At 38.3% G+C, this 56,412-nt stretch carries 51 protein-coding genes, 2 pseudogenes and 1 riboswitch (1 of these 54 cut by a window edge); of the genes and pseudogenes, 10 read left to right on the top strand and 43 right to left on the bottom strand.

What is annotated here, in order from left to right; all coding sequences use genetic code 11:
• The 3 genes from LI951_RS12425 to LI951_RS12415 all read right to left on the bottom strand — a co-directional run.
• A partial coding sequence (locus LI951_RS12425) for a tyrosine-type recombinase/integrase (protein WP_229442385.1) occupies positions 1 to 662 on the bottom strand: 662 nt, incomplete at its 3' end.
• Positions 663 to 2,131: 1,469 nt separating this feature from the next.
• Positions 2,132 to 2,434 carry a hypothetical protein gene (locus LI951_RS12420; RefSeq protein WP_229442384.1) on the bottom strand — a complete coding sequence of 101 codons (303 nt, stop codon included), beginning with the start codon at positions 2,432 to 2,434 and terminating at the stop codon, positions 2,132 to 2,134.
• Positions 2,435 to 2,848: 414 nt separating this feature from the next.
• Positions 2,849 to 3,310: a phage tail protein gene (locus tag LI951_RS12415; protein WP_229442383.1), complete on the bottom strand. Its 462-nt coding sequence runs from the start codon at positions 3,308 to 3,310 to the stop codon at positions 2,849 to 2,851.
• Between the two features lie 221 nt (positions 3,311 to 3,531).
• On the opposite strand from LI951_RS12415, the gene LI951_RS12410 reads away from it, so the two are divergent.
• A complete protein-coding gene (locus LI951_RS12410) occupies positions 3,532 to 3,963 on the top strand; it encodes a hypothetical protein (protein WP_229442382.1) in 432 nt (143 codons plus the stop codon).
• A 114-nt stretch (positions 3,964 to 4,077) separates the two neighbouring features.
• Here the strand turns inward: LI951_RS12410 and LI951_RS12405 are convergent, their stop codons facing one another.
• The 7 genes from LI951_RS12405 to glgB form a co-directional block, all read right to left on the bottom strand.
• On the bottom strand, positions 4,078 to 4,341 hold the full coding sequence (locus tag LI951_RS12405; RefSeq protein WP_229442381.1) for a hypothetical protein: 264 nt from the start codon (positions 4,339 to 4,341) through the stop codon (positions 4,078 to 4,080).
• A gap of 430 nt (positions 4,342 to 4,771) precedes the next feature.
• Positions 4,772 to 6,604, bottom strand: coding sequence for a glycoside hydrolase family 13 protein (locus LI951_RS12400; protein ID WP_229442380.1), 1,833 nt, complete (start codon positions 6,602 to 6,604; stop codon positions 4,772 to 4,774).
• An 11-nt stretch (positions 6,605 to 6,615) separates the two neighbouring features.
• Positions 6,616 to 9,030: a glycogen/starch/alpha-glucan phosphorylase gene (locus tag LI951_RS12395; RefSeq protein ID WP_420705937.1), complete on the bottom strand. Its 2,415-nt coding sequence runs from the start codon at positions 9,028 to 9,030 to the stop codon at positions 6,616 to 6,618.
• A 164-nt stretch (positions 9,031 to 9,194) separates the two neighbouring features.
• On the bottom strand, positions 9,195 to 10,628 hold the full coding sequence (glgA, locus tag LI951_RS12390; RefSeq protein ID WP_229442378.1) for a glycogen synthase GlgA: 1,434 nt from the start codon (positions 10,626 to 10,628) through the stop codon (positions 9,195 to 9,197).
• Positions 10,629 to 11,786 carry a glucose-1-phosphate adenylyltransferase subunit GlgD gene (gene glgD / locus LI951_RS12385; RefSeq protein WP_202067660.1) on the bottom strand — a complete coding sequence of 386 codons (1,158 nt, stop codon included), beginning with the start codon at positions 11,784 to 11,786 and terminating at the stop codon, positions 10,629 to 10,631.
• Complete coding sequence (locus tag LI951_RS12380) at positions 11,776 to 12,918, bottom strand: glucose-1-phosphate adenylyltransferase (RefSeq protein WP_202067659.1); 1,143 nt, start codon at positions 12,916 to 12,918, stop codon at positions 11,776 to 11,778. The genes glgD and LI951_RS12380 overlap by 11 nt, the downstream gene beginning before the upstream one ends.
• 231 nt (positions 12,919 to 13,149) lie before the next feature.
• Positions 13,150 to 15,069, bottom strand: coding sequence for a 1,4-alpha-glucan branching protein GlgB (gene glgB / locus LI951_RS12375; RefSeq protein WP_229442377.1), 1,920 nt, complete (start codon positions 15,067 to 15,069; stop codon positions 13,150 to 13,152).
• Positions 15,070 to 15,736: 667 nt separating this feature from the next.
• On the opposite strand from glgB, the gene LI951_RS12370 reads away from it, so the two are divergent.
• Entirely contained in the window at positions 15,737 to 16,759 is a 1,023-nt protein-coding gene (locus LI951_RS12370; RefSeq protein WP_229442376.1) for a LacI family DNA-binding transcriptional regulator, read from the top strand.
• A 69-nt stretch (positions 16,760 to 16,828) separates the two neighbouring features.
• Here the strand turns inward: LI951_RS12370 and LI951_RS15440 are convergent.
• The 6 genes and pseudogenes from LI951_RS15440 to LI951_RS12345 all read right to left on the bottom strand — a co-directional run.
• Positions 16,829 to 17,173: pseudogene (locus tag LI951_RS15440) on the bottom strand (lactose/cellobiose PTS transporter subunit IIB); the annotation flags it as partial.
• A gap of 26 nt (positions 17,174 to 17,199) precedes the next feature.
• A pseudogene (locus LI951_RS12365) lies at positions 17,200 to 18,370 on the bottom strand (PTS transporter subunit EIIC); the annotation flags it as partial.
• Positions 18,371 to 18,735: 365 nt separating this feature from the next.
• Positions 18,736 to 19,707, bottom strand: a complete 972-nt coding sequence (locus LI951_RS12360) for a sensor histidine kinase (RefSeq protein ID WP_229442375.1) — start codon at positions 19,705 to 19,707, stop codon at positions 18,736 to 18,738.
• Between the two features lie 367 nt (positions 19,708 to 20,074).
• Entirely contained in the window at positions 20,075 to 20,245 is a 171-nt protein-coding gene (locus LI951_RS12355; protein WP_229442374.1) for a hypothetical protein, read from the bottom strand.
• Positions 20,242 to 20,388: a hypothetical protein gene (locus LI951_RS12350; protein ID WP_229442373.1), complete on the bottom strand. Its 147-nt coding sequence runs from the start codon at positions 20,386 to 20,388 to the stop codon at positions 20,242 to 20,244. Before LI951_RS12350 ends, LI951_RS12355 begins: the two co-directional genes overlap by 4 nt.
• A 468-nt stretch (positions 20,389 to 20,856) precedes the next feature.
• Positions 20,857 to 21,006 (bottom strand): hypothetical protein, encoded by a 150-nt coding sequence (locus LI951_RS12345; protein ID WP_229442372.1) that lies wholly within the window; start codon positions 21,004 to 21,006, stop codon positions 20,857 to 20,859.
• 206 nt (positions 21,007 to 21,212) lie between these two features.
• Here LI951_RS12345 and LI951_RS12340 point away from each other — a divergent pair, with 206 nt between their 5' ends.
• Positions 21,213 to 21,974, top strand: coding sequence for an ABC transporter ATP-binding protein (locus LI951_RS12340; protein ID WP_229442371.1), 762 nt, complete (start codon positions 21,213 to 21,215; stop codon positions 21,972 to 21,974).
• Positions 21,967 to 23,550, top strand: a complete 1,584-nt coding sequence (locus LI951_RS12335; protein ID WP_229442370.1) for an ABC transporter — start codon at positions 21,967 to 21,969, stop codon at positions 23,548 to 23,550. The genes LI951_RS12340 and LI951_RS12335 overlap by 8 nt, the downstream gene beginning before the upstream one ends.
• Positions 23,551 to 23,757: 207 nt before the next feature.
• On the opposite strand, the gene LI951_RS12330 is transcribed toward LI951_RS12335, so the two are convergent.
• The 3 genes from LI951_RS12330 to LI951_RS12320 all read right to left on the bottom strand — a co-directional run bounded on the left by LI951_RS12330 (position 23,758) and on the right by LI951_RS12320 (position 27,579).
• Positions 23,758 to 24,117 (bottom strand): hypothetical protein, encoded by a 360-nt coding sequence (locus tag LI951_RS12330; RefSeq protein WP_202067651.1) that lies wholly within the window; start codon positions 24,115 to 24,117, stop codon positions 23,758 to 23,760.
• 768 nt (positions 24,118 to 24,885) lie between these two features.
• The gene (locus tag LI951_RS12325) at positions 24,886 to 25,743 is read right to left on the bottom strand and encodes an AraC family transcriptional regulator (protein ID WP_229442369.1); all 858 of its coding nucleotides are present in this window, start codon (positions 25,741 to 25,743) and stop codon (positions 24,886 to 24,888) included.
• A 318-nt stretch (positions 25,744 to 26,061) separates the two neighbouring features.
• Positions 26,062 to 27,579: a flavocytochrome c gene (locus tag LI951_RS12320; protein ID WP_229442388.1), complete on the bottom strand. Its 1,518-nt coding sequence runs from the start codon at positions 27,577 to 27,579 to the stop codon at positions 26,062 to 26,064.
• 398 nt (positions 27,580 to 27,977) lie between these two features.
• On the opposite strand from LI951_RS12320, the gene LI951_RS12315 reads away from it, so the two are divergent.
• Entirely contained in the window at positions 27,978 to 28,514 is a 537-nt protein-coding gene (locus LI951_RS12315) for a hypothetical protein (RefSeq protein ID WP_202067649.1), read from the top strand.
• On the opposite strand, the gene LI951_RS12310 is transcribed toward LI951_RS12315, so the two are convergent.
• The 19 genes from LI951_RS12310 to LI951_RS15260 all read right to left on the bottom strand — a co-directional run bounded on the left by LI951_RS12310 (position 28,454) and on the right by LI951_RS15260 (position 48,028).
• Complete coding sequence (locus LI951_RS12310; RefSeq protein WP_202067648.1) at positions 28,454 to 29,104, bottom strand: hypothetical protein; 651 nt, start codon at positions 29,102 to 29,104, stop codon at positions 28,454 to 28,456. The genes LI951_RS12315 and LI951_RS12310 overlap by 61 nt on opposite strands.
• A 67-nt stretch (positions 29,105 to 29,171) precedes the next feature.
• Positions 29,172 to 29,615, bottom strand: coding sequence for a hypothetical protein (locus LI951_RS12305; protein WP_229442368.1), 444 nt, complete (start codon positions 29,613 to 29,615; stop codon positions 29,172 to 29,174).
• A gap of 95 nt (positions 29,616 to 29,710) precedes the next feature.
• On the bottom strand, positions 29,711 to 32,392 hold the full coding sequence (locus tag LI951_RS12300) for a hypothetical protein (protein WP_229442367.1): 2,682 nt from the start codon (positions 32,390 to 32,392) through the stop codon (positions 29,711 to 29,713).
• A 523-nt stretch (positions 32,393 to 32,915) separates the two neighbouring features.
• On the bottom strand, positions 32,916 to 34,658 hold the full coding sequence (locus tag LI951_RS12295) for a class I mannose-6-phosphate isomerase (protein WP_229442366.1): 1,743 nt from the start codon (positions 34,656 to 34,658) through the stop codon (positions 32,916 to 32,918).
• Positions 34,618 to 35,172, bottom strand: a complete 555-nt coding sequence (locus LI951_RS12290) for a glucose-6-phosphate isomerase family protein (protein WP_202067645.1) — start codon at positions 35,170 to 35,172, stop codon at positions 34,618 to 34,620. Before LI951_RS12290 ends, LI951_RS12295 begins: the two co-directional genes overlap by 41 nt.
• A 14-nt stretch (positions 35,173 to 35,186) precedes the next feature.
• Complete coding sequence (locus LI951_RS12285) at positions 35,187 to 35,963, bottom strand: glucose-6-phosphate isomerase family protein (protein WP_229442365.1); 777 nt, start codon at positions 35,961 to 35,963, stop codon at positions 35,187 to 35,189.
• Positions 35,953 to 36,360 (bottom strand): hypothetical protein, encoded by a 408-nt coding sequence (locus tag LI951_RS12280; protein WP_324254790.1) that lies wholly within the window; start codon positions 36,358 to 36,360, stop codon positions 35,953 to 35,955. The genes LI951_RS12285 and LI951_RS12280 overlap by 11 nt, the downstream gene beginning before the upstream one ends.
• Positions 36,361 to 36,389: 29 nt before the next feature.
• On the bottom strand, positions 36,390 to 37,208 hold the full coding sequence (locus LI951_RS12275; RefSeq protein ID WP_229442363.1) for a PTS system mannose/fructose/sorbose family transporter subunit IID: 819 nt from the start codon (positions 37,206 to 37,208) through the stop codon (positions 36,390 to 36,392).
• 2 nt (positions 37,209 to 37,210) lie between these two features.
• Positions 37,211 to 38,026: a PTS mannose/fructose/sorbose/N-acetylgalactosamine transporter subunit IIC gene (locus tag LI951_RS12270; RefSeq protein ID WP_229442362.1), complete on the bottom strand. Its 816-nt coding sequence runs from the start codon at positions 38,024 to 38,026 to the stop codon at positions 37,211 to 37,213.
• 1 nt (position 38,027) lies between these two features.
• Positions 38,028 to 38,528 (bottom strand): PTS system mannose/fructose/N-acetylgalactosamine-transporter subunit IIB, encoded by a 501-nt coding sequence (locus LI951_RS12265; protein ID WP_229442361.1) that lies wholly within the window; start codon positions 38,526 to 38,528, stop codon positions 38,028 to 38,030.
• Positions 38,529 to 38,618: 90 nt separating this feature from the next.
• Positions 38,619 to 39,332, bottom strand: coding sequence for a GntR family transcriptional regulator (locus LI951_RS12260; protein ID WP_202067639.1), 714 nt, complete (start codon positions 39,330 to 39,332; stop codon positions 38,619 to 38,621).
• 311 nt (positions 39,333 to 39,643) lie between these two features.
• Positions 39,644 to 39,812, bottom strand: a riboswitch (M-box (ykoK) riboswitch).
• 135 nt (positions 39,813 to 39,947) lie between these two features.
• Positions 39,948 to 40,295 carry a DUF1667 domain-containing protein gene (locus tag LI951_RS12255; RefSeq protein ID WP_229442360.1) on the bottom strand — a complete coding sequence of 116 codons (348 nt, stop codon included), beginning with the start codon at positions 40,293 to 40,295 and terminating at the stop codon, positions 39,948 to 39,950.
• On the bottom strand, positions 40,292 to 41,560 hold the full coding sequence (locus LI951_RS12250) for an NAD(P)/FAD-dependent oxidoreductase (protein WP_229442359.1): 1,269 nt from the start codon (positions 41,558 to 41,560) through the stop codon (positions 40,292 to 40,294). Before LI951_RS12250 ends, LI951_RS12255 begins: the two co-directional genes overlap by 4 nt.
• Positions 41,553 to 43,010, bottom strand: coding sequence for an NAD(P)/FAD-dependent oxidoreductase (locus tag LI951_RS12245; RefSeq protein WP_229442358.1), 1,458 nt, complete (start codon positions 43,008 to 43,010; stop codon positions 41,553 to 41,555). Before LI951_RS12245 ends, LI951_RS12250 begins: the two co-directional genes overlap by 8 nt.
• Positions 43,011 to 43,160: 150 nt before the next feature.
• A complete protein-coding gene (locus tag LI951_RS12240; protein ID WP_229442357.1) occupies positions 43,161 to 43,730 on the bottom strand; it encodes a glycerol-3-phosphate responsive antiterminator in 570 nt (189 codons plus the stop codon).
• A gap of 360 nt (positions 43,731 to 44,090) precedes the next feature.
• Complete coding sequence (locus LI951_RS12235) at positions 44,091 to 44,366, bottom strand: hypothetical protein (protein ID WP_229442356.1); 276 nt, start codon at positions 44,364 to 44,366, stop codon at positions 44,091 to 44,093.
• Between the two features lie 240 nt (positions 44,367 to 44,606).
• The gene (locus tag LI951_RS12230) at positions 44,607 to 45,269 is read right to left on the bottom strand and encodes a DUF998 domain-containing protein (RefSeq protein WP_229442355.1); all 663 of its coding nucleotides are present in this window, start codon (positions 45,267 to 45,269) and stop codon (positions 44,607 to 44,609) included.
• A 30-nt stretch (positions 45,270 to 45,299) separates the two neighbouring features.
• A complete protein-coding gene (locus LI951_RS12225; RefSeq protein ID WP_229442354.1) occupies positions 45,300 to 45,935 on the bottom strand; it encodes a putative ABC transporter permease in 636 nt (211 codons plus the stop codon).
• 173 nt (positions 45,936 to 46,108) lie between these two features.
• The gene (locus LI951_RS15260; protein ID WP_229442353.1) at positions 46,109 to 48,028 is read right to left on the bottom strand and encodes a BglG family transcription antiterminator; all 1,920 of its coding nucleotides are present in this window, start codon (positions 48,026 to 48,028) and stop codon (positions 46,109 to 46,111) included.
• 125 nt (positions 48,029 to 48,153) lie between these two features.
• On the opposite strand from LI951_RS15260, the gene LI951_RS12215 reads away from it, so the two are divergent.
• From LI951_RS12215 to LI951_RS12195, 5 genes are read left to right on the top strand one after another with little or no spacing between them, the layout of a single operon-like run.
• The gene (locus tag LI951_RS12215) at positions 48,154 to 48,465 is read left to right on the top strand and encodes a PTS sugar transporter subunit IIB (RefSeq protein WP_202067631.1); all 312 of its coding nucleotides are present in this window, start codon (positions 48,154 to 48,156) and stop codon (positions 48,463 to 48,465) included.
• 22 nt (positions 48,466 to 48,487) lie between these two features.
• On the top strand, positions 48,488 to 49,720 hold the full coding sequence (locus LI951_RS12210; protein WP_202067630.1) for a PTS sugar transporter subunit IIC: 1,233 nt from the start codon (positions 48,488 to 48,490) through the stop codon (positions 49,718 to 49,720).
• A gap of 26 nt (positions 49,721 to 49,746) precedes the next feature.
• On the top strand, positions 49,747 to 50,112 hold the full coding sequence (locus tag LI951_RS12205) for a PTS lactose/cellobiose transporter subunit IIA (protein WP_236671881.1): 366 nt from the start codon (positions 49,747 to 49,749) through the stop codon (positions 50,110 to 50,112).
• Positions 50,105 to 51,541: a glycoside hydrolase family 1 protein gene (locus LI951_RS12200; RefSeq protein ID WP_202067629.1), complete on the top strand. Its 1,437-nt coding sequence runs from the start codon at positions 50,105 to 50,107 to the stop codon at positions 51,539 to 51,541. The genes LI951_RS12205 and LI951_RS12200 overlap by 8 nt, the downstream gene beginning before the upstream one ends.
• Positions 51,542 to 51,558: 17 nt before the next feature.
• Positions 51,559 to 52,374, top strand: coding sequence for a histidine phosphatase family protein (locus tag LI951_RS12195; RefSeq protein WP_202067628.1), 816 nt, complete (start codon positions 51,559 to 51,561; stop codon positions 52,372 to 52,374).
• A gap of 119 nt (positions 52,375 to 52,493) precedes the next feature.
• Here LI951_RS12195 and truA read toward each other — a convergent pair whose 3' ends face one another.
• From truA to LI951_RS12170, 5 genes are all read right to left on the bottom strand, one after another.
• On the bottom strand, positions 52,494 to 53,234 hold the full coding sequence (gene truA, locus LI951_RS12190) for a tRNA pseudouridine(38-40) synthase TruA (protein ID WP_229442352.1): 741 nt from the start codon (positions 53,232 to 53,234) through the stop codon (positions 52,494 to 52,496).
• Between the two features lie 81 nt (positions 53,235 to 53,315).
• Positions 53,316 to 54,170: a MurR/RpiR family transcriptional regulator gene (locus LI951_RS12185; RefSeq protein ID WP_229442351.1), complete on the bottom strand. Its 855-nt coding sequence runs from the start codon at positions 54,168 to 54,170 to the stop codon at positions 53,316 to 53,318.
• Between the two features lie 95 nt (positions 54,171 to 54,265).
• Positions 54,266 to 54,463: an anhydro-N-acetylmuramic acid kinase gene (locus LI951_RS12180; protein ID WP_324254789.1), complete on the bottom strand. Its 198-nt coding sequence runs from the start codon at positions 54,461 to 54,463 to the stop codon at positions 54,266 to 54,268.
• A 107-nt stretch (positions 54,464 to 54,570) separates the two neighbouring features.
• Positions 54,571 to 55,944, bottom strand: coding sequence for a cysteine peptidase family C39 domain-containing protein (locus LI951_RS12175; protein ID WP_229442349.1), 1,374 nt, complete (start codon positions 55,942 to 55,944; stop codon positions 54,571 to 54,573).
• A 4-nt stretch (positions 55,945 to 55,948) separates the two neighbouring features.
• A protein-coding gene (locus tag LI951_RS12170) for a glycosyltransferase (RefSeq protein WP_229442348.1) crosses the window boundary here: on the bottom strand, positions 55,949 to 56,412 show its final stretch. 859 nt of this gene lie beyond the right edge of the window; only the last 464 of its 1,323 coding nucleotides appear in the window; the start codon falls outside the window, past its right edge; it ends in the stop codon at positions 55,949 to 55,951.

The raw sequence follows: 56,412 nt of genomic DNA, 5'->3' as shown, positions 1-56,412 counted from the left end.
ATTTCTCTTGTAAAATCAATATCCTCCCACCTTAACCCGCTTATCTCTCCAATCCTCATCCCGGTTGCCAGACTGATGATTACAGCTGAATAATAGGTATTTCTAAAGGCGGCTTCTTCAAGTATCTTTTGTTCTTCTACAGACAAGGACCGAATACCCTTTCTTTTAATAGAAGGAAGTACAATATTTTTATAAGGATATTTATTTAGATGTCCGTTAACAGCTGCATAGTTCAAACTGTTCTTTAAGATAGTCAAAATAGTTTTAACCATATTAATGGAGTAGCCCTGGGACAGTAAAAATTCAATAAGTGCCATAACATCGGTTCTTTCCAGTTGGTTCAATTTTTTTCTGCCCAGAAAAGGAATAATATGATTTCTAATTTTTGATTCATAACTCGACCAGGTTGAAGGCTTTACTCTATTTTTAACCACTTTATGAAGCCAGTAAGTGAACCATTCAGAAGTAGTTCCTGAATAAATAGTTTTATTACTGTCAATAAATTCCGATTGATATTTAATTAATTTTTCTTTTACTTCACTGTATCGTTTACCATAGATATACCCATATATGAGACGATTTTCTTTATTTCTTGATTTTTTATACCTGCCTTCCCATCGTCCATCTTTTCTTTTATAAATATTTTCGCCTTTTCTTGACAAGCTCCTTCACTCCTAATATTGACTGATTTTTTGACGGCTCAAAAAGTATTGGAAAAGTACAACCACAATAAAAATATATTATGAAAACAAAAAAGATTCTCATTTTTTTCATGTTTTATCAAAAAAAATGAAAAAAATTGATTGATTTTAAGATTTACTATGACTAAAATTTAGAGTATAGTTAAATTTATAAAAATCACATTTATTTTTCAAAAGATATATATTTTTATTCTATTTTTTATTTCTTGGAAGAACTAGATACAAGAATATTTATCAATTAACTTTTTAATTAATTGACTGATAGTGCTATTTATTTTTTTAAATTAAAACTGGTATAAGTTCTCTAAAAAACTGAACTTACATCGGTTTTTTAGTTGTGTCTTCCTGAAAATAAGATAAGTATTTCACCAGAATACAGTTGAAAAATACTGGTTATATCATCTTATCATTCCTATTTTTTTACTGTTCGTAATTGTCTCCTTTCCTATTTAATCAGATTAAATATTCTTCACTTTTTTGCCGAATTTTCATTTTTAATTAAAAAAAACCTCCTTGATTTCTGATTTTTCCCCTACTAAAGTGTAAGCGTAACTCAAATTTTTTTCTAGTTTTTATCCATCAATTCTATTAAAAATTTCTTTTTTAGTAAATTTAGGTTTATTGTCAAATGATGTTGATGAAAAGAATTCCATAAAATAATATCGAATCTATAAGGAAAAATCCTTCCCTAGATTTTTTTTTCGGTTGAAATAACAGTATACCAAAACAAAGGTTGGTTCTTAGATTGAAATCATGCTCGCTTCTATTGTATACTAACTAAAATCTATTTTTTCAAGTATTGTATCTTATTCATCCTGCTCTTTAAAATTTTCTGTCGTATAACTTTTTACAGTTTCTTTCTCAATACTTTTTTCTATCACCTGAGAGATAGTCCCAAGCACACCAGTGTACTGGCCTCCATAATTATTTTGGTTTTCATATTAAATTTCTCCTCTTTTTTAGTATTTTTTTGATTGAAATCAGCCTGCTTTATGAACGAAGTTTTCTTTTTTGTCTCCTCTGACACTAAATCAAAAAATTGGCTTCTTCCCGAAAATTTCTGTATCAACCTCTATTGAACAGAAGCAACTTCAGCAGTTTCAGCCATATACTTACTTAACATTCTAATAATGTTCTTTTCTCTATATTTTTTGTATACATTTAGGATTTATCCATATTTTTTCATCTACTAATATTCTTTCTGTAATTATTCAAATTATTTTTGTATTATTCATAATAATCTCCTCTTTTTTTAGCAGGCCGACCGTCAGCCGTTTTAATTTTTAAACTCAACGAATACCCCAGCTGAATTTAAAAATTAACGTAAGTCTTTCGATAGCTTCTGCTTTGCTTGTTTTTACTTCATTAACTCCCTTGATACAAAAAATGATGTTAATGAACAATAGTAAGCATCTCCTTACGTCATTCCTTCATACAATAAATACTGCGTGCCTCAAAAAAACTGAATGGCTTTCAATGGATACGGATATGTTAAATTCCTTGTTTTCATTGCCTTCTTCAATGACTTCAGCAAAAATAGTTGCCTCCAACATCCACTGTTTCAGCAATACATTTTCTACTTTGAGAGACTGCTCCAGCATCTCAATTTTCTGCTCATCACTTCCTGACGACTGTGTGATCAGAAACTGAACGATTTTATTCAATACACTTAACTCGCTGCTTTCCTGTACAGTCATTTTTACAATATCCATATCTTTCTCAATGATTCTCATGATTACTGCATCCATTATTTCTTCTTTTGATTTAAAATACCCCTTTGACAATTCCGATGACTTTTAAAATATTATTGATGGTTATTTCATTATAACCTTTTTATACAAAAAGCACTTACTAAGTGCTAAAAATTTCATTTTTTCGCACGTTATGATCTTACTAAACTAACATTAACTGCCGCCCTTCCCTTCATCATCTGACGACCGACGGCCTGTCTGTTTATATTTATCTAGTACCTTCAACCTGCTTCTTCATCAACACTTCTTCTCAATTATTTTTCAAAGTAAGTTTTCAGAACTATTAAACTGCTGAAAAAACACCGATAATCTTCAATTTGGAACTAAAAAAAATAGAGACCTATTTTCTCAAGTCTCCATTATTATAAATAACTGATTTTGTTCTACAGCTCTTCCTTAATATTTTCCTTTAATAACAAAGTAAGAACCACGAATCTCACCTGCAAGTTTTGATTTCTGTCGAGCAAATTTGAACTTTCCTTCCAATTCTGCTGGAACTGTAATTCCTTCTGATAATTTAAAACCAACTGCCCGTTTTCCTGTATCATCTGTTGCATACATTACATTCACTTCCAACCCATTTTCATAGAAGACATAGGCAAATTTTGTTCCTTCCGCTTCAAAATGTGCCACTTCCAAAGGTTTATAGGGAAAATGAATCTCCCGTTCTTCCAAAATTTTTTCAATCCATTTTAATGTTTCCGGGTCTTCTTCTGCAGGAACAGTGGTAAATTCAATCTTGTATTTATTCCATAGATAGCGTGCTTCATTTGCTCGCAAGCCGGCCAATGCTTCTGCAGCCGGCGAACTTTCAAGCCCAGTGGCGGCAACTTCTTTGAACTCTACTTTATAAGCCATCTCAATTCCTCTTTTCTATTTATTTCTACTGCTATTATAAAACTGTCCAGGCTTCTCACCAAACATTCTGCTCAAGATATTTTTATTAAGAAAAAAAAGAAATTTTTCATACAAATACTTATTCCTCACTACATTCACATTACTTTTCCTGAGTAACATGGTGTAATTGAGCCTTTTATGCTATGCTTTTTTAGTAAAAAATTTTTTTAAAGGAGAAAATGATGAAAACAAAAAAAATCAAAGCTGGTGCATTAGTTGGTGTTCTTATTGCTGCTGTTGTAAGTATTATCAGTGTCTTTTTGCCGTTGTATTCCTATGGTTCCATGAGTTATTCTTCCTATATTACTGATAGTGGTGGAGAGATTGGCAGAATAGTCATTGCAGGCGTAGGAATTGCAGGGGGATTGGCTCTAATAACAATCCTTACCAAGAAAAACTGGTTGTCCAAGATCACTGGAGTTATCAGCATTCTTGTAGCACTTGGAGCTGCAGGAATGAATGCAGTGATTATGTTTGGTATCAATAAGCTGAGCTATGCAGCCTCAACAGGTATTTATGTCCTCTTTGCAGGAGCTGCACTTCTGTTTATTACAGGAATTATGTCGCTTTCTTCAAAAAAATTAACGAATAAAATAAGCCGGAATAGAATGTGATTTCTATCCGGTCTTTCTTTATCCCCTGTTTACTTCAGTATCTTTCTTAAAACCATAGTCATTAAGTTAATTACTTTAAAGATAGCTTCCTCTATTCTATCAGGGTCTGTGACATTAAGTATGTCTGAGGAATGTCAACAATTTTTTGACAGTTTCTATAAATAATTGAGGCACATCCGTTTGTTCTGTTACGGTTGCCATTGACAATGAGCCTTCTAAGGTATGTGTTTTCGTCTTGTCGCCTGAGCCTAGAAACGGCACAGACGATTCCCTCCGAATAACATCCCCCAACTCATTGTCAATGGTTCGCTTCGCCAACGAACCACCGTAGATCGTGTTTTTTAACGCTCTATTTTCCACAGAAAAATTGTCAAACAAAGTGTAGCCTATTCACTGAGTCCCCTAAAACCGAATAAACGGCGTTACAAAGCCCCTCCATACTTCGAGGATCGAAACGAAGTCCTTCAATTCTTAGTGGCTTTGCCATTTAGAAATTGATGAGATCGAAACGAAGTCCTTCAATTCTTAATGGCTCTGCCGTTTAGAAATTGATGAGATCGAAACGAAGTGTAGTGTAGTGTAGTGTAGTGTAGTGTAGTGAGACTCGCAGATACAAGACTTTTCCGTAGTAGAAAGTCAGTTAGCAGAATTGCCGGTCTCACTGTTGCAGGAACATCTAATAGGATGGTATGCGAACCGACAATCTTATGAATTAGTACTAATTCATTCCTGTATTAAAAGCTTGCTTCTGCGCTTCTTCGAATACTCGTCACATGGAGAAGCTTTATCACAACTTCTTGCTTTTAATTTAACTCAACTCTTTCACTACAAAATAATCGCCCCATTCAGAGATCACTGCATCTGCCAGCATCTCCTCCAGAATAGCCGTTGAAATCGGTGGCTTCCGGGTAAAGATCAGCTCTTCGGCAGAAGCAGTCTGATTCTGCGCATTGACAAGATAAAGAGCAAATTGAGACTGTTCACTGTAACGCAAAACCCCCAAGAGACCATTTGAATAAAACGGATAAAACTCTCCATAAACCAGCGCTTCCGTTGCTTTACGTTTCTGTGTCCATTCCTGATAACAGGTATAAGCATCTGGATCAATAGCATCCCAAGGGAAAAATTTACGGTTCTCTGGATCTTTTCCGCCAGTCACTCCAGCTTCATCCCCATAGTAGATCGTGGGAACTCCTGGTAAAACAAACATTAATCCGACTGCCAAAGTCAGTTTGGAAAAATGATTGTCCAGCAAGGTCGCAATCCTTTCACTGTCGTGTGTGCCAATGTTATTCAAGTTATTGGCAAAAATATCTGCAGGATAATTTTCCTGAAGGACAGTCAGCTTTTCTGCTGCCTCTTGTGCTGAATGCTTTCCTAAAAGAAGGCTCAGAATAATATCACGAAACGGGTAGTTCATCACACCATGAAGGCTGTTTCCGAAGATATACTGACGCCGATGTCCATAAGATATCTTATTGGATGCATCCTCCCAAACTTCACCAAGCAATACCTTTTCCGGATACCGATTCACCGCCTGTCTAATCCCTTCTATAAAGAAATCCGGCAATTCATCTGCTACATCCAAACGCCAGCCATCCACTCCCATAGCTGTCCACTTTTCAAGTACACTCTCTTTTTCTCCATAAATAAACTGTTGAAAATTGGAATTCTCCTTATCCGCTTCCGGCAAATCCCTCACATCCCACCATGATTTATAATCTTCCGGATAGTCAGAAAATTTGAACCATTGCCGATATCTGCTTTTTGGATTACGATAAGCTCCCACTCCTTCACCATAGCGGCCATCATAATTAAAGTAGCGGCTGTTTCTTCCTACATGACTGAAAACCCCATCCAAAATAAGCTGCATATCGTTCTCATGAAGACAGTCAAGTAAATGCAGAAAGGTTTTCTCATCTCCCAGCATTCCATCAATCGCCAGATAATCACCGGTATCATATCGATGATTGCTTGCGGATTCAAATATAGGATTCAAATAGAGTGCAGTGACACCCAGCTCTTTCAAATAAGGAATTTTTTCTATGATTCCCTGCAAATTGCCGCCATAAAAATCCCAGCGTATGATCTCTCCTTCTGCATCTTTGATATACATCGGTTCATCTTTCCAAGTGCCGTAAATGAATGTATTCTTTTTAGGCTGAGAGATTTCTTTGTGAGGATTACCATTATAAAACCTGTCAGGAAAAATTTGATATACGATTCCCTTTCGATACCAGTCTGGTGCCGGGTCTGCCTTCTCATAGCAAGTCAGCTGATAAGGATGCAGATTTCCTGAATCATAAGTCAGGACGCCTTCTCCGCCTTTTCCCTGATCTGATCCGCAGTATATAGTTTTCACGTCTTGATCTGATTCCTTTTTTATGATTTCAAAATAGTAGAAGTAAAGTCCTGCTCCCTGCTCTAAAGTATAGGTGCAAATATAATGATGATGCTCTTCTGGAGACATGTTGATTTTTTCAAATCCTCGTTCTCCACCCTCTTTGCGCACCACCAGCAAAACCTGTTCAACGATTGATTCCTGAACAGCAATTGAAAAAGTTACTGCTGCTCCTTTTTCAATTGCTCCGAAAGGCTGCTTATATTCTTCCAGCCAGGAATTAAAATAAATTGCCGTCATTACTGTCTCCCTTATTGTCCAGATTCATTTCCCGCTTTTCTTATCGGTTCAATCTGCCAAATATCCTCTGCATAGCGCTGCACGGTATAGTCCGAAGAAAAATGCCCGGCATGTGCTGTATTAATCAAACTGACTTTCTGCCAGCGAGGTTTGTCCCGATAAAGAGTTTCAATCGATTTCTGTGCATCCACATAAGACTGAAAATCACGTAAAACGAAGTATTCATCATTGTATCGAATCAGAGAATCGAAGATTTCCTGTCCTTCCACTTTTATATTTGGAATCGTTCCATCTATAAATGCATTTAATATGCGTTGAATAACCGGGTCGTTTTCATAAATTTTCAATGCTGAATAGTCCTGTGTCTCATAGTAACGGTACACTTCCTCTTCAGTTAAGCCAAAAATTGCTATATTATCATCCCCAACGATGTCTCGAATCTCAATATTGGCACCGTCAAGTGTTGCAATCGTTACTGCCCCGTCCAGCATCAGTTTCATATTGCTGGTCCCGGATGCTTCTTTGGAAGCCAGCGATATCTGTTCACTCACATCAGCTGCCGGAATAATCAGTTCTGCCAGAGAAACATTGTAATTTTCCAAAAAGACCACTTTTAATTTTCCCTGTATTATTTCATCGTTGTTAATCAGGCAGGCTGCTTCATTGATACACTTAATAATGTGTTTCGCATACGTATAGCTGGGTGCTGCTTTTGCACCAAAAATAAAGACTCGTGGGTAAATATCCGCTTCTGGATTGTCCTTCAGTTCAAAATACAACTTTAGAATATGCAGCAAATTTAATAACTGACGCTTATATGCATGGAGACGCTTAATCTGAACATCAAAAATTGCATCTGCCGAAACCTCAATTCCCGTTGTTTGCATAATATAATTCGCCAGTCGTACTTTATTCGTATGCTTAGTATCTGCCAACTTCTGCAAGACTTTCGGATCATCTTTATAATTCATCAGTAAATGCAGATCGTTGGCTTCTTTACGCCATGAAGTTCCGATCGTCTGATCCAGCACATTTGCCAAGGGTTCATTCGCCAGCTGCAGCCAGCGTCTTTGAGCAATGCCATTTGTTTTATTGTTAAATCGTTCCGGATATAGCAAATAGAAGTCATGCAGTACGACCCCTTTCAGCAAGTCCGAATGAAGCTTCGCCACTCCATTTGTACTGTGACTGCCGATAATTGCCAAATGTGCCATATGTACATGGCCGTCTTTAATGATCCTTGTCCGTTCAACCAGCTCAGAATCAACTAACAGTGTCATTTCCTCCACAAATCGACGATCAATTTCTTCAATAATCTGATACAGTCTCGGTACAACTTCCTTCAACATCGATATCGGCCATTTTTCCAAAGCTTCCGCCATAATTGTATGATTTGTATAGCTCATCGTTTTGACTGTGACATTCCAGGCCTTTTCCCAGCTTAATTCTTCTTCATCAACCAGAATACGCATCATTTCCGCTACACACAGTGCCGGATGGGTGTCATTGATATGGATAGACACATAATTTGGCAGATCAAGCATGGCAACTCCAGTTTTTTTCTGCGAAAGAATGATACTTTGAATCCCTGCTGAAACAAAAAAGTATTCCTGAACTAAACGCATCAGACGTCCTTCATAATTGGAATCATCTGGATAAAGGACAGAGGTCAAATCCCGAAAATCCCGGCGTTCTTCAATACTCTGATATCTGTTCTCTTCAGATTCAGGAATTTCCGCTGACCAAAGTCTCAAGGTATTAACTATATTGTTATGATAACCCAACATTCCAGTATCGTATGGAACGGCTCTCAGAACCTGCTGGTTTTCATAGACCGGTTTCAGTTTCCCATCCTCATCCTCTTTTAAATAAACATGCCCGCCATAATTTACATTAACAGCCTTGCTGGCTTTACGGACTTCCCAGGCATTACCTTCACGAAGCCATTCATCCGGCAGCTCTACTTGATTACCATCAACAAATTTTTGTTTAAACAAGCCATAATCGTAACGGATACCATTCCCATTTCCCGGTAATCCGCAAGAAGCAATGGAGTCCATAAAACAGGAAGCCAAACGTCCCAGTCCGCCATTTCCCAACGCCATATCCTTCTCCACTTTGCAAAGCTCTTCCAGATCAATACTCATTTCCTTTAAGCTGTCACGAACAGTATCCAGCAGCCCCATGTTCAGTAAATTGCTTTTCAGCATTTTACCTGGTAGAAACTCTATCGAAAAATAGTAGGCCTGCTTACATTGCGAAGCACGTACTTCCTTTCGTGTATCCTTCCAGGCATTTGAATAGTATGCTTGAATCACTGATCCCAACGAGGCGAACAATTCATCGTTGGAGGACTCCTCAACCTCATTGGCAAATTTTTCCCGTACGCGTCGCTTAAAATCTTTTTTAAACTGTTCTTTTGTAATGTTCATTAGTCACTTACTCCCTTGATTATTTGTAAAACAAGAGGTCGGGACAACCGAATTGCTGTCTCAACCTCTGTTATCATTTAACGCCAAAGTTGATTGTAACAATACTTCTTTTAAGTATACCCCGTTTTCTAGAACAAGTACGAACAACTATTTAATTCTTAACGTTCTGTTAACAGTTGATAGAGCCCTATATATTCTTTAGCAGGAGAATCCCAACTGAAATCTTTTGCCATAGCTGTTTGAATCAGCTGCTGCCAGACTTCCGGTTCCTCTCTGTAAACAGCTGCTGCCATTCGAATCGTTTCCATCAGATAAACAGAACGAAACTCAGAAAAACCGAAGCCGGTTCCTTCTTTTGTTATTGGGTTGTAAGGAATCACGCTATCCTTCAACCCGCCAATTTCATGAACTACAGGTAGTGTTCCATATCTCATGGAGATCATTTGCGAAAGTCCGCAAGGTTCAAACGCAGAAGGCATCAAAAATAAATCTGCTCCAGCATAGAACAGCTGAGCCAGCTTGACATCAAAAGAAATACTGACAGCACATTTTTCTGGAAAACGATGAACGAACGCTTTAAAGCCTTGTTCAAATTCGGCTTCTCCTGTTCCTAAAACAACCAGCTGCACATCATCCTGCATCATATATTCCATCTCATCCATCAGCAGCTGAAAGCCTTTTTGGTGTGTCAGACGACTGACAATCGCCATCAACGGAACATCCCGAATCGGCAATCCCATTTTCTGTTGGAGAGCTGCTTTATTTGTTGCTTTTCCTGTTAAATCTTCTTTTGAAAAATTGGCAGGGATTAACGGGTCTGTCTCTGGATCATTGATCTCATAGTTAATTCCATTTAGAATGCCGCTTAATTTATCTTTTGCCATCCGCAGTACACCATCAAGTCCTGAGCCAAATTCCGGTGTCTGAATTTCTTCGGCATAAGAAGGACTAACCGTATTAACCCGTCCAGCATACAAGATTCCTGTTTTGAGAAAATTGATATTATCGTCAAAACGAACAGTTCCGTCATAGTAACGCTCTTTTCCCATTCCAAAGAGGTCCGACAAAATATTTTCACCAAAAACACCCTGAAATTCAATATTATGAATCGTCAGGACTGTTTCAATCGCTTGGTAGGCCTGAATCCAATAATACTTTTCTCTGATGAGAAACGGAATCATCGCTGTGTGGTAATCATTTACATGAATGATATCTGGAATAAAATCAATTTTCTCCATCATCTCAATCACAGCAAGCTGGAAATAGGCAAACCGTTCTCCATCATCATAATAACCGTACAATCTGTCACGATCAAAATAATACTGATTGTCAATAAAATAATAGGTGAGTCCATCAAGTACCATTTTTTTTATACCGCAATACTGGCGGCGCCAGCCGACATTCACATAAAAGTAAAAAACATCTTCACAGAGCTCCTGATATTTCGTCGGCATTTGCTTATAATAAGGCAAAACAATACGTATATCCGCCCCTTTATCCTTCAATTGTTTCGGCAGCGCTCCAGCAACATCACCCAGTCCGCCGGTTTTGAAAAATGGTGCACATTCAGCTGCAGTAAATAAAACTTTCATTCAGATCTCTCCTTCAGACACATTCACATTTGCGGTGACATGTTCTCCTTTTCGGATCACTACCGGCTTCTCCGGCGTTCCTATAATCTGCACACCGGGATCAACAATAACATTTTTATCAAGTATAGCATATTCAATTTGGGCATTAGAGGCGATTTTGGCGCTCCCGTTGATAATGGAATGCTTCACTGAGGCACCTTTGTCAATTCTGCTTCGGCGGGAAACCAGCGAATGCTCCACCGTTCCCTGAATCACACAGCCAGTCGCAAACTGACTGCTGTTCACCTTAGAATTTTCAGAGTAATAGGTTGGCACTTCATTTTTCAGTTTGGTATAGATTTTTTGATTCGTATACATTAAAGCGTTAAACTTAGCCGGCTCAAGCATATCCATGTTGGCTTTATAATAAGACTGCAGACTGTGAATATTTTTTAGATAGCCGGTATATTTATAGACTGAATTTTTTACAGCACCAAGCTGACTTTTCAGAAAATCTACCAGATTTGGCGATACACCATGTTTCTGAGCTTCTTCCAGTGACTGGATCAGCCAAGCCGTTTGAACAATAAACGCATCCATACTAAGATTTCCAGTCTCAGTTTCAGAGCTGCAATCCTTCAATGTATGACAGCTGCTGACTTGTCCGTTTTCATCAATATCCAGTAACGTGTCTTTCGAGCAGACACTTTCCTTATTCACTCGTTTATAGACAAGTGTCATTGTATTTTGCTGAGCCTGATGGATTTTCAATATCGCTCTAAGATCCAGATTGCAGAGCATTCGGCTGCTCATAATCACTGTGTACTCAGATTCAGATTTATTCAGATAATCAATTACTGAGCTGAAGTAAGGCTTTCCTTCGTTCTTTCTTTTAATAAAGTCCTGATAAAAGTAAGTGAAAAAGCGATTCTTCAACGAAGCCAAATTCCATTCTTTTCCACCACCAATGTGGTCAAATACAGACTGGGTTTCTCCATCATTAAAAATCATAAATAGGCTGTCGATATTAGCATTTACCACACTAGACAGCTGGAAATCAATCAGTCGGTACTTACAGTCAAACGGAAGCATGGCCAGTGGCCGTTTTTCAATCAACGGCATTAAATTGTCAAATCGTTCCACATTTCCAATAATTGCGCACATTCTATTAGTCTTCATCGCTTTTCACCCCAATTACTTCAGAATACCCTACTACAACAATTTCTTCTTCATCATAAACTACAGCATTATCACCAATTACAGCGTCTTCACCGATAATCGCATTTTTGATGGTCACATTCTCACCTATTTTTGCACCAGGCATAACAATACTTTTTTCTATTGTCGTTCCTTCCTTCACCTGAACATCCGTCGAAAGAATACTGTCCTTGATTTCTCCGGCAACATAACAGCCGTCTACAATCAGAGAATTTTTCACAGAAGCTGTCTCCGTTAAAAAGTGCGGCGGCGAACTGGTATTTTTAGAGAATATTTTCCAGGTCCGATCTCGAATATTCAGCTCATTTTCAGGATCAATAAATTCCATATTTGCTTCCCATAGTGAATCAATTGTCCCCACATCTTTCCAATAACCGCTGAAACGATGGGCATAAACATTGTCCCCGGCATCCAGATAAGCAGGAATAACATTTTTTCCGAAGTCCAGCATTTGGCTGTCTTTTGAATAGCTGTTGGTCAACAATTCTTTTAAACGGGCCCAGTTAAAAATGTAAATACCCATTGAAGCCAGATTGCTTTTAGGCTCCTCCGGTTTTTCTTCAAATTCTATAATTCGATCATTCTCATCAGTATTCATGATCCCAAAGCGGGAAGCTTCTTTAATCGGTACCTCAATCACCGCAACAGTCAGAGAAGCATTATGTTTCTTGTGTTCTTCCAGCATTGCTTCATAATTCATTTTATAAATATGGTCTCCGGAGAGCACCAGTACATATTGAGGACTCATTTGGCTGATATAGGCAACATTTTGATAAATCGCATGAGCTGTTCCCTGAAACCATTTTTCTCCATCTGAGCTTGAGTATGGCTGTAAAATTGTCAATCCGGAGTTGATGCCATCCAATCCCCAGCTGGCTCCGTTACCTATGTGACTATTTAAAGCCAGAGGTTGATATTGAGTTACCACAGCAACATCAGTAATCCCCGAGTTGACACAATTACTTAAGGTAAAGTCAATAATGCGATATCTGCCTCCAAATGGTACAGCAGGCTTTGCGATATTTTTGGTTAATTTCCCTAATCTTGTTCCTTGTCCTCCGGCTAAGATCATTGCTAGCATTTCATTATTCATCTTTTTTACAGGTCACTGGGCGAATCTGAAACCTACAGCTGAAATCTGAATTTTTCAAATACGTCCTAGATCCCCTTTGCCTCCTTTCATCCTCAAAAATTCTATGCATCATAAGATATTCCAGTGCTGATAAAAGTTTTGTCTTCACCTGAACTAAGCAGGATTTTGCTGAACAGACCAATAACGAGCACTTTTAAATCCTTTTTATAATTTTCAGACTACCCCTAGCTATTACCTTTTTTTCCGTGTATTGATATCCTTTGGCTTTAAAATGATGGCGCCGAGTGCAGGAACAATCGTTCTGATCTGATACCCTAGCTGCTTAAAGGACTCTGCATAGGTTTCAGCAGGCGCATTAGATTGGGTCCAGGTCCCGCCGAATTCCTTCATTTCAGTATTCAGAACCTCCTCATAGATTCCTTCATAAGGAACACCAATCGGAAAATCCTGCCGTTCAACCGGTGTCATATTCAACACAATAATTAAAAAATCCTTTTTAGCCTTTCCTTTACGGATATAGCTCAAAATTGTTTCCTGGCTGTTATCTGCATCAATAATCTCGATGGTGTCATAGCTGTGATCCAGCTCCCACAGTGCCCGATTTTCCTTATAAAATTGATTCAAATATTTGGTAAACTGCTGCATTTTGGCATTCATTTCATCAGTAAGATCGCGCCACTCAAGTCCTTCATCATACTTCCATTCCAGAAACTGCCCCCACTCACTGCCCATGAACAATAATTTCTTCCCAGGATGCGTCATCAGATACACATAAAGATTTCTAAGCTGCGAAAACTGTTTATAACGATCTCCCCACATTTTATGCATCAAACTCTTCTTCCCATGAACGACTTCATCATGAGACAGCGGTAAAATAAAGTTTTCATCCATCATGTACATAAAAGAAAAGGTCAGTAAATTGAAGTGATCCTTTCTAAATACTGGATTCATTTCGTAGAATCGCAGCGTGTCATTCATCCACCCCATGTTCCATTTGTAGTCAAAGCCCAGCGCGCCGGTTTCAATCAGTCCGGTAACCTGCGTCTCCGAAGAGCTCTCTTCAGCTATCATTATCGTTTCAGGATAGGCCAGTTTGATGACTGCGTTCATTTTCTGCAGAAAATAATACCCTTCCAGATTTCGATTACCACCCTCATGATTCAGCGTCCAAGGTCCTTCATCATAGTCTCTATACAACATGTTTGAAACAGCATCTACTCTGATACCATCCAAGTGATACATTTCCAGCCAAAACAACGCACTTGAAATTAAAAAGCTTTGCACCTGAGGTTTCCCTAAATCGAAATTCAGAGAGCCCCAGCGGATATTTTTAGCACGGTCAGGATCTTCGTATTCAAACTGCGGAGTTCCATCATAATAAGGCAACGTATCATCATTGATACAAAAATGTCCCGGTACCCAATCCACAAGAACACCAATATTATTCAAATGACAGGTCTCTACAAATTCCTGAAACTCTTCCGGTGTTCCATAATAAGAGCTTAAAGCAAAATAGCCAATCAGCTGATAGCCCCAGGACATGCCTAAAGGGTGCTCCATCAATGGCATGAATTCAATATGGGTATAGCCCATCTCTTTAACATAAGGGATCAGTTCTTCTGTCAGCTGACTAAAGCTGTAAGGAGTACCATCTTCGTTCTGCTTCCATGAACTCGCATGAACTTCATAGATATTCATCGGGCGTTTAAAATAGTCCGATCGTTTCTTTCTGCCCAGCCATAATCCGTCCTTCCACTTTCTCTCAAGAATAGTGTGGATCACTGCTGCATCATTGGGACGCTTTTCAAAATGTACTGCAAACGGATCAATCTTGTAGATTTCCCTTCCTCCTGCCTGTCGAACCTTATATTTATAATAATCCCCTTCCGACGGCAATTCAGTAAACAGCTCCCAGACGCCATATGTTTCCAATTTATTCATAGCCAAAGAATCTGTCCATCCATTAAAATCGCCAACCAGCCAAATCTGTTCAGCATTTGGAGCCCAGACTCGAAAAACATATCCATCCAAACCGTTTTTTGTCTCTCTGTGAAAACCAAAATAATGATGACTATAGAAATTTTCACCTGAAAGAAATCGTTGAAGCTGATCTTTTTCCGGTGTATTCCCTGACTGACTTGTTTCGTCCATTCTCAACCTCCTCTGCTGAAATTATTTTTTGGGAACTGCTCTCTGTTTCAGGACTATTTGGGGAGTCCTTATAATCAAATTTTCATTTTTGTTCCACTTAAGTATAAAAGAAATGGAACAAAATAAAAAATATATACACTCCACACTTTATTTTAACATAAAAACGCTTTCATTCATTAGTATACTTATGCTTTCATTGAAAAGTGTTTTAGTTCTTTTTTCTCAAAAAACAGCTCTGGTTATAAATGTTTTTGTTGTATTTTGTAATAAAAAAAACAACCGATCAAAACAATGACAATACTATAACAAAGTAAAAAATTAGAATTCAATAATATATTTTACTGTTTGCTAACAAAATGACAATAATTAGTTTCTATGACTTGAAAAATGCAGCTAATATTTTTATCTTGTTATTAAATCATCAAACAATAAAATTAAGGTCAATAACTGAGTCGATTCATTATTCAGAGCTAAATTCATTTATGATAAAATCTAAGCGATATTATCTTCTAACTTACTTCCTTCTATTTTAAATCTGTATATTTTGTTAAAACAGATGATTCATCTTCTTCACTCATTCAATTTTTACTTAAATTGGTAAATTTATTGTTTTATAACCTGTTGTTCAGGTATAGTATTCTTAAGATATTATTGTGGGAGGCAGGCTATGGTTACAATAAAGGATGTTGCAAAAGAATCCGGTTATTCACAAGCGACTATTTCCAGATTATTTAAAGGTGATGAAACATTAGCCATTACCAGTAAAGCAAAAAATAAAATTATTGCAACTGCACTGGCACTGGGTTATGACCGTTCAAAAATAAAGACGACTCTTCATAAAATTGCTGTACTGTTTTGGTTGTCTGAAACGAAAATGATGGAGGATATTTATTTCAACTATTTGAAGGAGGAATTATTCTCATACAGCAAGGCAGCCAACATGGCACTTGAATTTGTCTCAAAAAGTGATGGGATCGAAGCGATCCCACAGGATGTTACAGGATTTATTGCGATTGGACCGATTACGAAAAAAGAATTGCTTGCTCTTCATAAAAAAGGATACAAGGGAGTTGTCAGAGGAATTAATCCACTGCCGAAATTTTTTGATACCGTAGAGTCAGATATCCAGTCGATGACCCGTGAAGCCATTGATTACTTTCTTGAAGCAGGGCTGACCAAAATAGGCTTTATCGGCGGAGCATTCCAGAATCCCGATACAATGATTGATGAGATGGACAGCCGTGAATATGTATTCAGAGAGTATCTGACACAGAAAGGGCTGTTCAATGAGGACTATGTGTTCAGCGGAGGTGAGTTTTCTGTTGAGCAAGGCTACGAACTTGCAAAACAGATGGCTGATAACCTGAGTTCTGACTTGCCTGAAGCCTGCTTTGTTGCTTCTGATACGATTGCTGTCGGTGTTTTACAGGGATTTCATGAAAAAGGAATCTTGCTGCCTGAGCAGATAGCCATTATCAGTATCAATGATTACGAAATTGCCAAATACGTTTCACCACCTTTGACAACATTCCATATAAATGTGAAGGAAATGGCTAAAACAACAATTGATCAGCTTTCAGATCAGCTGGTTTATCCCCGCACTATCACAAAAAAAGTTTTGCTTGATGCTGAATTGACTGTTCGTAAAAGTTTCATTCCGATTGAAACAAATAAAAATCTGGTAGAATAAAAAAATAATCCTGACTTTCAAATGTGAATGTAAACATCTGAAAGCCTGGATTTTTTACTTAATACCGAACTAAATGACTCTTAAAACAAAATCTACTGCACCTTTCGGATCACGTGTAAGATTGATGTATTCTGCTCCTTTCGTCGCAATCACCTTCACACCTAACTTGTCAGCATCCTTTTTAATGTCTTCCAGGTAAGAATTTATCTGAGGCGCCAAAACTATTAAATCAAAATTTTTCATAATATCGTAATGAGAGCCGTATGCTCCCGCTTGAGCTGAGATAGCAATTCCGGTTTCTTTTGCCCCTTCTTCCAGTGCCTTCGCCAGCATGGTACTCGTTCCAGCTCCGGCACATAACACCAGTACTTTTTCCCCATCCCTGATTTTTTCCTTTTCAGCTTCTGTAACAGCAGTAATTATATCCCCAACCTGCTTTTGCTCCTCTGCAATTTCTTCCTCAACTTCAGCAATCCCACTGTTCACAGCTTCTTCTTCAAGCAGCACCGCATCATAGGCTTTAATAAACGGCAAGTAAATCACTGCATCTACAAAAATCAATACAAGCATCAGTACAATTGCCAGCAGACTGAAACCCGTCCCCATAATAAGTCCAATGGGTGCCGGTGTCGCCCAAGGCAGAACAGAAATAAAGCTGTTCATTTTCAAAATATCCACAAAAAATTTAAAAACCCAGACATTGGCAATGGGAGTCAGTAAAAACGGAATCAGAAAATATGGATTTAAAATTATTGGTGTCGCAAACAGCAGCGGTTCATTTACAGCAAACGAAACTGGAATAAATGAAGCTTTTCCGACTGCCTTTAATTGTTTTGACTTGGCAAACAGCATAAACAGAAACGGTACAACTAGCGTGGCTCCTGTTCCGCCCATCGTTCCGACAAAATTACCCAGTCCAACTGTCAAAACCTTGGAAGCCTGCTCACCATTTTTAAAAAGTTCAAAGTTTGTTTCTACATTCGCATAAATAATTGCAGCAATTGCCGGTTCAACGATCGACGGACCATGGACACCGACAAACCAAAACATAGCCATAGCTCCCCAGATAATCGCAATCCCAACATAGCCGTCTGCAGCACCAAATAACGGCTGCAGAAAGGTAATCACTACTTCGGCAAAAGAGCCGTTTGTAAATATTCGAATTACTGTGTCTATGATTACCGCTGAAAATACAGCAAGAGAAAAAGGGATAATATCGCGAAACATTTAGGTAATCGTACCAGGCACTTCTTTTGGCATACGAATGATAAGATCTCGTCTCACACAAAACTTATAGATATTTACCGTCAGAAAAGCTGCAATAAAAGAAGCAATCAGTCCTTTTGTCCCCATGTAATCAGTAGAAACTCCTCCGTCTATCTGGTTCGCTCCCAGCATCAGAAAACCGCAGATAGAAGCCAGCATAACAGAAATCTCATTCATCTGTTTATCTGAATCACTCAGCCGACGATTCATTGAATTAGCCAGACAGCGAGCTGTTGTAGCTGTAACAAGCAATCCGACAAAGCCCATGGAATATCCGTAAACCTTCCACAGCCAGTTTGAGAATTTTTCAGGCAGCGCAATATTAAAGACCTCCGGAACAGCAGCAAATTCATTGAGAGTGGGACAGAAATAAAGTTCCAAACGATCTTTGTATATCCCCCGAATAAACGGCGGTACAAAAGCAAAAATTCTTTTTGCGACGAGTAACCGCAGGAGCAGCTCCAGGTTCTTCACCGAGTAGATAACAGGACTTCATCTACTCTACTAAAGCAATCCCAGTGAAGCGCCCGTCAACTCTCGTATGTTCCCTACGTAGAAATTGATGTGATCGAAACACAGCGTAGTGTATCAATTCATAGCTATTCATTTTATGAATCGTGTTTCTTGACAATTTTCGGATATTCTTTCTTAATTCTTGGAGCTGATTGCTTTTATCCCGAGCTAGACTGAAAAGAGCGATTATTCTATATCTAAGACTGCTGTTTTGGAAACTCTACTGAGGCAGTCGTTCCTTGTCCTTCAGATGAGTCAATTTCAACCATAATTCCCAAGGGATTAGCAGCCAGTTCAACAAGGTACAGGCCCATTCCTGCAGCTTCTCCTGAATTTCGTCCGTTTTCACCAGTGAAAAACGGCTGCCAGACACGAAACAAATCTTCTCTTGGAATTCCTATGCCAAAATCATTAATTATCACGTTTGGTTTCTCATCTAAAAGCTTAGTCTCAATCAAAATATTTCCTTTTGGATGAGAATATTTAATCGCATTAATCAACAGTTGTTCAATAATAAAAAACAACCATTTTTCATCAGTAATTACTATTATATCTTCATCCAAATGCACTACAGGATACGTCTCATACTGAATAAAATAATTCTTCTGTGCATTGATCACTTTATTCACTATCTCTGAAAGTGAGACCTGCTTCAACACAAAATCTTTTTCTATCCCCTCCACCAATCTGGCTTCATTTAAAGCCAGATCCAAGCCGCTTTTCAGTCGCTGTGTTTCTGCCAATACAGCATCACTGTCCAGCTGATTTTCCTGTGCCAGCATTTCCAGCACAGTGAGCGGTGTCTTCATCTGATGGACCCAAAGATTCATAAACGTTACTTGCTGCTCCCGCTTCTCACTCTGAATCATCAGATCGATCTCCTGGTCCTTCAATACCTTGCTGACCTTTCTCTGAATAGCTAAACTTTCCGGATTCGTATCTCCAGATGCTATTCTGTTTGTCTGACCGCTTAAAAATGCATAAAGCTGGCGTTTCATGTAATAATCAACTGCGAAATACACTAGAAAAAGAAAGCTCCCCACCCCCATTAGATAGGCGGTTAGTTGCCAGTTGAATGTCTCTGTCAAACCAGAGATGAAAAAAACAAATAGAAAAATTCCACAACACAGCAAAAATTTAATCCAGTAGTTTTTGATATATAGTTTCATTATTCACCTTTCCAATCCATTTGATATCCTTTATTTCGTATCGCTTTTATTTTATTCGGCAGTCCCATATCCTCCATTTTTTTGAAGACCTTTCCTATTGACAGGCAGCGTACTGTCATCAATAAAACGCTGACCATCCCACAGTTTCATTAATAAGTTTTCCTGCTTAACAACATTGGGGCATGCTGAATCAGCAGTTCCAGAAGCACATCTTCTTTTTCATCAAAGACTCGTGTTTTCCATGCTAGTGAACCTCCAGCCGTTCTGAAAAATACTTCAGCTCATGATAGATAAAAATCCGTTCCCCCACTACCAAATATTCTCCATAAACCAGTTGCAGCTGGCTTTTAATTTGGGCAATCAGTACTTATGTATCCGCTGGTTTCCCCAAATAATCATCCCTGCCATACTCCATTGCCATAACCTGATCCATTGAATAATCCCGAGCAGACAAAATAATAATCGGCACATTTGACTGTTTACGAGTTTCTCTGATCCAGTAAAAACTGTCAAAATCTGGCGGATTGATGTCCATCAACCAAAATCAGGCTGCTGCTGTTGAAATTCATTTTTCAAATGTTCAAACTCATTTGCCGGAACCACTTCAAAGGCGTATTTTTCAATAGCAGTCTGAAGCAAGCGGGGCAATGCCGCATCATCCTCAATCAAATGAACTCTCATTCATCCCCTCCATTTCAGTATAACAATTCCCTACTCCTGCCTCTCATATTAGATTTTAACAAAACAAAAGGAAGAAAGCGAAAAAAACAAGAAAAGGAATAGTATTTTTTTGAACTATTCGTATATCCTAGTGAATATTAAAGCAAAATTCATGTTAAGTTTATTTTAAAACCAATAAATATAATATTTCTTCTGAAAAATGAAATTGAGTATAGGGGAAAGTTGAATAACTTTCCGCCCCTCTCACATCACCTAGTATATCGCCCGAATTAAATCTAATCTAAGAAACGTACAGCCAACACGGGAGCAACTTAGCAAAGAACGCCGATTTCATCCCTAACTGGAATCAAACCAACTGGAACTATCCGTGTAAAACAGCTGTTGATTCCCAAATTTCCTTTGACACTGCAAAAATTCTTGATCATCCAATCTTTTCATTTCCACTAATTCAAACATAAATCCTATCATTTAACGAAATCCAGCAATCCCTACATGCAGACTTTCTATCATAATGCCGGCATCTCCCAGATACCCCGAGTCAATTAATCCAAGTTCCTCATTTAGTTTGTCTTTGTCCAAGCCTTGGTTACAATGAAGCAGAGCTGTACGAATCAGCACCTTAAGCTGTTCTTTGGAATTTTCCGTGCCAATATCTGTTTTAGCCAGACAGTCAGATTGTCTTTTAAATCCTTTTGCTTCAAATTTACTTATATCTTTGCGACAATACTATTTGAAAAAAATTCAACACATATTCGCTTTCCAAAAATACCAAGCTGCACGTATAATGAAAGAGGAAGTATTTAATAAGAAAAGGTGGGATGTATATGATCGAATTAGTAAATGTCAGTAAAAGCTATGGCACAAAGCAAGCACTGAAAGATTTAACTTTAACAATCAGACCGGGGGAAATTTTTGGCTTTCTTGGACACAACGGTGCCGGTAAATCAACGACCATTAAGAGCTTGGTCAGTGTCATTGAGCCCACAACAGGCACAATCACAATTGATGGGCTGGAACTGAAAGCAAACAGAATTGCCATTAAAAAGAAAATAGCCTATGTTGCAGATACACCGGATATCTTCCTGCAGTTAACAGCAGGTGAATATTGGGATTTAATTGCAGCAGCTTACGAAATTGAGATAGGACAGAAACAGCAGCGGTTAAATGAGCTGGCAATTTTGTTTGATATGCTGAGTCATCAGGACGAAACCCTGGCAAGCTTTTCCCATGGGATGCGTCAAAAGACAATTGTTATCGGTGCCCTGCTGCCTGATCCTGATATTTGGATTTTAGATGAACCGATGCAGGGATTGGATCCTCAAGCTGCGTTTGATTTAAAAGAATTGATGAAAGCTCATGCACAAAAGGGAAAAACTGTCATTTTTTCTACACACGCTCTTGATACAGCACAGCAGTTGTGTGATGAATTAGCTATTTTGAAAAAGGGTGCGCTGATTTATAACGGTTCTGTCAAACAGCTTTTGGAACAATCTCCGAATGAATCCCTAGAAGCAATTTATCTGAAGATGGCTGGACGTCAGTCAGATACGCTGCTGGAAAGCATTGAGGATAACGAACATGAATAAGCTGCAGCTTTCAGAATTGGTGCGCACAAATTTACGTTATGCCAATCCTCAGATTACTGACAAGCTCCGCAGAAAAGGAAAAAGCGGAAAAGAACTGACACGTTCTCTGATTAATCAGTATCTGTTTTCCGGCGTTGCATTTTTATTCATCTACGGTACTACGATGTTTATGCTGGATTTCAGCAAACTGCCGGGATTCTTTACTTATTACGTGGCATTATTCACCATCTTAGCATTTTCACAGGGAATTTCTGTGATTTATAATATCTTTTTTGAAAGCCGGGACCTTCCTGCTTATCTTCCCCTGCCATTTAGTCAGGGTACGATTTTTCTGTCAAAAATTTTAGTAGTGACAATGACCGTTTCACCCTTTGTATTTCCCATGTTCATTGTCTTTATGATGACCGGCTGGCGTTCAGGAATTTTTATGCCGCTGACTATCCTACTATCACTTTTGCTGTTCCTCCTTATTCTGGCTATCGTTTTTACTTTTTGTTCTCTCATTGTTTTTGGTTTAACTAGAACCAGCTTTTTCAAAAAGCATAAAAAAGTGGTAACCAGTTTATTATTGGGGCTTTCCATGACTATTGCAGTCATCGGGATTGTCTGGATGAATATGGAAAGCTCTTCAACAGGGATAGAGCAGATGGACCGCAATCCAATTATATTTTTTATGCCGATTTTCCATATCAGTGCAACACCATTTTCAACAGCTGGATTAATTAGTTTTGCAGGGCTTTTAGGGCTTCTTCTGGTATTGTTTGAAGGAATCAAATTACTGATTTTACCAAGACTTTACGAACAGCTGACTGAGGCATCTGCCGCAAAAGGAAACATTCGACGTACGTATAAAGCCAACCAAAGCTTATCCCAATTGTATATCAGCTACAATCTCCAGTTGTTAAAAGAACCAAATTTGATCATGCAGGTACTTTCCAATTCTCTGCTGATGCCGATTATCTTCATTGTTACATTTGCAATCGGCGGAATGCTGAATTTAAGTGCACTAGACATTCGTTTTATTGGTGTCGTTTTTCTTGCGGGCGCAGCCATAGCTGCGATGACAGTTAATCAGACTTCCTTTATCAGTAATCTGATTTCATTGGATCAGGAAAATTTTACGTTTTTACAATCCCTGCCAATCTCCATGCATTATTATATGAAACAGAAATTTTTAGTTGGTTTGATTATTCAAAGCATTCTAACCGGAGCGATTTCATTAATTGCAGGTTTTGTTTTCAAACTACCGCCAGCTTTAATTATCGCTCTTTTAGCCGGTGCACTCTTGGGATGCTTCTTGTTCTGTCTGCGTTTTTTTTCTAGGGATTATCAATTTCTTTTGCTGGACTGGACAAGTATCACTCAGCTGTTTAACAGGGGTTCCGGCAGTGTCGGCCTTGTTGTTACTATGCTGGGAACTATATTCGGCAGTATTCTGGTTCTTACAGCTTATGGATTTGCCACAGCATTTCTGCCTTTCTGGCCGCTGAACCTGTTTGTTCTTGCTGTACTTTTCCTTTTTATCTTTCTATGGATTCGCCACTATCGTAAAAAATTCTGGCATCAGTTTAAATAAACAGGAATGGACAGTCAAAGCTCTTTCTCGGATTTTTCATCCGATTCCGGACTTTGGCTGTTTTTTTCTTCATCCTCTGTATAATATCCATACGCATTTTATAATTAAGTACACTACGATTCTTTAACTGAATAGCATAAATAAGCACTGGTTTTCAGATTTTTATATCTAAAAACCAGTGCTTATTTTTTTTACCTGCTGCCATGTTTATTCTAAATATGCAAGTTTTACAGATGAATAGATAAACGTATCGCCATCCTCTGCTCTTTTCAAAATAACAGCAAAAGAAGCAGAGCCGTCCATCTCTCCTGTCGGAAGAGGAAATACCAACGGTGCTACTCTCAGCCGTGTATATTCTCCAAACATCTGATCAAAATCATCGAGCGCAAAATCCACAAGATCATCAATCTCTTCAATAAATCCTGTAACCGTTCCAAAAATCCGATCGTTCGCTTTCTTATTTTCACCATATTTCTTTCTCAAAGACGCTTTGTACTCTTCCACTGTCATAAAACAAAAAATCCAATCCAACGGTTGAGCCAAAAAATATTTGTAAACCCTAAACATTCCTATCCCTCCCTCTTTCTATACTTTAAATCGGCAGCCAGCTCTATCTCTATACTGCTCTGCGAAAATCTATTTTCTCTGACCTGAATCAGCTTAAAAGATGACTATCTCAATAACCTGGAATGATTTTTCTTATACGAAAAATACTTGCTTATTAAAACTACACCATCAAAGTCCTGTTAGTCAACCTTACAGTTGAAATTTTGTTCTGTTATTTATCAAATAATGTGGAAAAACAAGAGAAATCCTACTCTTTTTATGATTATCTATTCCTTTCCACCTTTCATAATCGTTATATAATAATTGTGTTTACACTGCTTTTATTAATTACTGCCACGCAATTTTAAAGGACGAAACATGCATCATAATTTATTAATGAGCTGCAACAAAAAACTTCCCTATTCAGGAAGTCTAAAAAATAAATGTAAGATGAGCTCAGACAGCACTTCAATGGCTGCACCGAATAATTTTCTCATGCACAACACCTCTTACCCTGAACTATACCGCAGAAATAATGACGTGTGAATACGACTTAAGTCTGAACTCAAGTGAATCAGAAACAGCTTCCTCTTTATACTTTTACACATCATTCTTGCTACGATACAAGTTTGCAGCACATTAGAAAACAGAAAAACACGAATCAGATTTAGGGGAACTGCCCATGTACTGATTCGTATTTCCGTAGTAATTTTCCTTTTAATGTTCATTAAGTGAGAAGTATTTCTGAAAAGTATGAATCGCTTATCTTCACTGCGATTTACACTATTTTTATTTTCTCTTTACAGCAATCCATAGTTCACTGTATAACTCTTTTTTATCTTCAAACTTCGTGAATGAAATCTCCGGTGCTTCGACAAGCTCATAATCAGAAGACGGCAGCCATTCTGAATAGATTTTTCCCCATGTCTCCTGTAAGGTTGCTGGAAATGGTCCCTCATTTGGAAATATAGCCCACAAATTCGCCGGTACTCGTATCAATTCCAATGTTTCCGGCTTCTTTTCACTAGTAGTTAAGAATCCTATTAAATGAATGAGCTCCCCCTTCTCTTCCATCCGCCCCTCACTAAAGCCATAGGAAGCATTCATAACCTGATGAGGATAGAGATCTCCCAACTCATGCATCTCTTTCCGTTGTTTCTCCGTAATTGACTGCGCCAGTTCAACAATTACATTATTCTCCCCTTCAAATTGAATTGGAGCCTTCTTAGTAACCCCCACTAGATTAAAAGCTTCTTTTTTCTCAAGTTTTACATGCATTGATTCTCCTCCTTGAACTGTAATAAAAAAGGAGCATTTGGGAAAAGTCTTCTGCAGACCGCTTTTGCTGACTTCCGACGGCAGATATCCCGTCCAGTCACGAAACGCTCTTGAAAATCCTTCGATTGACTGATATCCGTATTTGAAAGCTACAGCGGTGACTTTCTCCCCTTTTACCAAATCGAGATTTGCAGATGCCAGCTTTCGATTTTTAATATATTCACTCAAGGGCATACCCGCAATAAAAGAAAAGGTTCTCCTGAGATGATACTCTGACAGCCCAATACGTTTAGCTTCATCTTCAATAAAAAGTTCTTCTGTCAGATGCTGTTCGATGTAGTCCATCAACTGATTTAACTGCTGCAGCATGTTCTTCCCCCCTTTCTCCTATCTTTATCTTAATAAATAAATCAATGGTGTACTTGATAATTGCTGAACAAATTTTATCGATTTCATTCCTTTCTGTACCTATCTTCTAAGTGATTCCTCAAAATTATAGTCAATGCTATGCGGAAAATCAATAAAGTTACTAACTGAATAAAAAAACAGCTTAGACTATCAGAAACTTTCTATCCAGTTACCAAGCAGGAAGGAACAGATAGAAGGGGATATGATAATCAAAAAACTGTAAATAGACATCTGCCAAGCAGAGCTACTTACAGTTATTCACGCATTCATGAAGATAAATTATTCAGCTGCTTTTCCAGCAAATTCAGCAGATTTTGTTCCCGCCTGACGTCCGAATACAATAATATCTGCAACAGCATTTCCGCCAATTCGATTCTGACCATGAATTCCACCCGTCAGTTCGCCGGCAGCATACAAACCTTCAATTGCTGAGCCATCTTCTTTTAAGACCTGTGTGTCCTTATTAATTTTCACGCCGCCCATTGTATGGTGAATACCGGGAGCTATTTGAATCGCATAGTAAGGTGCTTCTGTTAAGTCATAATCCATCGCAGTTTCTCGGCCAAAGTCCGGGTCCTTCTGATCTTTCACTGCTTTGTTCCATGTATCCAACGAAGCTTTCAATATCTCAGGTTCTGCATCAATTTTTTCTGCCAATGCTTCAATCGTATCTGCCTCTATAACTACGCCTTGCTCTTTATAATACTCCAGCTGTTTCGCCCGATTTGCCAAAGCATCATCAAAAATCAAATAAGCATAACCTTCAGGTAAATCAGTAATTGCCGCAGATACATTATCTCTTGTTTCAAGCTCATTATAGAAACGTTCTCCCTGCTGATTCACAAGGATGGCACCTTCTCCACGAACGGTTTCACTGATCAGCATTCCTGTTTCCTGAACAACTGTTGGGTGAACCTGAATCTGATCCATATCCACGGTTGCTCCGCCCAGCTTTTCAATCATTGTGATACCGTCACCGGTACTGCCTTCAGATGTTGTACTCACATATCCTTTCAAATCCGGACGATATTTTTCAATCATTTCTTTGTTTGAACCATATCCTCCAGTAGTTATAATCAGAGCATCTCCAGAAACTGTTTTTGTTTCACCCTCAACATCAACTTCCACTCCCGTTACTTTTCCGTCTTTTTCATTTATCTTAGTAACTGTTGAATTGACAAATATCGGAATTTCCTGTTCATGAATATTTCTAATCAAGCCGGCAACCAGATACGTGCCTACTGCTGAACCGTCTGTCGGGCGGTGAATTCGTTTCACACTCGCTCCGCCGCTGTAACTGATATTATCAAGTGTAATCCCCATTGAATCCAGCCACTCAATACCAGCTGCAGAGTTATCTACAAGATAACGCAGCAATTCTTTATCGTTGGTTCCTTTTCCACCAGTCAGCGTATCTTCATAGAAAAGATCATTGCTGTCTTCAATCCCCTGTTCTTTCTGAAATTTTGTTTCAGAAGCGTTCATCCCACCAGAGGATTTCAGTGTATTCCCTCCGGCAAAAGGCATCTTCTCAAAAATTACCGGATTCATTCCAGCTTCTTTTGCTGATAAAGCTGCCGCCATTCCAGCTCCGCCTGCACCCACAATAACAATATCATACTCATCTTCCAGCTTGCTTGGATCTGTGTACTCCTGCTGAGATGCACCTGAGACCGTTTCAGCTGAGCTTCCAGTTGAACTTGAAGAACTCCCGCTGCTTTCTTTTGTTGTGTTGCCGCCTCCGCAAGCACCCAAAAGCAGCACTGCCGAGAACCCCAAAATGCAGTTTTTTACCATTCCTTTTTTCACGTTGATTCCCCCTAAAACTTTTTTTCATACAATACTATAAATGACAAATTCGTGATCAGATTCACAAATGTATGTCCAAAAAATAAATATTTCCTTTTTTTAAATAAGGTCGCCTTTATACTCCTGTTTCAACTATTTGTTTGAATGGAGCTAGGCAGTCATTCGCTATTCAGTTATACATAATAAAGTATATTTGTTTATTCAAGATTAGACAAGTGATTTACTGCACATACTGAAATAAATGAGGATATTTTCAGTTCTCTCTCAGCCAATCATTATACAATTAGGTCAGCCATTCAGAATCACTGCGATGTGTTTCAAATGCTGTATAGCTTTTATATTTTATATAAACTAAATATATAGCACATCTTGTATGATCTTCGAACATGCAACAAGCAAATGTTCCTGCACAAATAAGACTCACGGTTCCAAGAATTGTTTCTCAGCTTTTGATAGAATCGAAAAAAAGACAAAGGAAGATTCCCCTGCCTCTTCGTTCATCTTCTTTGCTCTTTCTGTTACTTGCCCGAGCAAACAGCAGAAGTACGACAATTCTAATGAACATTAATAAATATAGGCTATGTTCACCAGCATTTGGTAGCCGCCCTCCAAAAATAGTATCTTCTTTTGGTGAAGCAGGTTCCTCTGAAGGTTCGGTTGAATCAGACTCTTCTGGAATCACAGAGCTCTCAGTAGTTATTCCTCTTCCAACTTTCCCACTAATTTCAACCGAAGCACTGTTGGCATTAGTTGAACCAGGAAAATCCAAGAGAAAAAATCACGAGAATGATAAAGAGTATTCTGTTAGACCAGTGCTTTTTCATTGTGACCTCTCCCTCAGAATTGCTGCTATAATGCTTAATTATCTGCCGATTGTTGTACCGTCAGCTTGTACAGAAGCAAATTTCAATGTTAATGTATAGTTTTCTGATTCTGCAACTGCCGGTGCATTTTCAACTGTTCCTGTATAGTGGAATGTGGCTTCGCTTCCATATGTATCTGCAGCGTCACTCACAAGATTCAGACGGCCTTCATTATTTGCCAGCGTCAGCCATGGCATTGCCGGCATTGATGCAACTGCTCCTCCATCAATCAAATTAACAGCTGCCGGAGTTGAAACCAAAGCAGTTGAAGCTGCTGCTGGATTAACCGTTAATTGTGTCACATAGTTTGGTGTTCCTGTCAGTGAAGACAGATAAACTGCGACACCGCGACCTGAATTATTTTGAATGCTGTAGTCAGCTGATTCAATCTCTGTATGATCTGAAGCAATTGTTGTATGGAATGCTGTCGCTGTATCAACCGTGATGTTAATCCAGTCATCTGAACCTTCCGGCAAATCAGTCTCCGGATCTGTGTTATCCATTTTTCCGATTGTTCCATTAATTTCAATGTCACCTGTATTAATTCCGTCAAATGTTTCTGCATTTGCAGTTGAGCCTGCTGCAGAAACTCCTGCAAATCCCGTACCTAAAACCATTGCTGCTGCGACTAATTTCTTATTTAATTTCATAAATGTGTTTCTCCTCTATAATTTTTTATTTATGTCAACAGAATGAATATTCTGCTAAACTCATTTCTTATGCTAAGACGTTAATCATAATGCTTGCTTGAACCTGCCCCTGCTTCTGTTTTGTTACCGGATCATAAATATTAAATGTTGCTGTTGCTGGATAGTCTCCTTTGGCCAGCGCTACATCTAATACAGCATTCTTTATCTCATAGCCCGGTTCAACAGCACCGGAAGAATATACTTCCTTACCATCTTCATCCAAAGCAATAACCACGTTGATTGGGTAAGCATTATGTTCAGGATTTTGAATATAGATATCTCCTTCTTCATTTCCAGAAGCAAAAGTTGCTTCCGGTTTGATGACCATATTGAACTTGCTGGCATCTACCATTTTCTGCTCGGCTGCTTTTATCTGTTTGTCCGTCATCTTCTGCGCTTCCTTTGCATCCGGCAGATAATCCCCGGATACTATCCGAACTGGTTCTTCCTGCTGTGTGAAATAGTAATACACACCGCCGCCAATCAGTAAAAATAATAACAGAGCCAGCCCTAACCATTTTTTCTTATTATTACTTGTTGTGTTCTGCTTTTCTATAATAATCTCTCCTATTCTGATTTTTCAAACCTCAGCGTCATTGTATAAGATGGCAATAGTACTTCTCCTACAGGATTAAAGAACTTTCCGCCAAAATCCAACTGCAGTTTATTTTCATCGGTTGTATTCATTATCCCGATCATTACCGGACTTATCTGAAGTTCCGGTGTTAGGAATATTTCACTGCTGGAAGCACCGCTCATTAAGAGCTTCAATGCTAATTGGTTGGAGGCGACTTGACCATTCATGTCCGGAAGTAATTTAAGATTTTCTGCTGCTTTATTTTTGGGGGTAAAACCTGTGACCTGAACAGCTGTGTCCACATTCCCCTGATTAACGACTTCATAGGAGGCGCCTTTACTATAAATTGTTCCAGCACTTTCAGTTGCTGCTTCTGAATTATCTGTACCAAACAACATCTCTACAGGTATTGACACATCAATATATTCACCATACTTTGTTTCAAATTCATAAACCAGCGGAAGTACAATCTCTCTACCGGAAACCGCTGTTGCTCTGACTCTGACATAATACGTTGCAGACGGACGCAAACCGATTAATTCTTCAGTAAACTGACTGTCATTATCCCCAAATCTATTTTCTACTGAAATACTTTCTGCATTTGAAAAATCACTGTTTCTGCTGTATTCCAGTTGAATCAGTGCATCCGTAAAGCTGGCACCGAAGTCAGCTGTCTGGTTTCCAGCAGGATTGTCTACGCCATTGCTAAAATCTGTCCATAAACCAGTGTTGTTGGCAAAAGCACCAGAAATCTTCGCAGTTGTTTCCGTCAGATCTTCATCATTTATTATTTCCAATGACTTCAGACCAGGATCTGTGGCAAATGAAATCGGACCTGACCAGTCACCCTGACCGTTTGTATTTGAAACAACTACCTGCATCCAGTACTTCGTATTAGGATTTAGATCATCTGCATCGTAATTGTAGAATCCATCTGCTTGTTGAGATAAATCAGTCAGTGTATAAATATATTTTGCTTTTTCCGGCACACCGATATCCTTCTCTTCTGTAAAGAGATAATATATTACTTTAGTTGCAGGAAGTCCGTGATTTTCAGAGTTGACAGACAATGTCGCTCCCTGACTGCTTTCATCTGACACGCTTACAGAAAGAACGTCTGGTACCCACACACTGGAAAAAACCAATCGTTTGGAGGTTGCGAACGCACTTAATTCTGGCGCACTCAGTGTATCTCCTGATACATTTTGGTAAGTCGTATTCGAGACGTATAACGCTGTGTCCACTTTATTAAAGGTAGTGCTTGGCAGCTCTGTGGAGGCATTGCTATACGCATCCACTTTGATCCGGTTCGTTCCCCGAAAAGAAAGATTGCTGATTGCAGTATTGCTGCTTCGAATACCTAATGTTCCATCTGCTGTACCATTAAAAGCAGCTCTTTTTACATTATCGATATTCATTGAAAATGTTCCCAAAGTGCTTAAGGAAAACATTTGACCTTCTTCAACATTCATTTCATACACTGCACCTTCACCAACAGTCATTCCGCCTCTGGAGCTATACAAAGGAATTGATCCCTTTAAATCCAGTTGAACATTGGCATTTTTACCAAAACAAAAATCTGTCGCTGCACTCGTTCCTAAATTCGGATAGATAAACCGGCTTTTCACCGAGTTTGTTGATGTCTGCTTTACTTTTAATGTTCCATTATCTTCTACAATAATTGATTGGTCATAACTCGCTGCTGCACTGTAAAAAAAAGCATGGCTGGTTTCTACGTCAAATACTGCTCCCGAACGTACAACAACATTTATTGAACTGGCATAGGGACTATTGGAATTCGTCCCATGAGCGTAAATAAAGCCATAGCTAGCGGTAGTATTATGGTAAACATTGGTTATTCCAGACTCTACTTCTATGTAATTAGCCTCTGCCCATTCCTGAGAATATCCTGAGCCGGTTTGATTAAATGTATTGTTTCCTCTAAAAATAATCTTCCCATTTATATTGTATAACGGCTGACCGTTTGTAGTTATGTAATTGATATTTTCAAAAATCATGTTTATGTTTGGATTAGCATCGTAGCAGGTAATAATCCCATAGTAGCCGACAGCTCCTGAGCCGTCTGGGTTGCCAAAATTAATATTTTTCATCGTAACAGTTGCTCCTGTAACCTGTAGATAAAATCCTGCAGCAGCTAGTATACCTTTATTGTAAGTAATCGTATGACCCGCTCCATCTAAAACAAATCCATCATACAGAGGTAATGCTGTTGCAGCAATATCAATGTCAGCTGTCAGCCGAATTTCTTTTTTCTTGTCCGTCACAATATATGTTCTCAGTGTAGCCAAATCGCCAGCCAGCCAGTAACCATCTTCATCCTGTAATCCATCCGCAAAGGTTGAAGCTTTTTCTTTCGGAGGATCATCGTCTTCCTTATCTGAGAAAGTTTCTGTCGAGCTTGTTTCTATTTGATTTTCTTCTGTTGTTACTATTTCAGATTCGGGATCTGCTTCCGATGAAGACGCGGTCGTTTCTTCCAAGCCTTCCGAAGTTTCTATTTCCTGATTTACATCATCTGCCTGTTTTGCAGCTTCCGTGTTTACCTCGGTTGTTGGACTTCCTTCAGCAACTGGTTGAAAAACACTTAATCCTGAAACCCCTGTTCCATTCCCAAGCAATAAAATCGACATCAATAATGTAAGCTTGTTCAAAAACGTCCTCCTTTCTTCTATATGTGTTATTCCAAAAAGTCTTTTTCAGAAAAGTGACTTTATTTTAGATACTATATAATTGATGCTTCCATATCTATAAATGTCAATTAATTTTCATTTTCATTATAATTAATTGTTCATTTCACTATGTATTTTTTTAGATTTATCAGCAGAATATTCTTCCACTCGTACAAAAATACAATATTCCACAAACATTTTCAACATATTTTCAGTAAAAAAAAATAAAATTTTGAAATAATTAATAAATTAAACTCGTTTTTTATTAATAACAAACGTATTTTACCCTTGCAATCAACCAGCCTTCAATAAACAAGAGAGGTCGGGACAAAAACGATCAGCTCCGAGAATTAAGAAGGAATATCCGAAAATAGCTCCTCATATTTTCAGGATAGTTCGGCTTAATTCCGAAGGAGTTGTTTTTGTACCGCCGTTTATTCGGGTGTAGATATGAAGAGAGTTTGGAACTTTATTTCTGTCCCAAACTCCTCCTTACTCAGTAATCTTACCGTACAAATGCTTTGATTGTTTTAATTGTTTGACCTGCACTTGCACCACAAGGCTCTATTTCATAGTTGTCGATAGTTGCCGGAATAATAAATGTTTGAGCATATTGGATAAGAAACGGTTCAAATTTCCCTTCCGGACTAGTGACTAAAGCTTCGTCTCCTTCAATCAGATTCAACACGTTAACACTGCCATGATTCTCATGTCTCACTTTTTTACTAAAAGTATGGCGTCTTGTTTCAATAAATTCCGTTTCGTGAAGCCCCGTCTTTTCTTCAACCCAGCCTTCTCCTTGATCTATAATTGTAAACGGATTGATCAACTCTCGTTTGACCCACTGTTCATCCTTATAGATATCAATATTAGGTTCACCGTGATCGATATTGACAGGTCGAGGCAAACCATCAAAATCTACACGATCCCAGTCCCACAATTTAAAAGTAAAACGATTTGGAGTAGCGCTGATTTCTAAAATAACAGCATCTTTTCCGCTGGAATGAATCGTTCCAGCTGGGATAGAATAATGGTCATGTTTAGCCATCGTATGACGATAAATGTATTTTTCATCATCAAATCCTGTTTCGCCTTTTTCGGCTTCCTTTAAAGCATGGATCAGTTCTTCTTTTTTCACACCCTCATTCACGCCTAAATAGACAACAGCATCATTCTTTGCTTCTAGTACATAGTAACTTTCGTCCTGTGTATAATTGACACCAAATTCTTTTTGAGCATAGTCAACCTTTGGATGTACCTGCAAGCTGAGATTTTGTCCATCCATCGTATCCAAAAAATTAAAACGAATTGGAAACTCGTGACCAAAACGACCAAAAGCCCGTTCTCCCAGCAATTTTTCTGCATAATTAAAAACTAAATTATTTGCCGGAACTTCAACACATGTTCCTGAAAAATCCAACAATAGACTATTTTCCTCTGGGACACCATTAAAACTCCACGCCAAATTCTTCTCTGTTAAACCAACGCCGAATTGCTTCTGCATCCAAGTCCCACCCCAAACACCTGGATCAAAAAATGGTATTAAAGAAAAGGGCTGAGAAACAACTTCTGCCAATCCTTGCAAATAATCATCATAAGCAATCAATTTAGGACTTTGTTCATCATGAATATCTAGTAAATAATCAATGCTATCCACAATTTCTTGTTTATAACAATCTGCTAAAGGCCATTCAAAAAAATAGCCGCGTTTAATCATTTTTAGAGAATCTTCGCCTGCATTATTCGCCAACCAATTGCTATAATTCCCAGAACGGTAACGTTTTTGAACTTCCCATCTGGCTAGATCTACATAAATCACCATATCCACTTGCTCTAAAAGTGAGGCACCCATTCCATAAATGGCAGTGAATCCGCCTTTCTTCGTTTGTTCTTCCAAGCGTTTTGAGATATTTTTAACGTTTTCTTTATCAATGAAATCTGTTAATTTATGATGACTCATCAAACCAAATATTCGATCATCTGTTAAATTTTCCTGAATCCTCGTGTTGATCTCCTCTGCCTTTATAAACAGTTCATCCGCATGGAGCGTCATCGATGGTTGGAGTGGTGTAATAATTTTTTCCAGCAATAATTGCTCGTTAGTTACCGGATAACACTCAATCGCAAGTGTAAAATTCTTTTTATGTTCTGATTTTTGTTTTATAAAATAGACAATATCCTCATATGTTGTTAAAACAGATGCTTTTTTATTCATTTTTATCTTGGGACGTACAATTGATGATTTCAACAGCTTTCTCTCCATTCTTTATTACTCTGATTGGAAAATCACAATTCAGATAATCATGTCCTGATTCCGTTAACCAGCATGCACCGACAGATAATTTCTCAGTACCTGTATTAATCAGCCTATGACTCGTATTTCCAGGAATATAATGGACAGAACCTTCCTTGACTTCTTCTAATCGATAGGTCTTATCTTTAAAAACTAACAAAAGCAACCCTTCCCCTTTTAGTCCCCAGTAATATTCTCCAGTATCCTTTTTTTGATGGATATGTCCTTTAGTCATATGATATTCATTACCAATTTTTCCCGACATTATATGTGAAATTCCAAAAAATAAACCGCCATTTACACCTTCTATTAGACCATTATCATGGTATTCCACTTCATAAATGACTTTCTCAAAATCTTCCGATTCAGAAACCATTTGATAATAATTTGCATAATTTTTAAGCTTTGTTTGTTTACGTATCACGTCTTTTCCAGTTAAACAAACCTGCTCTTTATTAAAACAAATCATTTCCTCACTCCTTTTTATAGCTGAAAATTCTCCCATAAATGTCGATAATTTAGTGGTTTTGTAACAAACTCAAAAAGTGATGGTTGTTTTTCATACTGAACATATATATTTTCTTTTGATAAACCAAATTCAGGATATAGCCTTGTTGTTTTTTCTATCAATTTTGCTTCTCTGTAATGGTTGTTTTTCAACCATTTAACTTGATTATTTTCCATCACCGGATAAAAGGCCAGACCTTGTTTTTCTCTTATTTCTTTATACTCAAACGCATAATCACGAATACACCAGGCTCCAAAAAGCATTTTTTCATCTATGCTGGCATTAACTGTATAATGTGCCCAGTTTGGTGGAACAATCACGATATCTCCTTGTTTTGCTGCAATAACAATACAATGTCCAGGAACTTCACCTACAAATTCCTGCATATAAATATATGCCTGACCCTGTAAAATTTCGTATACTTCTGGTGTAGATGACTGACATGAGGGAGAAACGGCATGAATATGTCCTTGGCTGCGAACCAGCTCATTTCCAATTAACCCGTCATTATAGGCAACGATACCATAAAGCAGATTTCGTTTCTTTAAGTCTTTATAATGACCTTCTTTCCCTACATCCATTGCGATTGTGTATAATACTTCCGGTCCCTCAGCATGTTTATTCAATAAACTGCTGCGAATGTCATTTAAATGGCGCTTCTCTGCTCGTTCAGGATAAAATAGACCTTCACCAAATTCCAGCTTTAATTCTGCTTCATTCAACCAAATATTTAATCCAGAATTAAAACTCATCCTCACCCTCTCCTTTTTCGGGAACAATGGTATAATCTTGAATCGTTTCCCGTGCAGAATGGACTGCGTCCGAAATTAGCTCAGCAATTGGTTTTATTCCCCCAGACAGAACTAACTCAAGAATCAGCGGCAGATTCATCCCGCTGATTAAATGAACATTATTAATTTCGTTCAGCAAACTATACGCAGCGGCTCCCGGTGAACCTGAGGGGATATCACTGACAATGATAGTCTGTCCGTCAAAAGCATGGTCATGTAAAAATGATAGCTTTTTCTTAAAAGCTTCGATACCTTCCTCATCTAATTCTACTGCATAAAGCTCTGGCTGTTCACCGACAATAAATTCCGATGCTTTCTTCATACCGGAAGCAAGACCAAAGTGACTTACAAGTACAATTCGATTTTTCAGCTCTATCCGCTCCTTTATTAAAGTAAATATGCCAGACCAACTGCAGCAAATGCGACAATGAAATAGATAAAAATCAGCTTAACTGGGGAAACTTTTCTTTTAGCCATTAAATACCACGAAGTAAAAATTACTACCAATGGTGCTAATTTAGGAAAAATCCCATCTAATATTGCTTGTATATCAATTTCCGCTCCCGTCAAAGCAAATTTTGCTGGTATTTCAAGATTTACATACGAGGCTGCTACACCGCCGATCACTGTCATTCCTAATACTGTAATTGCTTTTGTTATTTGTTGTGCTTTTTCGCCAGTAAAAACATCTATTGACTCTGCTCCAAGCTCATACCCCTTAAAAAATAAATAGCGTGAACCAAAATAAACAATACTATTAAATGAAATGACGTAGAAAAAAACACCTAAACTACTACCATTAGCGGAAAGCCCCATTCCGATTGATAATAAAATGGGAATCAGCATTCCAGGCACCATCGAATCTCCAATTCCAGCTAGAGGACCCATCAAGCCAATTTTTAAGCTGTTAATCAGCTCACCTGTGATACCAGCATTCCCCATTGCTTTTTGTTCTTCAAGTCCAACTGCGATTCCATTGATTAATGCACCGACTTGAGGTTCTGTATTATAAAAAGCGGTGTGACGTTCCAACATTTCTTTTTTCTTCTCTGGTTCATCCTTGTAAAGTTTGTCAGCTACCGGCTCCATCGAAAGTGCAAAGCCCATTGCTTCTAAAAATTCAAAACTCATAGCAACCAAATTGTACATCATCCATCTATGATAGGATTTTGTCAATGTTTTTTTATCTAAGATTTTTTCGGTCATTGCTAAAACTCCTCCTCATCTTCTTCACCAATAACTACACCTGCTGAGCTGACAGAGCTGTTTTTATTCAATCCGTTGAAATAAAGATATGCAATCACAGCTGCAACGATTGTCAATGCAATCATATTCAACTCTAAGAATACAATGCAGACAAAACCTAATAAAAAGAATAAGAACAACGAATTTTCTTTAACCACTGCTGTCAACAACATAGCAATCCCGATTGCCGGCAGAACACCGCCTAAATAACTCATAACATCAATTAAATATTGAGGCATAGAATCCAGCATTGTTTTCGCAAATCCTGAACCAAAATAGAGCACTAAAAAAGAGGGAACAAATCTTGAAATAAAATTGACTAACTGAGGTCCAAAAATTGCATTCATTCGGAATTTTTTGTAATCTCCTTCACGAATTGCTGCAACTGCACGATGGTTCCAAAATGAATTGATAACCTGATACATATTAAAAACAATTGTTCCAAGAATTCCAATAGTTGTCGCCAGTGTTACAGCAACTTCTGTGCTGGTATTAGAAAGCATTGCCAATGCAATTGCCGGAAAAGCAACAAAATTTAGATCTGCAGGCATTTGCCCTCCTGGCGTTACCATTGCAATATAGACTGTTTGAATTGCAACACCCATCATGATTCCTTGTTTCATATCACCTAAAATCAGGCCAACAATCATCCCTGAGACTAAAGGTCGGGTAATCGTATACCAGCCTCCGGTCAATCCTAATAACCAAGGAGTTGATAATGCACCCAGATAACAAATCACAGAAATAGTGATTGCCTGCATCAATAATGTTATATCCACACTACTCTCCTCCTTCAGCTTTCAGTTCATCCCATGTCCTTCTTTTTGAATCAGGAACTAATTGAAATGAAATTGTCATGCCCTTTTGCTGCAGTACATCGAACGCTTCTTCTTCTTCTGGAATCATACTTAAATTTTTACCATATTTCTTGGCACCTTCACGGACACTCATTGGTCCCACATTCAATTCTTTTATCTCCGAAATAAAGTTAACACCGCTTTCAAAAATTCGGACAAGTGTTGCTGGCGAACGGGCGATCAAAAAATACTGACGTTTACTTTCAACGATTTTCGACCATTTTTGAATAATTTCCTCTTCGGTCATCACAAACCCTTTTAGGGGCAGCGGAACTGCCGATTTCAGCATTTTAGCCAATACAGGATTTGTTGCTGACGGATCATCAACTGCTACAACACCGTCACACTTTCTTTCGCTCATCCAACGAGTAACTACTTGACCGTGAATAATCCGGTCATCGATCCTAATAAATGAAATTGCCATTTTTTCCTTCCTCCCAATTGATATAATGTAATTACAATAAGATGTAATAAAAATATATTTCTAAATATAGAAATATATTTTTTACCTATTTTAAGTAAAGTCGTTGACATAGTAACGGTACTCACTGCCAATATAAAAACATTCTGAATACTCGTGAAATTGCTTCCCAAGTTGCTGTGTAATTCTAACCCTTTTTAAAATTGGTGTGTTTGTATCTATTTTGAGCACTTCCACTAAGTACTCACTAGGATTGACTGCCTCAACATATTCCTTAACTGAATCTACTATGATATCAAAAGTTTTTAAATATTCATAAAATGAGCCGTAATAATCTTCACTGCTTGTTGAAAAGAATGTTTCATACGTAAAATATGTGTCAAAAAATGCGAAGGCCAGTTCTTCAGTACCAAATATCCGCTGTAAATTCAGCACTGGATCACCTTCATTAATATTCAAAAAATTCGCAATTTTTGCTGTCGCTTTCACCATGTTAACTTTCGCTTCCAATGTATGCACTTTTCTGCCTAGATTATTCATCTCCTGTGTGAAGCTTTTGACCACAGTTTCTTTGACCTCCAGCTCCTTCGCCTGAACAAAGGTGCCTACTGCACGTTTTCGATACAGCAACCCCTCATTGACCAACTGATCAATCGCTTTTCTAATCGTGATGCGGCTGACGTCATAGATTGTACAAAGCTCATATTCTGTCGGGATCTGATCTTCGACTTTCCACTCACCAGAATTAATTTTAAACTTTAAATCACTGGCAATTTGAATGTACAGCGGCAATCTATTATCATTCATTCCTCCACCATCTTTCTACATCTCTTTGTCATAACAATAGCACATGAATGAATTTCATGCAAGCGTTTTTTTAATAAGAACTAAATTATTGCTTATTTCAAATTTTATAAAAGCATACCGCAACCTTATACTGACTGTAATTTTTTCGAAAATAGAGTACTTGGAGTTGTCCAGCGAAGTAACATAGACTGTTTAAAGCAACCTCTGTCAGTAAAAATCTATTCTGCCGAGTACCCTAACAAATGAGCTTCCGCTTCAAACTCAGCGATAGGTCATACTAAATTGCATCCTACAAAACTGATAAGAAAGAGAATTTGACCTATTCATTGAGTTTTAGCACTATACAACCTAAAGAACAACAGCTTAGCTGCCTTATGAAAAGACTTATATTCAACCATGCCTGTTCTCCCCATTGGAGTCTCTTGATATTTGGGACATCAGTCTGTGTTTGTATAGGAGCTTCACCTGACAAATCATACTTTATTTTCCCGTACAATTTAACAGAGCATTTTTTCCTTATCGACTGTAATCCTGTACCTCAAAACTTCTCTCCAAGATATCCAAAATCCTTGATAATGCTGAGCTTTCCCCATTAAAAAATTTTCTTTTTATTATCTACATGTTCCCTGTAGCCACCACATCTACCCCTGTATTCAACAGATTTTTTATTGCAATATCACCGATATTCACTGGTGCGTTCAATCGAACTTCATTGATCACCTTCATCGCCTCCATTACATATTCTTTAGGAATCCCATCCGTAGTTTTTACAGGACAGCGGCGGTGTCTTCCACCCTCAACAATTACAGTAGAAGTGACTACACGTATTGGATTAGTCGCTTCTGCTTTGCCATACTTCACACCTTTACTGCAGCTGTGACCGCTAACCTGATACTCATTTGCTGTATCCACCATTAAATGGCAGCCCTTGGGACACATAATACAGATAAACTCTTTCATCATCTGCCGACCTCCTCCACACAAATTTCTATTTCACCGTTCTGGATTTTATCAATAGCTTTCCGGGATAATTTAATTTTCTCCATCTCGCCAGGGACAATATAGCTCTTTCGCTGTTTTACCAGTGTTTCTCCTTGCGATTTTACTACGATTTGGCTGTCGCCATACACTTTATTTACTCGGAAAAACAGCTCAACCTTCTTATCAACCTTGTCTTCACGAATTTTTTGAGGAACTACATAGGTCACATGCTCCCCATTTTTTATGGTTAAGTAATCTACAGTCAGCTCATCCATCAAGTGCTGAGACAAAATAAATTCTGCTGCCGCCGCTCCGGCTCTCATGCTCTCAGCCGTTACAAAATCTACTAAATCATGTACGTGGACAACGTTTCCGCAGGCAAAAATTCCAGGAATCGACGTTTCCATATTTTCATAAACAAGTGCACCGTTTGTTCGATTATCCAATACAATTCCTGCACTGCGGCTAAGTTCATTTTCAGGAATCAATCCTACAGACAATAAAATCGTATCACAGGCAAAAATCTGTTCTGTCCCGGCAATCGGCTGTCGCTTCTCATCTACTTCTGAAACGACGACTTCCTCTACTCGGCTTTTCCCTCGAATCTCTGTAATTGTATGCGAAAGAAATAAGGGAATATCAAAATCGTCCAAGCATTGCACAATATTTCTTGTTAGACCGCCCGAATAAGGCATCACTTCAATACATGCCAATACTTTCGCACCTTCCAGTACCATTCTTCGAGCCATAATCAATCCAATATCTCCCGATCCCAAAATAATTACTTTTTTCCCTACAAGATAACCTTCTATATTGACATATCGTTGAGCAGCTCCCGCTGTATAAACACCCGCTGGTCGACTCCCCGGAATTCCGATGGCTCCCCTTGTCCGCTCCCGACAACCCATTGCAAAAATTAGTGCTTTTCCCTGTAAAATTTGATAGCCCTTTCTCTTATTAACAATGTGAATCGTTTTTTCTTTGGTTACTTCCAGAACCATCGTGTCCAAGTAAACCTTTATACTTGTTTCTTTCAGCATCTCAATAAAACGTCCCGCATATTCCGGCCCGGTTAATTCCTCTTTAAAATAATGAAGACCAAAACCATTGTGAATACACTGGTTAAGAATCCCGCCCAGTTCACTGTCTCTTTCAATGATTAAGATATCCCTGATCCCTTTTTCGTAAGCAGCCATTGCTGCTGCCAATCCAGCTGGTCCTCCGCCGATAATGATTAACTCATGCATGTTCCAGACCTCCCTTGGTTGCTTCTGTTAAAACATAACTGCTCGTGTGATCCTGCAAGATTTCCAGCGGAGACTTTCCCAGCTCATCTGCTAAAATCTCAACAACTCTTGGACCGCAAAAACCGCCCTGACAGCGTCCCATTCCGGCATTGCATCTTCGCTTGATGCCATCCACCGATGCAGGAACAACTGCTGAATGCACTGCAGCTCTTATTTCTCCTTCTGTAATCATTTCACAGCGGCAGATCACTCGTCCATAGCTGGAATCTTTCTGGATCAGCTTGTTTTTCTCCTCAATTGTCAGCTCCTGAAAAACAATTTTCTCCCGGGTATCCGTAGATTGGGCTTTCAATTGAAACGTACGTCCTATTGATTGTTCCAGTAACCTAATTCCATAGAGTGCAATTGCCGGAGCAGAGGTCAGTCCGGGAGATTTAATACCCGCTAAATCGATAAAACCAGGAGCAGCTTCTTGAATAATAAAGTCCTTTTTTGTACTGTTTGCACGAATCCCTGAAAAATTACGAATAGACCGTCTTAAATTAAGATCAGGGACCGTTTTTTTTGCCAGTTCAGATACCTGTCTCAATCCTTTGACTGTATTTCCTGTATCCATACCGCTTCCCAGCTCTGTTTTTGAAACTTCTTCAGCATTTGGTCCGACAATCAAGTTTCCATGTACAGTTGGGCTGACCAGCACCCCTTTTCCTACATTGGAAGGACATTGAAAGATAATGTGAGAAACAACTGAACCTTCAGATTTATCCAGTAAATAATACTCCCCCCGGCTGGGTACGATCTCAAAATCAGGCTCTGCCACCATATTATGAACAGCATCTGAATAAACACCCGCTGCATTAAAAACATATTTAATCTGATAAATTCCTTTTTCTGCTGTGATTTGGTAACCGGACTCTCTCCTGCTGATCTCCTTCACTTTATTATTAAGCGAAAGTTCCACGCCATTAACTACTGCAGTTTCAGTAAGAGCAAGACAAAGCTCCCATGGATTCACGACTGCAGCAGTCGGCGCATAAAGTGCCCCGAGGGCGCGGTGAGATAACCCAGGTTCCATTTCCAGAAGCTCTTCCTTATCCACCATCTGCAGCTCTGAAACCCCATTTTTAAGACCACGCGCATAAAGCTCCTGAATAACCGCTAACTCTTCTTTAGAAAATGCTGCCACCAGAGAACCAATCTGATGATAATGAACTGAAAGCTTTTGGCAAAGCTCTTTGGCTCGTGCAGCACCTTCCACGTTCAATTTTGCCATCAGAGTTCCCGGTTCCGGATCAAAACCGGCATGCAGGATAGCACTATTAGCCTTAGTTGCTCCCATACTCACATCATTTTCCGCTTCCAGAATTAAAACTTTCAGCTGATACTTACTTAATTCATAGGCTGTTGCAGCACCCACAATCCCACAACCGATAATCACCACATCGTACATCTTTTTTCCCCCTGTCTATATCTCTCAAGCACAAAAAAGAGAATACAGAAACAAACACCACTTTTTTTGGTGTCTGTTGCTATACTCTCTTTTCTCCAGCAAGTATTTAATTGTTTATATTATACCACCTATATAGAGCTTGGACAATAACTAGACAGACCAAGTCGGCACATTTGTCGTTGAAACAGCAAGGCTTCCTGCTCCCAAAGCACCCATAATATCTTCCTTGTCCCGAATCAGGCCGCCTACAATTAATGGTTTTTTTGACGATTTCACAATTTCTTTAATGATCTTCGGAGAAACATTGGGCAGCAGTTCAACCATATCTGCATCAATATGTGCAAGCTGTCTTTCCATATTTTCCAGAGCCGAAGAGTCCAACAGAAAAAAACGTTGAATAGCCAGCAGCTGATGTTTTTTAGCATAGCGGACAATCACTGATTTTGTTGAAATAATTCCATCAAATACTGTACATTTTTTTACATAGTCAATGGCTGCTTCATCCGAAGACAACCCCTTAACCAAGTCAGCATGCAAAAATGCAATTTTCTTACTCTTCTTAATTCTTTCCGATATTTCACTAAGCTGCATTAGATGGGACTGCAGAATAAAAACAACCTCAACCTCTGATGTCAATGCCGCAGTCAGCTCTTCTTCATTTTTTACCGCAGCAATCACAGGGGAAAGCTCCAGTTTTTTATATAAGTCACAGACATTCATTTAGAGAAACTCCTTATCTATTAAATGAGTGCTGAGAATTTCAGCTGTGGATAGCTGCCGATTCCTCTCAGTCTTTTTTATTTTATCATGCTGGAAGACAGGCAAACAGTATGTACAGACAAACCGATAAAGAAAAGGCTTCAGAAATCCTCTTGAACCCTTTCAAGACTTTTGGCAAATGGGAAATTTGACACTACAAATCCAGGAATAGCTGAAAACACTCACATTCCAAAGAACACTGCAGAAGATAAAAGAGGCGAAATTCAGAATCCAAAAAGGCATGAAATTTATCAAACGAACTTCATACCTTTATTTCATTTATTCTTTAAACTCTCATTTTTTAAACGCTTACAAATAGATCTATCGTTCTCCCAAACTTGCAAGATGGAAATCCAGCATATAATAGCGATAATCACTCTTTGAATACATTGATTTCTTGTTTTTCAGATCTTTTATTAAATCCAGGCGTTCCTCTTCTGTTACTTCTACCCAGTCCTTTTCATGAGTTCTGCAATAAAGGCGAAAAGGCAGCTCCTTATCCATACGTACTTCAAGAAAATTTTCAGGTTTTCCCAATCCGTGATATTCAGCATCTGTTAAAATTTCTCCAACGTAATTCATATATTTCCTACTCATGTATTTCTACCCCCTTCAGTTTTTATTTCTATCTGCTTATATAAAAATTATAATCAATTGTTGGATAGACAACAACTGTTTTTCAAATTTTTTTTTATCTGACTAAAAAATAGGATGTTGCAACTATCACATACGGAATATTGATTCCCCTTTTTTAATTTCAAAATAAATGATTTTAGGTGATGAGCTCTCCAACTGTTAAAATAGGTTTTACCCCTAAGACTGTAACTGACCTACCACTTAAGAAAATTTGCCTGAAGGTCTTCTAGACTGTCTAATTTGCATAAAGAAAAAAACAACTATAGGTAAATAATTAAAGAAAAAGCTGACATGCTGACAGAGTCCTATTTGGTTTAAAAATGGAAATTGGCTGACTTTGGGAATACGTGCCAGTCCGTAAATCCCCGCAAACAGTATACTGACAAACAGTGAAAATAGATAGAAATGACTAAGAGCTTTCTTCAGCTGTTTTTTATAAAGTAGAAACAAGAGGAATGGAAATAGCAAAAAACCGGTATACCCAAGCCCGGAGCCTATATTGTGTATCCATGTTGACAGGTTCCATCCTGCCTGCTCCATATTAATGCTGAACAAGCCAGTAAAGATACAGTCGCCAACACCATAAAAGCCTATTGCAGACACAAGTAATATTGTGAGTGTACGTGATGTATCGATAAACTCCTGATACAATGCCGGTAAGGCTAAAACAAAGAAGATTCCAGAGACTACTGACCAAATTAGAAATGGCTGACGTACCGGGCTGCTCACATCCCCAAACACACTGATTACCATCGTCAGCTGATTCATCGCCGGAAAAAACAGTCCCAGAATGTATGGAGTTAAAAAATCACTGACTGCGCCCAACATCAGAAAATAAAAACCGTTTCTTTTAAGAAAATCCATTGCCCTTCCTCCTATTTGCTTCATACAATACTAATTAGAAATAATCGTCGGGTCCAGCCAGTATTTCGTGATTTCACAAATAATTGTATAAACAACCAAAACAATGACTGCTGCTTTATAATAAGTTACCCGCTCAAATCGTTGATACAGCTTATCGAGCAGCGGATCAAGGAGCATTACTGCAAACAAAGATAATATTCCCCACATAATCGTTGATTTCAGGCAAATACGCCCTTGAAAATTCATAAATTCCTGAGAGTAATCCCAATAAGTCCGCCCCAGCAGCCAGCTGGTTAAATAACTGGAAAATAATTCAAATAAAGTCATCCAAAACGCACCTGCAAAGAATAAACGAATAGGATGCTTTTTCAGCCGTCCAAAGAAAACAGTCATAAGAACACCGCCGATTCCATAAATCTGAATGAGCGGAAGCCCCCAGATAAGAGGAATATTACCGATTAAAGGATATTTTTTCAGTACAGGAAAATAGCTGGAAAGCTTATTTAAAATAAAAAGATAGCCTCTATCTGTCAATTTTCCCACAGTAATATACACTGCGATTGTTTCAAAAATCCACCCCAGCATCCCGCAAACAAGAAAGATGAACAGCAGATCATATATGCTTCTTCTGTTCCAAACATTATTACCTATACTCAGCTTTTCCATTTCCAAACCTCCCATTCCACTATCAACCTTTTCTAATTGAGAAAAAATATAACTAATAAAAACTATATCACTAAAATAATTCTTACAAAAATCAAATGACTTACAAGGTATAATTCCAGTTTTATTTCGCTTTTATTAGCTGTAAAAAAACATCTGAAAGATTCGTAGGTATCTCAATTTGAAGTAACAAAACATTGTACCAGTGTATCCACAAACTCTTCAAAAGATGTTAGGGAGCTTAGCCTGTGAACATTCTGCTCATCGGTACAAATCATGGCTAAGTCATCAAATATCTCGCGAAAAACATGTCGATTACGGTAATTAATTGAAATCAGAAATACCAATGTGACACGGCTGCTGCCCCACGCAATACCGTTTGGATTAACAACAATGGAAATACCTGTACGATTGGCATTCATCGTCAGGGAATGAGGAATGGCCACTGAGCCAAAGGCTGTAGAAGAAAGCTGCTCCCGTTCCATTACCTGAGGATAAAACCTTTCATCAACCATTCCCTCCTCCTCCATTCGACTGCATAATTGCTTCAACAATTCATCCGAATTCTGATTTTCAGTCGTGTATATAAATCGGCCTTCATCAACAATAGACAGGAAATTTTGGGCAAACTGGTCTCTGCGCTTTTTTTCTTTGATATCAAAAATTTTTGATGCGATCTGTTGACGGTCTTCCAGTGTAAAAAATGGATTAATGACCACATAGGGCGTTGTGACCACCTGCTTCAGCTTAACTGCCGAAACAATCAGTTCTGTATCTACATATTTCAGCTCCTTTTCACTGGTCAGAATATTTTGAATCTCAAGGTCGTCAACAAAGTTTTTCTGCAGCTTTTCCATTACCTGGATGTTCATATTATAGTAGTGCGGAACAAGAATGGTACAGTTGATTTTGTTTGTCCGCTGCTTTTGAATTTCCAGTGCATAGCCTAAATGAAATGCAATATAGGCAATCTCATCTTCACTAATTGTATAATCCAGTTCTTTTTGAATCACATGTGAAACCTGAACAGCACAGTCATAAATAAGCGGGCATTCTTTCTTAAGCGTTTCTGTCATTGGATTTCTGCAGGAATAGCCGTTATCTATCCGATATAATAAATTTTTTACATGGAGTGCAAATCGAATAAAAAACTCCGGCTCATTGCCGTCGATAAAGTAGAGTTCATGGACTTTTTCCAAAATTTTCCCTACCAGATCAAGACAGCGTTTGTCCGCAACTTGTTCCAGTTCCTCAGCGGATATCTGTGTAAAATTAACACTGGTACCATTGGCGGAAATTAATATTGCCAGATCTCGTATTTCTTCTTTAGGAAAACAAATATTATAACGTTCAGCAACTTTTCCGGCGATTTTTTCAGCAATTTTTAAAACAGCAGGATGGATGGACTGCGGCGGCTGTGCTTCTGATTCAGGAAACTGAAAATTCCCTTTCATTCGATCAACGGCAATCGCCAGATGAATGACAATATTCGTCAATGCATAATCATTGGTAAAAAAATCGTAATCAGAAAAGAGCTCTGCAATAATTTCCTTAATATAATCCAGATCAAAGTCTACAAAGCTTTCCTGCAGTTTAGTGATATCAACAAAATGATTATCCAACTCAGATAGCAGGGTAGTGTGGATTAACTGCCGTTTGGCTTTCTCTGTTCCAATCAGCTGCAGCGTATCCTTGATCAGTCGAATTTCCAAAGACAGCTCCAAACACTGCTTTTTGAGTTTTTTTGCATCATTCAGCAGCGTTGATTCACTGATATATAACTCTTCTGCCAGATCATAAACAGATATTGCTTCTTCTGTCGAGATCAATCTCAGGAGAAGATAGGCAGCTCGTTCAGCAGGTGTCTCTGGAATACTTGTTTGGATGTTATTAAAAAAAGCAGCCAGCTTACCCGATTCCACACGATAGCCTCTGCTTGAAGAAACAACCAAATCAGGTTCAATTGTTTGAATATCTGAAATATACGATTTTATTGTTCGTTTGGACAAGCCAAATTTCTCCGCCAACAGTGTGGAAGAGACCCAATTCCCCTGTTCGTTCAAGTATTGAAGAAGTTTAATATATTTTGCTTTCACCGGATACTCTCCTCTCTTTCACCTCTGCGGTGCAAAAAAATATTTGTTTCACCACTAGAGATTGACTATAGTATAACTGTAATTGATAGCGCTATCAATCGGAACTATGTAAAGGAGAAAAAATTATGAAAAAAATGAACGTGTTACTTGTATGCGGATCGGGAGCAAGCTCAGGCTTTATGGCTGCCAATATTCGAAAAGCTGCCGCAGCAAAAGGATTGGACATAAAAATTACCGCACGCGGAGAAAGTGAGATTGAAAACTATATTGATGAAATTGATGCTCTAATGGTTGGACCGCACCTTGCTTATATCCTTGATGAAGTGGAAGAATTTGTTGGTGATGCACCAGTGAAAGTCATTCTAATGAAACCTGAATATTATGCTACATTAAACGGAGAACAGGCATTGGAACATCTACTGGGAGAAGTTCAATAGTTTTAAAAATGGAGGTATAAAAATGAAACCCTTAATTAACTGGTTGGAAAACAGTTTTACACCGAAAATGAATAAAATCAATCACAATGTGTGGATTGTAACGTTAAAGGATTCCATTATGCAGGCCCTACCCTTAATTTTTTTAGGTTCTGTATTTTGTATGCTGGCAATTCTAAATGATTATTTACCAAGCCTGCCTAATTTTTGGACACCGTATGGTTGGACAATGGGAATGATTTCACTGGTAATTTCTTTCCTAATTCCTTTCAATCTGATGGAGAAGAAAAGACTGCGCAAGCAAAGAATTAATGCAGGAATATCCGGAATCATCTTATTTTTGATTATTATTTCACCACAGGTTATTGCAGACGGCGAACCTGGTTTTGGTCATAGTGCTCTCGGTGCCGGTGGAATGTTTGTCGCAATTGTTGCAGGTTTATTTGCAGGCTTTGTACTGAATTTATTTGGGAAATTTTCATTTTTCAGCGAGGAGTCAGTAATTCCTGACTTTGTCCGCTCCTGGTTTGACGCCATGCTTCCAATCGGAATTGTTGTACTTGTCGGCTGGATATTGGTTGATATTCTCGGCTTTGATGTATATAACGCTGTTCTGGCAATCTTTATGCCGCTGCAAAGCGTCATTGAGACACCATGGGGCTTTTCTCTGATGATGCTGATTGTCTGCTTCCTTTACTCTTTGGGTATTTCAACGTGGGTATTGACTCCTGTTTTAAATCCAGTTTTACTGACAGCAATTCAGGCAAATATTGACGGAAAAGCCATGAATTTAGTGACTGACCCAACGATCTACTCTGCCTATTTATGGATTGGTGGAATTGGCTGTACCATGCCGCTTGTTTTCATGTTGATACGTTCAAAATCCAAAAAGTTAAAAGCACTGGGAACAGCTTCTATTGCGCCAACTATTTTCAATATCAATGAGCCGATCGTTTTTGGCTGTATCGCCTGGAATCCTCTTTTGATGGTTCCGATGTGGCTGCAGGGACTGATTTTACCATTAATTGTCTGGCTGTTTACAAAGGTTATTGCTTTTGCTCCTATACCAACGGTCATGTTTCAAATGTGGTACTGCCCATTCCCGATCGCAACCTGGCTGACTACAGGAACCCTCTCGGGAATTCTGTTAATGCTGATTATTTTTGTTGCAGCTGCGGCAATCTGGTATCCATTCTTTAAAGTATACGAAAAACAGGAATGTGACAGAGAGGCTGCCGAAGCCGTTGAAAAAACATAGATATAACAACGAAAGAGGGTTTTTAAATGGTGAAAGAACAAGTCGTTCAAAATGCCATGCAGATAATTCTACATGCCGGAGATGCAAGAAAGCACTGCATGGATGCCTTAAAAGCAATTGAAATCAATGATTTTGAGCAGGCTGAACAGGAAATGAAACTGGCAAATAAAGAAATTGTTCAGGCACATCAGGTCCAAACAGATGCCATCACAGATGAAACTTCTGGAGAAGACGGCGAATATTCTGTATTGTTTACGCATGCTCAGGATACGCTAATGACAATTTACAGTGAAATAAATATTGTCAAACGTATGCTGTCTATCTTTAAGACATACGACCAGCGTATACGACAACTGGAAAACAAACTGGAAAGGCAGGAAGAAAATGACTAGAGTACCTAAAGGGTTCCCAAATAATTTTTTATGGGGTGGTGCGATTGCCGCCAATCAGGCAGAAGGTGCCTGGGATACTGATGGGAAAGGCTGGTGTGTTGCAGATATCAATGAATTCCTTCCTGATGTAGCATTGGAAAAAAAATCCAATGTAGAAATGACCACTTCCTATATCAAGGATGCTATGGTCAGCACAGATCGAATTTTTCCAAAGCGCCGGGGAATTAATTTTTATCATACGTACAAGGAAGACTTGAAACTGCTTGGTGAGCTGGGGCTAAAAACCTTCCGAACTTCTATTAACTGGGCAAGAATCTTCCCGAAGGGTAATGAAACAGAGCCAAACGAAGCCGGCTTGCAGTTTTATGATGACTTATTTGATGAAATAATCAAAAACGGTATGGAGCCAATGATTACAATGTCGCATTATGAAATTCCGATTTATTTAACAACCGAATACAAAGGCTGGTATTCACGAGAAGTCATTGATTTCTTTGTTCGCTTTGGGAAAGTAATTCTGGATCGTTACCACGGAAAAGTAAAAAAATGGATCGTTGTTAATCAGATCAATCTGATTGTTCATGAATCCTTCAACCATCTGGGCATTGCCGAAGACGCAGTAGATGATTTGCTGTCTGCCAAATATCAGGGTGTACACAACGAAATGGTTGCCAGTGCGCTGATTACAAAATATGCACATGAAAATTATCCCGACAATGAAATCGGCATGATGCTTTGCGGCGGACCGTCTTATGCAGCAACAAGTAAAGCAGAGGATGTTTTAGCGACATTGAAACTAAATCAAATGGAATACTTCTTTGCAGATATACTGCTTCGCGGTCATTATCCCGGCTATGCATTCCGTTACTTTGACGACAAAGGCATTCATGTGGCATTCGGTGAAGGCGACGAGGAAGCACTGAAGCACACAGCAGATTTCATGTCTTTCTCTTACTACTACACACAAATATGTGATCAGGATTCCTACAATAAAGATCTGGGACCTCATAGAAATAAAGAACTTCCGGCAAATCCCTGGGGCTGGACAATTGATCCGATCGGCTTAAGAATTTTGTTGAATGAGTTTTACGACCGCTATCAATGTCCGATTTATATCACTGAAAATGGGATTGGCTATTTTGATGAACTGGAAGACGAAAGTGTTCATGATTCCTACCGTATTGACTATTATCGGGATCACATTCAAGCAATGAAAGAAGCGATTAAGGATGGTGTGGATCTGCGCGGCTACTATGCCTGGGGACCCATTGATATCGTCAGTTGTTCATCCAGTGAAATGAGCAAACGCTATGGATTCATTTATGTAGACATAGATGATTATGGAAAAGGCAGCGGCAGACGCCTGAAAAAAGACAGCTTCGCCTGGTATCAAAAAGTCATTCGCAGTAATGGAGAAGATATCGATTAATTATAAAGGAGAGACCCATGAAAAAAGTCAAAGTATTATGTGCAGTCTTAGTCGCAGGATTTGTCTTGGCAGGTTGTTCTTCCGGAGATGATAAAATTGATTCTGTACAGGAATCAATTTCAACGGAAAATACTGAGACTGTCTTTTACTTTATCCGTCATGGAAAAACTATGTTCAACACAACAGATCAGGTGCAGGGGTGGTCTGATACTCCTCTAACAAATGCGGGGATTCAGGGAGCAAAAGATTTAGCTGTTGGGTTGAAGAATGTTCCATTTACTTTAGCTTATTCCAGTGATCTGGGTCGTGCTGTTTCCACCGCAAACTACATTCTTGAAGAGGGAGACAGGGAAGGACTGGAGCTGCAGACTTCAGCCGGCTTACGTGAATGGAACTACGGCGGGTATGAAGGGCGTGACAATTCCGAAATGTGGGCCCCCATCTTTGAAGCACAGGGGTTGAAATTTGATGATGAATGGTCACAGTATGCAGAACTGACAGAAAAACTATCGGATGAAGACATCGCCAATGAGATAGCTAAAAATGATCCGACACAAACCGCTGAAACCTACGATGAAATTGTAAAGCGCTCTAAAGAAGCAATGGACGAAATCATTGCAGCCAGTAAAGAAGCAGGCGGTGGAAATGTGCTGATTGTTGCACATGGAAGTGAAATCCCAACCATTCTGGAATTTCTTGTACCCAGTACCTATAAAGGCGAATCCATCGGCAACTGCAGTGTAACCACCCTTCACATGAAAGACGGTCAAATGATGATTGATACAATCGGCGACACCAGTTATTTGGAAGCAGGAGAAAAAGCAAATAAATAAAGGGAAGGATATCTTAAAAAATACCGCCCTCCGAGTGTTAGATTTTGGCTCTAACTTTTGGGGGACGGTATAAAAATAGGTCGCCTTTTTTTCATTTTGTCATTCGTTTAAGCAGAAAATCAACGATAATAAACCTCTTCCAGGAACAGTCCCTGAGAGGGTACTGTCATCCCTGCATCACTTCTGATTTTTCGTTCAAGCACTTCGTCAATCGTTTCCAGCGGCAGTTTACCTGCTCCAATTTCAAGAAGTGTGCCCATAATAATTCGAACCATTTTATACAGAAAGCCATCACCGACAAAAGTAAAATAAAGCATGCTTCCTTCTTTTTGAATGGATAGTTCGTTAATTGTCCGAATAGTGGACTTCTTTGTTTTTTTCAGAGAAGAAAAACCGATAAAGTCATGAGTACCAATCAGTTTACTGCAAGCTTCATTCATCAGAGTCATGTCCAGCTTCTCCATATAGTGGAAACTGTAATTGCGTTCAAATGCTGACGGAATTGCATCGTTCCACACATGATACCTGTATTTCTTACCGGTTGCATTGTACCGCGCATGAAATCTCTCAGGAACCTCTTCTGCTTTTTTTACAACAATATCTTGTGGAAGCCGGTGATTTAAGGAACTCAGCAGCTCCGGCAGTTCTATCAGCGTATCCATTTTAAAGTTGGCAATCTGTCCCCTTGCATGAGTTCCCGCATCTGTTCTTCCAGAGCCGATAATTTCAATACCGGTTCCTGTTATTTGTTTCAAGACATTCTCTATTTTCCCCTGAATGGTTTTATCTGAATTGCCAAGCCTTTGCCAGCCAAGATATCTTCCACCGTCATATTCGACAGTCAGTTTAATGTTTCTCATAGTTTCCTTTTTCTCCTTCTGCTGCACTGAATACTTTACAATTTTATTTTTCCTATTTCAGTATACTCTTTTGTTCAACTTTCATTTCTTATCAAACTGTCTCACTTCAGATTTTGATTCCTGAATACGGTCAATCATCTCATCAAAGTTTCTTGATGCGTAAGCATAAAAGAGTATATCAATAACGATAAACTGATTATGCAGAGAAGTGGTTGCTGCACTCCGGACAACCGCTTCATTTGAGCGAACTGTCTGCAGCGGCAGCTCCACTTTTGAGGCCAGTGAATTCATTCCAAACTGCGTCAGTCCCACCGTATGAAGCTGATATTTTTTAGCAAGTTCCACCAGTTGAAGGACTTCCTTGGTCTCTCCTGAATTGGAAATCGCAAAGAAAACAGCCTGTTCAGGTGCTGAGATCAGGATGGTTATCAAAACATGCGGATCACGAACATAGACCACCGTTTTTCCAGCCCTGTTCCATTTCTGAAAAATATTTTCCGCAACCAGTGAGGAAGCGCCCACACCAAAAACATAAATAATGGGTGCATTAATCAGTAAATCAACTACTTGATCCACCTGCTGCTCATCAATCAAAGCAACCGTTTCCTGCATTGATTGGTAGGCGTTTGCCAAAAGCTTCGCTTTTAACTCCTGAATTGACTCATTCTCTGTAATATCTGAATAGCCTTCCTGAACAGGAGAGTCAATCTCAGCAGATAATTTTATTTTCAACTGCGTAAAACTTGGAATATTTATTTTTTTGCAAAAACGAATTACCGTAGCCGGACTGGCTCCTGCAACTTTCGAAAGCTCTGCAGCTGTCATACCTATCACTGCAGAAGGATCTTCCAAAACAGCCAGACCGATCTTCTTCTCAGAACCTGGTAATATATCAATAATACTGCGAATTCTCCCCAGAATATTTTCTCCGCTCATTGCTCCAACTCCTTCTGTCCACTCTTGCTTCTTCTGTTATTATCGCATGAATGAAAGAAACAATCATCAATTTTCATGATGATTGTTTCTTTCATTCATTGATAGTACGTAATTCTTCCTAATGGAACAGCTCTTTCAGCACCCGTTGCTGAAGGAACATTGCCCGGCTGATGATGCAGCGTTTGATTGGCTAAGATGGTCATGGCAATCGCTTCTTTAGCTTCTGATGATTGCCCTAAGTCCTCCTGTGTCTTCACCAGAACCTCCCCGGAAAGATCCTGTTGTAACCTTATGTAGGTGTTAAATGGCGATAGAGTAAGAAAATTTAATTATTCAATAGACCTTGTATAGTATTTATATATATTTCATAGACAGCTTAATCCCTCACCTTAAATCTACCTTACAAGTATAGAATTTCAAATAAATCTATACTAGCTAAATTCCCCTTAGAAATTTTGTTCAATGACATACTTAATTTGTCTATATACAATAAAAAGTAACTGCTCAAAACGGCATAATATATATATTGACTCAGTTGTAAAACTCCATTATCAATGATATATACACTAATAAAATATATATTCAATAAATTACTTGCAACTAACAATATCTGCAAATACTTATTCAAAATTATTAAAGTCTGAGTTTTTTTACCTGCCTTTTGAAATTTCTCCAAGCACAATTCTAACTTATCAGTTTGTAGATATCGCCTATCTTTTTGTTCTTTTATTATATTTAATGTTTCAAATGCAGCTTTATTAAAAGCTATACCTTTTTGAATTTCTTTTCTATTAACTTTAGCTAAATGCATCTCATAAGTTTTTTTGAAATAAACATATATAGTCACATAAACTATTGATAATAAAAGTAGATAAAAGCTATGTTTTGACATCATAAACAAAAGAAACAGTATCATAGGTATCGTATTAAAGATTATATTTATATATGCAGATAACCCTAAAACAACTTCCCTTATGTTCGGAATTTTTGAAAAAATATTCTCTGTCTCTCTATGTGAAAAAAAAGAGTCTGGTAGTTCCTTTAACTTACTAAATAAACACTTAATAATGTCCTGACTCAAACTCTGTCTGAAACTTACTTGCAAATTTTCATTAATAAATTTTAATATGAAATATAAAGTTATAAAGATAATTGAGGATATTACTTGAGAAGGAATATTTTTTCTCAGGTCATCTAACACTACTCCTTGAAGAATTCCTTTTGCAACAAAAAATATTTTTACACATGTAACAAATATACCGATCGAAATAATTGATGTGGACAAAAAAATAAAATTATTATTTAAAAACAATGGCATAAAACATAGTATATTCATTTTATTAACTTTATGAGGGACAAATTCTTCATTAGGTTCCATTAATAACAATAATCCCGTCCATACACTATTAAAATCCTCAATGCTTACTTCTTTTATACCAATAACTGGATCTGCAATAATTAAATTATTTCTTTTTTTCTCATGAATAACAATATAATGAAAACTTCCATCTTTATTAATCAAATGAGCAATTGAAGGAAATAATAATTCTTCATTTTCGAATATGGAAATATCTCCTTTTATTGCTCTACATTTGAAATGAAATTTCTCTAAAGTTTGTTTCATACCTAATGCGGATACCCCATTAGAAGTAACTCCAGAAATATCCCTTAATTCATTAATTAATGTATCCGAACCATAATGTTTTAAAATCATGGCTAAACAAGCCACTCCACAATCTTTTTTATCTTGTTGCTTGACAAATACATAACTCATTCTCTCATCCTTCAATATTCAAGTATTTTTTTTCTTTTGTTAAGGATTCTAGTGCATATGGATCTGAAATAGAATTAAAAATCTTAGCCGCCTTTTCATAATTACCTAAACTGATTAACATTTTTACTATAATAATTTTCAAAAAATCATCATTTTTCTGAGATTCAAGAACATATTTTTTTTGATCTAATGAATCAAAATCAAAAAGCAGGTTATCCAACAAACACTTCATTTCAATATCAATATTAATTTTTTTAACAGCATATTCATACATAATGAAATTTATATTGTTTGGAAATAGTTCTTTTCCTAGTTTGATTGCTTTCAGTGCAACTACGGAATCACTTCGATTCATTAAGCACAGAACATATCTATCAAGTAATGGTTTCAAATAGATAGTATTATTTACATTTTTTTTAGATAGAGGTTTGTCTTTATTAACCTTTATGTGCTGCAATAGAAGATTTT

Origin of the sequence: Enterococcus sp. BWT-B8 (assembly GCF_020567625.1) — a bacterium.
In the GTDB taxonomy this organism is placed as follows: domain Bacteria; phylum Bacillota; class Bacilli; order Lactobacillales; family Enterococcaceae; genus Enterococcus_L.
Note: the sequence above shows the minus strand (reverse complement) of the source record. Positions and strands in the feature narration are given on the sequence as shown.

Bases quoted from the DNA above. Each gene is read 5' to 3' on its own strand.
- LI951_RS12235 (WP_229442356.1), bottom strand. From the start codon at position 44,366: ATGAGTAGGAAATATATGAATTACGTTGGAGAAATTTTAACAGATGCT.
- LI951_RS12265 (WP_229442361.1), bottom strand. From the start codon at position 38,528: ATGGCAATTTCATTTATTAGGATCGATGACCGGATTATTCACGGTCAA.
- LI951_RS12245 (WP_229442358.1), bottom strand. From the start codon at position 43,010: ATGTACGATGTGGTGATTATCGGTTGTGGGATTGTGGGTGCTGCAACA.
- LI951_RS12335 (WP_229442370.1), top strand. From the start codon at position 21,967: ATGAATAAGCTGCAGCTTTCAGAATTGGTGCGCACAAATTTACGTTAT.
- LI951_RS12230 (WP_229442355.1), bottom strand. From the start codon at position 45,269: ATGGATTTTCTTAAAAGAAACGGTTTTTATTTTCTGATGTTGGGCGCA.
- LI951_RS12285 (WP_229442365.1), bottom strand. From the start codon at position 35,963: ATGAGTTTTAATTCTGGATTAAATATTTGGTTGAATGAAGCAGAATTA.
- LI951_RS12225 (WP_229442354.1), bottom strand. From the start codon at position 45,935: ATGGAAAAGCTGAGTATAGGTAATAATGTTTGGAACAGAAGAAGCATA.
- LI951_RS12340 (WP_229442371.1), top strand. From the start codon at position 21,213: ATGATCGAATTAGTAAATGTCAGTAAAAGCTATGGCACAAAGCAAGCA.
- LI951_RS12320 (WP_229442388.1), bottom strand. From the start codon at position 27,579: ATGGTAAAAAACTGCATTTTGGGGTTCTCGGCAGTGCTGCTTTTGGGT.
- LI951_RS12205 (WP_236671881.1), top strand. From the start codon at position 49,747: ATGGTGAAAGAACAAGTCGTTCAAAATGCCATGCAGATAATTCTACAT.
- LI951_RS12185 (WP_229442351.1), bottom strand. From the start codon at position 54,170: ATGAGCGGAGAAAATATTCTGGGGAGAATTCGCAGTATTATTGATATA.
- LI951_RS12210 (WP_202067630.1), top strand. From the start codon at position 48,488: ATGAAACCCTTAATTAACTGGTTGGAAAACAGTTTTACACCGAAAATG.
- LI951_RS12175 (WP_229442349.1), bottom strand. From the start codon at position 55,944: ATGAGTTATGTATTTGTCAAGCAACAAGATAAAAAAGATTGTGGAGTG.
- LI951_RS12260 (WP_202067639.1), bottom strand. From the start codon at position 39,332: ATGAATGATAATAGATTGCCGCTGTACATTCAAATTGCCAGTGATTTA.
- LI951_RS12370 (WP_229442376.1), top strand. From the start codon at position 15,737: ATGGTTACAATAAAGGATGTTGCAAAAGAATCCGGTTATTCACAAGCG.
- LI951_RS12350 (WP_229442373.1), bottom strand. From the start codon at position 20,388: ATGAGAGTTCATTTGATTGAGGATGATGCGGCATTGCCCCGCTTGCTT.
- LI951_RS12240 (WP_229442357.1), bottom strand. From the start codon at position 43,730: ATGAATGTCTGTGACTTATATAAAAAACTGGAGCTTTCCCCTGTGATT.
- LI951_RS12325 (WP_229442369.1), bottom strand. From the start codon at position 25,743: ATGCTGCAGCAGTTAAATCAGTTGATGGACTACATCGAACAGCATCTG.
- glgB (WP_229442377.1), bottom strand. From the start codon at position 15,069: ATGGACGAAACAAGTCAGTCAGGGAATACACCGGAAAAAGATCAGCTT.
- LI951_RS12195 (WP_202067628.1), top strand. From the start codon at position 51,559: ATGAAAAAAGTCAAAGTATTATGTGCAGTCTTAGTCGCAGGATTTGTC.
- LI951_RS12415 (WP_229442383.1), bottom strand. From the start codon at position 3,310: ATGGCTTATAAAGTAGAGTTCAAAGAAGTTGCCGCCACTGGGCTTGAA.
- LI951_RS12250 (WP_229442359.1), bottom strand. From the start codon at position 41,560: ATGCATGAGTTAATCATTATCGGCGGAGGACCAGCTGGATTGGCAGCA.
- LI951_RS12255 (WP_229442360.1), bottom strand. From the start codon at position 40,295: ATGATGAAAGAGTTTATCTGTATTATGTGTCCCAAGGGCTGCCATTTA.
- LI951_RS12410 (WP_229442382.1), top strand. From the start codon at position 3,532: ATGAAAACAAAAAAAATCAAAGCTGGTGCATTAGTTGGTGTTCTTATT.
- glgD (WP_202067660.1), bottom strand. From the start codon at position 11,786: ATGAAGACTAATAGAATGTGCGCAATTATTGGAAATGTGGAACGATTT.
- LI951_RS12380 (WP_202067659.1), bottom strand. From the start codon at position 12,918: ATGAATAATGAAATGCTAGCAATGATCTTAGCCGGAGGACAAGGAACA.
- LI951_RS12310 (WP_202067648.1), bottom strand. From the start codon at position 29,104: ATGAAATTAAATAAGAAATTAGTCGCAGCAGCAATGGTTTTAGGTACG.
- LI951_RS12290 (WP_202067645.1), bottom strand. From the start codon at position 35,172: ATGATTTGTTTTAATAAAGAGCAGGTTTGTTTAACTGGAAAAGACGTG.
- glgA (WP_229442378.1), bottom strand. From the start codon at position 10,628: ATGAAAGTTTTATTTACTGCAGCTGAATGTGCACCATTTTTCAAAACC.
- LI951_RS12400 (WP_229442380.1), bottom strand. From the start codon at position 6,604: ATGACGGCAATTTATTTTAATTCCTGGCTGGAAGAATATAAGCAGCCT.
- LI951_RS12200 (WP_202067629.1), top strand. From the start codon at position 50,105: ATGACTAGAGTACCTAAAGGGTTCCCAAATAATTTTTTATGGGGTGGT.
- LI951_RS12315 (WP_202067649.1), top strand. From the start codon at position 27,978: ATGCAACAAGCAAATGTTCCTGCACAAATAAGACTCACGGTTCCAAGA.
- LI951_RS12330 (WP_202067651.1), bottom strand. From the start codon at position 24,117: ATGTTTAGGGTTTACAAATATTTTTTGGCTCAACCGTTGGATTGGATT.
- LI951_RS12215 (WP_202067631.1), top strand. From the start codon at position 48,154: ATGAAAAAAATGAACGTGTTACTTGTATGCGGATCGGGAGCAAGCTCA.
- LI951_RS12360 (WP_229442375.1), bottom strand. From the start codon at position 19,707: ATGAAACTATATATCAAAAACTACTGGATTAAATTTTTGCTGTGTTGT.
- truA (WP_229442352.1), bottom strand. From the start codon at position 53,234: ATGAGAAACATTAAACTGACTGTCGAATATGACGGTGGAAGATATCTT.
- LI951_RS12275 (WP_229442363.1), bottom strand. From the start codon at position 37,208: ATGACCGAAAAAATCTTAGATAAAAAAACATTGACAAAATCCTATCAT.
- LI951_RS12420 (WP_229442384.1), bottom strand. From the start codon at position 2,434: ATGAGAATCATTGAGAAAGATATGGATATTGTAAAAATGACTGTACAG.